General features: G+C 46.1%; 62 protein-coding genes (1 of these 62 running past the window's edge). 15 read left to right on the plus strand and 47 right to left on the minus strand.

Annotated features, from left to right (window positions below; translation table 11 throughout):
* Window positions 1-146: 146 nt before the first annotated feature.
* From K6Y21_RS08210 to K6Y21_RS08245, 8 genes are all read left to right on the plus strand, one after another.
* Window positions 147-326 carry a hypothetical protein gene (locus tag K6Y21_RS08210; protein ID WP_233071359.1) on the plus strand — a complete coding sequence of 60 codons (180 nt, stop codon included), beginning with the start codon at window positions 147-149 and terminating at the stop codon, window positions 324-326.
* Between the two features lie 48 nt (window positions 327-374).
* Window positions 375-785, plus strand: coding sequence for a DUF6896 domain-containing protein (locus K6Y21_RS08215; protein ID WP_233071360.1), 411 nt, complete (start codon window positions 375-377; stop codon window positions 783-785).
* An 82-nt stretch (window positions 786-867) separates the two neighbouring features.
* A complete protein-coding gene (locus K6Y21_RS08220) occupies window positions 868-1320 on the plus strand; it encodes a DUF6998 domain-containing protein (RefSeq protein ID WP_233071361.1) in 453 nt (150 codons plus the stop codon).
* A 458-nt stretch (window positions 1321-1778) separates the two neighbouring features.
* A complete protein-coding gene (locus K6Y21_RS08225) occupies window positions 1779-2168 on the plus strand; it encodes a DoxX-like family protein (RefSeq protein ID WP_233071362.1) in 390 nt (129 codons plus the stop codon).
* 98 nt (window positions 2169-2266) lie between these two features.
* Entirely contained in the window at window positions 2267-2677 is a 411-nt protein-coding gene (locus K6Y21_RS08230; RefSeq protein ID WP_233071363.1) for a hypothetical protein, read from the plus strand.
* Between the two features lie 39 nt (window positions 2678-2716).
* On the plus strand, window positions 2717-3700 hold the full coding sequence (locus K6Y21_RS08235; RefSeq protein WP_233071364.1) for a formylglycine-generating enzyme family protein: 984 nt from the start codon (window positions 2717-2719) through the stop codon (window positions 3698-3700).
* Between the two features lie 183 nt (window positions 3701-3883).
* A complete protein-coding gene (locus K6Y21_RS08240) occupies window positions 3884-4282 on the plus strand; it encodes a hypothetical protein (protein ID WP_233071365.1) in 399 nt (132 codons plus the stop codon).
* A 308-nt stretch (window positions 4283-4590) separates the two neighbouring features.
* Window positions 4591-4992, plus strand: coding sequence for an immunity protein Imm33 domain-containing protein (locus K6Y21_RS08245; RefSeq protein WP_233071366.1), 402 nt, complete (start codon window positions 4591-4593; stop codon window positions 4990-4992).
* A 120-nt stretch (window positions 4993-5112) separates the two neighbouring features.
* Here the strand turns inward: K6Y21_RS08245 and tilS are convergent, their stop codons facing one another.
* The 17 genes from tilS to rpsB all read right to left on the minus strand — a co-directional run bounded on the left by tilS (window position 5113) and on the right by rpsB (window position 24345).
* Window positions 5113-6459, minus strand: coding sequence for a tRNA lysidine(34) synthetase TilS (tilS, locus tag K6Y21_RS08250; protein WP_233071367.1), 1347 nt, complete (start codon window positions 6457-6459; stop codon window positions 5113-5115).
* 13 nt (window positions 6460-6472) lie between these two features.
* Complete coding sequence (gene dnaE / locus K6Y21_RS08255; protein WP_233071368.1) at window positions 6473-9955, minus strand: DNA polymerase III subunit alpha; 3483 nt, start codon at window positions 9953-9955, stop codon at window positions 6473-6475.
* 2 nt (window positions 9956-9957) lie between these two features.
* Window positions 9958-10554, minus strand: coding sequence for a ribonuclease HII (gene rnhB / locus K6Y21_RS08260; RefSeq protein WP_233071369.1), 597 nt, complete (start codon window positions 10552-10554; stop codon window positions 9958-9960).
* Window positions 10555-10594: 40 nt separating this feature from the next.
* On the minus strand, window positions 10595-11743 hold the full coding sequence (gene lpxB, locus K6Y21_RS08265; RefSeq protein WP_233071370.1) for a lipid-A-disaccharide synthase: 1149 nt from the start codon (window positions 11741-11743) through the stop codon (window positions 10595-10597).
* Window position 11744: 1 nt separating this feature from the next.
* Window positions 11745-12524: an acyl-ACP--UDP-N-acetylglucosamine O-acyltransferase gene (lpxA, locus tag K6Y21_RS08270; RefSeq protein WP_233071371.1), complete on the minus strand. Its 780-nt coding sequence runs from the start codon at window positions 12522-12524 to the stop codon at window positions 11745-11747.
* Window positions 12525-12977 (minus strand): 3-hydroxyacyl-ACP dehydratase FabZ, encoded by a 453-nt coding sequence (fabZ, locus tag K6Y21_RS08275; RefSeq protein ID WP_233071372.1) that lies wholly within the window; start codon window positions 12975-12977, stop codon window positions 12525-12527.
* Window positions 12978-12980: 3 nt separating this feature from the next.
* The gene (gene lpxD, locus K6Y21_RS08280) at window positions 12981-14021 is read right to left on the minus strand and encodes a UDP-3-O-(3-hydroxymyristoyl)glucosamine N-acyltransferase (protein WP_233071373.1); all 1041 of its coding nucleotides are present in this window, start codon (window positions 14019-14021) and stop codon (window positions 12981-12983) included.
* A 2-nt stretch (window positions 14022-14023) separates the two neighbouring features.
* Window positions 14024-14536, minus strand: coding sequence for an OmpH family outer membrane protein (locus tag K6Y21_RS08285; RefSeq protein ID WP_233071374.1), 513 nt, complete (start codon window positions 14534-14536; stop codon window positions 14024-14026).
* Window positions 14537-14562: 26 nt separating this feature from the next.
* On the minus strand, window positions 14563-16992 hold the full coding sequence (bamA, locus tag K6Y21_RS08290) for an outer membrane protein assembly factor BamA (protein ID WP_233071375.1): 2430 nt from the start codon (window positions 16990-16992) through the stop codon (window positions 14563-14565).
* A gap of 32 nt (window positions 16993-17024) precedes the next feature.
* Complete coding sequence (gene rseP / locus K6Y21_RS08295; RefSeq protein ID WP_233071376.1) at window positions 17025-18380, minus strand: sigma E protease regulator RseP; 1356 nt, start codon at window positions 18378-18380, stop codon at window positions 17025-17027.
* Window positions 18381-18382: 2 nt separating this feature from the next.
* Window positions 18383-19573, minus strand: coding sequence for a 1-deoxy-D-xylulose-5-phosphate reductoisomerase (ispC, locus tag K6Y21_RS08300; protein ID WP_233071377.1), 1191 nt, complete (start codon window positions 19571-19573; stop codon window positions 18383-18385).
* Window positions 19574-19579: 6 nt separating this feature from the next.
* The gene (locus K6Y21_RS08305) at window positions 19580-20428 is read right to left on the minus strand and encodes a phosphatidate cytidylyltransferase (RefSeq protein ID WP_233071378.1); all 849 of its coding nucleotides are present in this window, start codon (window positions 20426-20428) and stop codon (window positions 19580-19582) included.
* A 3-nt stretch (window positions 20429-20431) separates the two neighbouring features.
* A complete protein-coding gene (uppS, locus tag K6Y21_RS08310; protein ID WP_233071554.1) occupies window positions 20432-21127 on the minus strand; it encodes a polyprenyl diphosphate synthase in 696 nt (231 codons plus the stop codon).
* 111 nt (window positions 21128-21238) lie between these two features.
* Window positions 21239-21796 (minus strand): ribosome recycling factor, encoded by a 558-nt coding sequence (frr, locus tag K6Y21_RS08315; RefSeq protein ID WP_233071379.1) that lies wholly within the window; start codon window positions 21794-21796, stop codon window positions 21239-21241.
* A gap of 48 nt (window positions 21797-21844) precedes the next feature.
* Window positions 21845-22588 carry a UMP kinase gene (gene pyrH, locus K6Y21_RS08320; RefSeq protein ID WP_233071380.1) on the minus strand — a complete coding sequence of 248 codons (744 nt, stop codon included), beginning with the start codon at window positions 22586-22588 and terminating at the stop codon, window positions 21845-21847.
* Between the two features lie 71 nt (window positions 22589-22659).
* Entirely contained in the window at window positions 22660-23508 is an 849-nt protein-coding gene (tsf, locus tag K6Y21_RS08325; protein ID WP_233071381.1) for a translation elongation factor Ts, read from the minus strand.
* Window positions 23509-23610: 102 nt separating this feature from the next.
* Window positions 23611-24345 (minus strand): 30S ribosomal protein S2, encoded by a 735-nt coding sequence (gene rpsB, locus K6Y21_RS08330; protein WP_233071382.1) that lies wholly within the window; start codon window positions 24343-24345, stop codon window positions 23611-23613.
* Window positions 24346-24633: 288 nt separating this feature from the next.
* Between rpsB and map the strand changes: the two genes are divergently transcribed.
* From map to K6Y21_RS08355, 5 genes are all read left to right on the plus strand, one after another.
* Window positions 24634-25434, plus strand: a complete 801-nt coding sequence (gene map / locus K6Y21_RS08335; protein WP_233071383.1) for a type I methionyl aminopeptidase — start codon at window positions 24634-24636, stop codon at window positions 25432-25434.
* Window positions 25435-25470: 36 nt separating this feature from the next.
* Window positions 25471-28083: a bifunctional uridylyltransferase/uridylyl-removing protein GlnD gene (gene glnD, locus K6Y21_RS08340; protein WP_233071384.1), complete on the plus strand. Its 2613-nt coding sequence runs from the start codon at window positions 25471-25473 to the stop codon at window positions 28081-28083.
* A gap of 86 nt (window positions 28084-28169) precedes the next feature.
* Entirely contained in the window at window positions 28170-28763 is a 594-nt protein-coding gene (locus K6Y21_RS08345; RefSeq protein ID WP_233071385.1) for a septation protein A, read from the plus strand.
* Window positions 28764-28765: 2 nt separating this feature from the next.
* Window positions 28766-29065, plus strand: coding sequence for a YciI family protein (locus tag K6Y21_RS08350; protein ID WP_233071386.1), 300 nt, complete (start codon window positions 28766-28768; stop codon window positions 29063-29065).
* A gap of 185 nt (window positions 29066-29250) precedes the next feature.
* A complete protein-coding gene (locus tag K6Y21_RS08355) occupies window positions 29251-29565 on the plus strand; it encodes a ComEA family DNA-binding protein (RefSeq protein WP_233071387.1) in 315 nt (104 codons plus the stop codon).
* Here K6Y21_RS08355 and K6Y21_RS08360 read toward each other — a convergent pair.
* The 11 genes from K6Y21_RS08360 to ccmA all read right to left on the minus strand — a co-directional run bounded on the left by K6Y21_RS08360 (window position 29558) and on the right by ccmA (window position 38466).
* A complete protein-coding gene (locus K6Y21_RS08360; protein WP_233071388.1) occupies window positions 29558-30613 on the minus strand; it encodes a response regulator in 1056 nt (351 codons plus the stop codon). The genes K6Y21_RS08355 and K6Y21_RS08360 overlap by 8 nt on opposite strands.
* Entirely contained in the window at window positions 30606-31361 is a 756-nt protein-coding gene (locus K6Y21_RS08365) for an MlaA family lipoprotein (RefSeq protein ID WP_233071389.1), read from the minus strand. The genes K6Y21_RS08360 and K6Y21_RS08365 overlap by 8 nt, the downstream gene beginning before the upstream one ends.
* Window positions 31362-31420: 59 nt before the next feature.
* Window positions 31421-32653, minus strand: coding sequence for a c-type cytochrome biogenesis protein CcmI (ccmI, locus tag K6Y21_RS08370; RefSeq protein ID WP_233071390.1), 1233 nt, complete (start codon window positions 32651-32653; stop codon window positions 31421-31423).
* Window positions 32653-33111 (minus strand): cytochrome c-type biogenesis protein, encoded by a 459-nt coding sequence (locus K6Y21_RS08375; protein WP_233071391.1) that lies wholly within the window; start codon window positions 33109-33111, stop codon window positions 32653-32655. The genes ccmI and K6Y21_RS08375 overlap by 1 nt, the downstream gene beginning before the upstream one ends.
* Window positions 33112-33648, minus strand: a complete 537-nt coding sequence (locus K6Y21_RS08380; RefSeq protein ID WP_233071392.1) for a DsbE family thiol:disulfide interchange protein — start codon at window positions 33646-33648, stop codon at window positions 33112-33114.
* Window positions 33632-35593: a heme lyase CcmF/NrfE family subunit gene (locus tag K6Y21_RS08385; RefSeq protein WP_233071393.1), complete on the minus strand. Its 1962-nt coding sequence runs from the start codon at window positions 35591-35593 to the stop codon at window positions 33632-33634. Before K6Y21_RS08385 ends, K6Y21_RS08380 begins: the two co-directional genes overlap by 17 nt.
* Complete coding sequence (gene ccmE / locus K6Y21_RS08390) at window positions 35590-36084, minus strand: cytochrome c maturation protein CcmE (protein ID WP_233071394.1); 495 nt, start codon at window positions 36082-36084, stop codon at window positions 35590-35592. Before ccmE ends, K6Y21_RS08385 begins: the two co-directional genes overlap by 4 nt.
* The gene (gene ccmD, locus K6Y21_RS08395; protein WP_233071395.1) at window positions 36081-36287 is read right to left on the minus strand and encodes a heme exporter protein CcmD; all 207 of its coding nucleotides are present in this window, start codon (window positions 36285-36287) and stop codon (window positions 36081-36083) included. The genes ccmE and ccmD overlap by 4 nt, the downstream gene beginning before the upstream one ends.
* On the minus strand, window positions 36287-37027 hold the full coding sequence (locus tag K6Y21_RS08400; RefSeq protein WP_233071396.1) for a heme ABC transporter permease: 741 nt from the start codon (window positions 37025-37027) through the stop codon (window positions 36287-36289). The genes ccmD and K6Y21_RS08400 overlap by 1 nt, the downstream gene beginning before the upstream one ends.
* Before the next feature lie 123 nt (window positions 37028-37150).
* Window positions 37151-37819, minus strand: coding sequence for a heme exporter protein CcmB (ccmB, locus tag K6Y21_RS08405; RefSeq protein ID WP_233071397.1), 669 nt, complete (start codon window positions 37817-37819; stop codon window positions 37151-37153).
* A complete protein-coding gene (ccmA, locus tag K6Y21_RS08410; RefSeq protein ID WP_233071398.1) occupies window positions 37816-38466 on the minus strand; it encodes a cytochrome c biogenesis heme-transporting ATPase CcmA in 651 nt (216 codons plus the stop codon). The genes ccmB and ccmA overlap by 4 nt, the downstream gene beginning before the upstream one ends.
* A gap of 117 nt (window positions 38467-38583) precedes the next feature.
* On the opposite strand from ccmA, the gene K6Y21_RS08415 reads away from it, so the two are divergent.
* On the plus strand, window positions 38584-39387 hold the full coding sequence (locus tag K6Y21_RS08415; protein ID WP_233071399.1) for a hypothetical protein: 804 nt from the start codon (window positions 38584-38586) through the stop codon (window positions 39385-39387).
* Window positions 39388-39417: 30 nt separating this feature from the next.
* A complete protein-coding gene (locus K6Y21_RS08420; RefSeq protein WP_233071400.1) occupies window positions 39418-39711 on the plus strand; it encodes an EscU/YscU/HrcU family type III secretion system export apparatus switch protein in 294 nt (97 codons plus the stop codon).
* A gap of 32 nt (window positions 39712-39743) precedes the next feature.
* Here K6Y21_RS08420 and K6Y21_RS08425 read toward each other — a convergent pair whose 3' ends face one another.
* The 19 genes from K6Y21_RS08425 to fliO form a co-directional block, all read right to left on the minus strand.
* A complete protein-coding gene (locus K6Y21_RS08425; protein ID WP_233071401.1) occupies window positions 39744-40151 on the minus strand; it encodes a DUF2802 domain-containing protein in 408 nt (135 codons plus the stop codon).
* A 3-nt stretch (window positions 40152-40154) separates the two neighbouring features.
* A complete protein-coding gene (locus tag K6Y21_RS08430; RefSeq protein ID WP_233071402.1) occupies window positions 40155-40643 on the minus strand; it encodes a chemotaxis protein CheW in 489 nt (162 codons plus the stop codon).
* 112 nt (window positions 40644-40755) lie between these two features.
* A complete protein-coding gene (locus tag K6Y21_RS08435) occupies window positions 40756-41712 on the minus strand; it encodes a chemotaxis protein CheW (RefSeq protein ID WP_233071403.1) in 957 nt (318 codons plus the stop codon).
* 92 nt (window positions 41713-41804) lie between these two features.
* Complete coding sequence (locus tag K6Y21_RS08440) at window positions 41805-42590, minus strand: ParA family protein (RefSeq protein WP_233071404.1); 786 nt, start codon at window positions 42588-42590, stop codon at window positions 41805-41807.
* 4 nt (window positions 42591-42594) lie between these two features.
* On the minus strand, window positions 42595-43557 hold the full coding sequence (locus K6Y21_RS08445; RefSeq protein WP_233071405.1) for a flagellar motor protein MotB: 963 nt from the start codon (window positions 43555-43557) through the stop codon (window positions 42595-42597).
* A gap of 2 nt (window positions 43558-43559) precedes the next feature.
* Window positions 43560-44312, minus strand: coding sequence for a flagellar motor protein (locus K6Y21_RS08450; protein ID WP_233071406.1), 753 nt, complete (start codon window positions 44310-44312; stop codon window positions 43560-43562).
* The gene (locus K6Y21_RS08455; RefSeq protein ID WP_233071407.1) at window positions 44312-45460 is read right to left on the minus strand and encodes a protein-glutamate methylesterase/protein-glutamine glutaminase; all 1149 of its coding nucleotides are present in this window, start codon (window positions 45458-45460) and stop codon (window positions 44312-44314) included. Before K6Y21_RS08455 ends, K6Y21_RS08450 begins: the two co-directional genes overlap by 1 nt.
* 22 nt (window positions 45461-45482) lie before the next feature.
* Window positions 45483-47609 (minus strand): chemotaxis protein CheA, encoded by a 2127-nt coding sequence (locus K6Y21_RS08460; RefSeq protein WP_233071408.1) that lies wholly within the window; start codon window positions 47607-47609, stop codon window positions 45483-45485.
* 9 nt (window positions 47610-47618) lie between these two features.
* Window positions 47619-48371 carry a protein phosphatase CheZ gene (locus K6Y21_RS08465; protein ID WP_233071409.1) on the minus strand — a complete coding sequence of 251 codons (753 nt, stop codon included), beginning with the start codon at window positions 48369-48371 and terminating at the stop codon, window positions 47619-47621.
* 12 nt (window positions 48372-48383) lie between these two features.
* On the minus strand, window positions 48384-48767 hold the full coding sequence (cheY, locus tag K6Y21_RS08470; protein ID WP_233071410.1) for a chemotaxis response regulator CheY: 384 nt from the start codon (window positions 48765-48767) through the stop codon (window positions 48384-48386).
* 104 nt (window positions 48768-48871) lie between these two features.
* A complete protein-coding gene (locus tag K6Y21_RS08475) occupies window positions 48872-49588 on the minus strand; it encodes an RNA polymerase sigma factor FliA (RefSeq protein WP_233071411.1) in 717 nt (238 codons plus the stop codon).
* On the minus strand, window positions 49581-50453 hold the full coding sequence (locus tag K6Y21_RS08480; RefSeq protein ID WP_432757987.1) for a MinD/ParA family ATP-binding protein: 873 nt from the start codon (window positions 50451-50453) through the stop codon (window positions 49581-49583). The genes K6Y21_RS08475 and K6Y21_RS08480 overlap by 8 nt, the downstream gene beginning before the upstream one ends.
* Window positions 50454-50457: 4 nt before the next feature.
* Complete coding sequence (gene flhF / locus K6Y21_RS08485) at window positions 50458-51861, minus strand: flagellar biosynthesis GTPase FlhF (RefSeq protein WP_233071412.1); 1404 nt, start codon at window positions 51859-51861, stop codon at window positions 50458-50460.
* An 18-nt stretch (window positions 51862-51879) separates the two neighbouring features.
* On the minus strand, window positions 51880-53982 hold the full coding sequence (flhA, locus tag K6Y21_RS08490; protein WP_233071413.1) for a flagellar biosynthesis protein FlhA: 2103 nt from the start codon (window positions 53980-53982) through the stop codon (window positions 51880-51882).
* 455 nt (window positions 53983-54437) lie between these two features.
* Window positions 54438-55568, minus strand: a complete 1131-nt coding sequence (gene flhB, locus K6Y21_RS08495; RefSeq protein WP_233071414.1) for a flagellar biosynthesis protein FlhB — start codon at window positions 55566-55568, stop codon at window positions 54438-54440.
* Window positions 55569-55859: 291 nt separating this feature from the next.
* Window positions 55860-56645 (minus strand): flagellar biosynthetic protein FliR, encoded by a 786-nt coding sequence (fliR, locus tag K6Y21_RS08505; protein WP_233071415.1) that lies wholly within the window; start codon window positions 56643-56645, stop codon window positions 55860-55862.
* Window positions 56645-56914, minus strand: coding sequence for a flagellar biosynthesis protein FliQ (gene fliQ / locus K6Y21_RS08510; protein WP_233071416.1), 270 nt, complete (start codon window positions 56912-56914; stop codon window positions 56645-56647). Before fliQ ends, fliR begins: the two co-directional genes overlap by 1 nt.
* Window positions 56915-56932: 18 nt before the next feature.
* Window positions 56933-57640 carry a flagellar type III secretion system pore protein FliP gene (fliP, locus tag K6Y21_RS08515; RefSeq protein WP_432757988.1) on the minus strand — a complete coding sequence of 236 codons (708 nt, stop codon included), beginning with the start codon at window positions 57638-57640 and terminating at the stop codon, window positions 56933-56935.
* A gap of 25 nt (window positions 57641-57665) precedes the next feature.
* Window positions 57666-57671, minus strand: the 3' portion of a protein-coding gene (gene fliO / locus K6Y21_RS08520; protein ID WP_233071417.1) for a flagellar biosynthetic protein FliO. The gene runs 402 nt beyond the window's last position; only the last 6 of its 408 coding nucleotides appear in the window; its start codon lies off the right edge, out of view; the stop codon is at window positions 57666-57668.

Below are 57671 nucleotides of genomic sequence, written 5' to 3' on the forward strand. Positions count from 1 at the left end.
CTGAAAATACAGTTAGTTCAATTTAATATATGATTTTCTAGGAAAAGGAAAAATAAGCTCATAAAACGCCCATAGTGCATAAATTATCAGCAATTAGACCTTACTAATAATGTTAGATCTCGCCCTGTCGCAAGGGGCCAGCATTTATGGCAATTAAGACTTGGGCAATCAACTCAGATCAATCTGCAGATATGCTTAAAGTAATTGGCAGGCAAATTGGTTTTGAAGCTAACGGAAAAATTGAAGTCTATAAAACAGAACCAGAGGAACCACCAAAAGAAAATCCTTTTGGTTATGGTATAAACTTTACGCCGTATGATGAGTAGTCAAAGAAACCTAACAAGTGCATCTTGCAAGGACTTGGGTAAATCTGAATGAACCAGAATCTAAGTAAAATAATTAGTGATTTTCAAGGTAAAGTTAAAATAGCTAATGAGCTATTGAAAACCCACTTGAATACAGATGAACCTCATAACTGGGGGCCTCCAATTAAGCAAGTCGGTATGTTGGATGGTAAGTTAAAATACTTTTTTCATGGAATAGGGTGCGCTGTAAATATCACTGAAACTGAAGTTGTCGACTTCGACTACGGTTCGAATGGTAGAATCGATGGGTTCGATTATTGGAGGTTATGGTCATTTGTTGATGATCGAAAAAACACTTACCCATCAATAACTTCTGAAGATATAAAAAGATGGTTGGCAGAAGCGTTAGAAGCTGGGGAAATAGAAAGGCCAGCTACAGAGAAAGATGGAAGCTTATTTTATTTCAGTACAAACACATAATTGATAGCGAAAGATATTTTGTGGAGATTCGCTAGAATTGGGCGTTATGCGGCAATAGAAAAATTATGTTCGGAAGTAATAGATGAGTAGTGTAAAGCAAATCCCTGAGAAAATTCGGAAGTTGTACGAAATAGTAAATGAGCTGGAGGCAATGTTCCCTGGTCGTCATTTCACACCTGATGGTCATTTAGTTGGAAGCATAGGCGAGGTGTTAGCTGAGTATCATTATGGATTAGAGTTATTTCCTGCATCTGTTGAAACACATGACGGCAAAAGCCCTTGTGGTAAATTAGTACAAGTAAAAGCAACTCAAAGTAAATTAATTGGATTACGTTCGGAGCCTGAGCACCTGCTAGTCTTAAAAATTTTACCATCTGGTTCAAGTGAAACAATTTACAATGGTCCGGGCAAACTCGCTTGGGACAATGCGGGTAAAATGCAGAAAAATGGGCAGAGATCTTTGTCTGTGAGTAAGATGCAAAAGTTAATGCTGGAAATTGGGACACAAAATCGACTTCCAGTAATTGTCGCATAACAAGGCGTTAAGCGTATGAGTGAACATCACATTTTACCGTTAGAATTAGTCGTACTCACTTCCGTCTGGTATTTGCCGCCATTAGTACTCGCGTCACTTGGCCAGATATACGTGCTTCGTCATGCCGGTGTATGGATCAGCTCTCGCTCTTCTTGTATTTTGGCTGTTTTAATAACGTATGGTTTATCACCAGTCATAGGTTACCTTGTATTACCCTTACCTATTCCAAGGTGGCTAGGTGCAAGTGATAATATGCTATTTCTACCAATGGCATTCATTATCGTTGCTCTGGTGGCATTAATAACTACTTATGGCGCCGTAACATATGCGCGTAAAATCGCTTAACAAGTGCAAGTACAGGAGCGCTTTAAGCTGTCTTTGTTTTTGCGAAGGGGCTGCAAAAACGCAGCCATCTAAAATCGTTCTGTATCGCAGGCGTAATACGTCTAGGAGAATATGTGACTGCAGTTCAAATCGCTAGATTCATAATTACCTTTGCGTGGTTATATCATGGTCTAGCTCCAAAGCTAATACAGATAGCACCGCTTGAACAATTGATGTCAGGAAGTATCGGTTTTGGAAATGAGCTAACTTACACATTTATTAAAATGGCGGGAATTTCAGAGGTTATTTGGGGAGTAATATTTTTCTTTTTTTACAAAGTTAGAGTTGTATTACTATTAAATATTATTGCTTTGGTTGGCTTGCTTTTAGCGGTTGCAGCGTTGCAACCTCAACTATTAATCGAGGCGTTCAACCCTGTAACAACAAATATTCCGCTGATAGCTTTTACGGTCATTATTCTGTCTAGTAACAGTAATAGTGAGCAACCTATAACTAAGCCTTAAAGTCGGATTCGTAACAGTTGGCTCGGTTCCGCTTCGCTACACATTTTAGCCAACAATTACTCATCGCTTAAGGCGGCGTAAGATTCACAGGGTGTAAAATGAAACGACTAGCATGCCCAGCCTGCGGTAGTAACGACATAGCAACCTTTCTTTACGGTATGCCAATGTATACTCCAGAGCTAGATAGAGAATTGGAGCAAGGTACTGTGATTCTTGGTGGGTGTGAAATAACCCCTGATAACCCTCGGTGGTGCTGTAATTCTTGCAACCATCTATGGGGGGAGACCCTTTTTTCGTTAAGCCTTAAAGAAGCTGAGAAAAAAGAGCGTGAGAAAATGAAGGCGGCAGAAGAAAGAGGGGTATTAGAAGTCGCTACCAACTCGAATAACAATGTCGTTACCTGCCCAGTGTGCGAAACCAAGTTTAAGTATACTTCTAAACGTTCTTTTAAAAGCGGCAGACACATAACTTGCAAAACACGGCTGAAGATTGTTAAACGTGATGAGTAAATCTAGCAATCCTAGGTCGCAACGCCAACAAGGTGAATAATGGAATTTATCTATCAACAAAACAATAAAATGGTACTTGAAGCGGCTGGTAGAGATGCAGCCAATACCGGCAGTGCCCAGTCTTTATCCATTGCAGAGGCCAAACAGTGCAATCAACTTGTATCTGAGGTCTTGAACAACCCAAGTGACTGCCAAGCGCTCATAGACCAACAACCTTTTAAATTACGACTTTGCATTTTAAATCAGCTTGCCATTTTACTTGATCCTAGGATAGATCCCCTAAAGCCCAAGATGGCGAGGATACAAGCTGGAGACTATCAATTAGGCTTAGACCTGAATGATTTAGACACAGAAATGCAAGAAATGGAGAAAATTGGTATTGGCAAATCATGGATAGAAAAAGAAACGCCAAGATTTAGTTGTAAACTGTCAGCATTCGCCATTGGTCAGTATCTAGTGACCAATATTGAATATCTTCACTTCATTAATGACAACCCAGATGCAGAGATCCCCTCGAGTTGGCAAAATGGTAGCTTTCCACAATCGCGAAGCAACCACCCTGTTTATAGCATTAGTAAATCGACAGCTAACCAATATTGTGACTGGTTGAGTCAAAAGACAGGACGTAGATTTAGTTTGCCAAGTGAAGTCCAATGGGAAGTCGCTACAGGCAATGAGCAGTACCAGCAATTTATCTGGGGTGATAAATTTAATAAAGAGTTTTGTAACTCATTGGAATTAGGGCTAATAACCACTACCCCCGTGGGTTGCTTTAAAGAGTCTAGATCTTGTTATGGCGTCTATGACCTAGCAGGTAATGTCGAAGAGTGGACCAGCTCTTTATATGAACCTTATCCCGGTGGTGTGTTTATCGAAGATGGTTTTAGCCAAGCTGATCCAAAACACCCTATCACTAGAGGTGGAGGCTTCAATGGTCACTTCGATTTAACCCGTTGTACCCGAAGGCATTCTCTAGGCCCAATTACCCCATTAGGCTTTCGACTATGTGAATCATTTGATTAAGGGTAATTCTTTTGAAAATCAATGATTTGTGCCTTACAGCGTAAAATAAAATGAATATTTTAATGAGTGTTTACGCTTTAACTTGGCTATATGTCTGAGCATAAATTGCTTTTTGACATTTGCCTTAGCCGTGGTTCGATGGCTTATTAATAACGTTGGCTTAAACAATGTTAGGAGTCTTATATGAGTTGGACCGTAGTTAAAGAACAGAAAAGATCTTTTGCTGATGAATCATATTTTCTCAAGGCCGTTTGTAGTTGCGCTCAAGGTGAGCTGGTATTAAAAATTGGCTGGGCACAAATTATGTATGCTTTGACGGTGGAGCTTATCCCTTTAAAAGGCGATACCGAATTGGTATACGGCAGTATGATATTTTCTGAAGATCGAGTTGAAATCTATGGTCACAAGCTAATGAGAATTACCACAGAATCGACTCTTTCAAAACTAAGAAGAATCGATAGTATGCAAAAAGATGGAGTTATGAATTACTACCTTGGTGAACTGCATGGTGTTTCGTTTAAATCTGATTTACCAAGTAAACCAATGCCTAACAATCACAGGGGACTAATAAATTTACGATGAACCCTGTGAAAGAAACTAAAGAATGTAGTGAGTGCGGCAGCTTGTATTTTTCAAGTTCATCGCAGATGTCACATATGTGCCCTGAATGCTCGCATCACTTATACGGCTATGAGAATTGCCAACATGAATTCAGCAGCAGCCATTGCATAAAGTGTGGATGGGATGGCTCAGTATCGCCATATATAAAATCCCTAAAAAAGCTGCCCCATTAACAACAAGATTCAACACACTGAAAAATCGGTGAATTCAGGACCGATTAAACGAAAAATCAAAGTCTACACAATGCGTTTTTCGCAGTGAGAGATAGGGTGTCAAAAGTAGTACTAAAGGGGTTCATCGTCATGCCTAAAGAGGATCTTCCAGCAGTAAAAAAAGAACTGACCAATCAAAAGGAAATCTGTCGCAAATTTAACGCCGAGTTTGCGCCTTGCAGTGAAACCGATAAGCTTGGTCTTGCTGTGGAGACCTTAGGTCAATTGCCAATCAATGGCTTGCGTCTTGTAGCCGAAAACGGCACCTCTGGCTGGTATATCTGGTGCGGTGAAACAATGGGTCAAGAAGCTGATTTTTTCAAGCCACTGCATGTAAGCCATATAAACAAATACTTACCTGAAATTGAGCCATATTTAGCATTGCCTACGGGCTACCGATTCTTAGTGGCTGATGATTATGAGGATGTGTGGTATGACGCCTTGCTCACTAAGGATTGATAACCGCATGGCTCAATAAGATTTCAGCGCGCTATTTCGCGGAATAAATTCCGCTCCCACAGTGGGAAATCTAACTGTGTAGCTTGATAGGCAAACAGGCTGCTAGTTGCGGGAATATCATCATTCAACAGGTAATTTCCAAATAAGGCTAAGCCCAGCTTCATCCGCTTGGGCTAGCCAAGGCTGACAGATAAACAATTCACCTACTGCTATCACCTCCTCGCCAGCAAAGATGATGGGTATTTGAGCGCGAAGCCAAGGTGGCACTTGGTATTCTTGTAGCAGCTTTTTATAACTGCGTGAACCATTGCGACCTGCCGGGGTGAGCTTATGGCTGCCTGCCAGTTGATATCGCACAGTTAATGGGGCTTGAGGGAGTTTAATCCGCTCGCCTTGAACACTTGGTTGCAGCTTGAGCTGCTGTCCGCAAGGGAGTGAGTTTAACTGCACCGCTTCAAGGGGCACAATTAAGTGCGCAGGCACACTGCTTTCGGGCTTAACCAAGTATAACTGCCCTAAATATCGGCGCACTTGATAGCCCTTAAAGGCTAACATGGGCTGTGCATCTTCACGCGCTAGGGCGATGTTGTCCCAGATTTCTTTGAGGCGCACTTCAGACGGTAATGAATAGCCATGTGTGTCGATCCATTGGCGCAAAATGGCTTGCCGGCGCAAGGGATCAAGCTGCGTTAGTGGCTCGATTTGCAATGCGCCCTGCGGGCTTTGAAATCGCGCTAGTTCGTCTTGTAATAGCTGAGTGAGCAAGGTTTGCTGCTCGGCGCAAAGCCGTGCGCTGCGACCGATGGCCGTGAGTACGCCGGGCCAGCGTTCGGTGAGTTTAGGGATGATCTCAGCGCGGATAAAGTTGCGATCAAATTGGGTGTTTTGATTGCTTTCATCTTCGACCCACTGCCAGCCTTGCGCCTTGGCTAACTGCGCTAATTCTGCTCGGCTGATTTCAAGAAGCGGCCTAAGCTGGCTGCCGTTGGCAAAGGGTTTGATAAGTGGCATAGCGCTTAAACCCTTTACCCCACTGCCCCGCTTCGCCGCTAGGATAAAACTTTCCACCTGATCGTTTTGATGCTGCGCGGTAAGCAGCTGACCGCTAGCAGGTAAATGTTTGCTAAAGGCTTGATAGCGGGCATCACGCGCCAGTGCTTCGATGCTTTCACCTTGCATATCACCCAAATTAACCCGCTCGGCCATAAAGGGCACATTCAGACTAAGACAAAGCTTCTGACAAAAATCGAGCCACACATCGGCGTTGGCACTTAAGCCATGATGCACATACAAGGCGGTGAGCTCAAACGGCACATGTTTTTTCAGCTCAACTAACAAATGTAGCAAGGCGACTGAGTCTAAGCCGCCACTTAAGCCTATTAGACGCTGCGCGCTGGGGTGCGCCCTGCAGTGCTTAGCTAAGGCTTGATAAGCGCGATGCGCAGTGATTGCCCCTGTACACACCATTAATAAAACACCATTAATGAAACACCAATTTGGTTTGATTAGGCCCTAAAAGTAAGTCTAATTGATCCATTAATTCATCGGCCGGGGTAACACGCCACTGAGTACCTAGTGTTAAATCAGCCGTGGCGGTTGCCCCTTCATAGCTGATGGTAATAGGACAAATGCCGCCACTAAAGGGCGCGAGCGTATCGGTGAATTTCGGGAAAAAGTCTTTGTCCATTTGCGATTGTTTAAGCTGCAAGTGCAAACCTTTGGCGTGTTTTTCCCGGGCTTGGGAAAGATCCAACACTTCGCGAGCGGTGAGTTTTAACCCGCCCGAGAAATCGTCGTGACTGACTTGGCCACTGACCACTAAGATCTTATCTTTTTGAATCAGTGATTCATATTGATCGAAGGCATCGGAAAACAACATCACCTCAAGGCGCGCGCTTTTATCATCTAGGGTTAATAGGCCCATTTTTTTGCCGCGTTTGGTCATCATCACCCGCGTCGCGATCACTAAACCGGCCGCCGAGGTGTTTTTATGGCGATCGGTCGGCACCATGTCTTTTAGGCGTCCCGAGGTATAATTACGCAGCTCACCTAAGTACTGGTTAATAGGATGTCCGGTAAGGTATAAACCTAAGGTTTCTTTTTCCCCTTCCAGCCACACTTTATCGGGCCATAGCGGGACATTGGCAAAGGCGTGTTGGACGTCGGCTTCCTCGGTGGTTAACACGCCAAATAAATCGCTTTGGCCATGGGCTTCTGCGGCGGCATGTTGCGCAGCCGCTTGCATGGCATCGGGCAAGGTGGCCATTAATGCGGCGCGATGGGGTCCGAGTTTATCCATGGCACCCGACATAATGAGTTTTTCAAGTACGCGGCGATTCACTTTTTTCAGATCAACACGCGCACAAAAATCAAATAGGTCTTTAAACGCCCCACCCGCATCACGGGCGGCAATAATGGCTTCAATCGGGCCTTCACCAACCCCTTTTACCGCGCCAATACCGTAAACAATAGAGCCATCGTCGGCCACGTTAAACTTGTATAAACCTGTGTTCACATCCGGCGGTGATAAAGGCAAGCCCATGCGCTCACACTCATCAACCAGCGTCACTATCTTGTCGGTGTTATCCATATCGGCCGACATGACCGCGGCCATAAAATACGCCGGATAATGGGTTTTCATCCATAGGGTTTGATAGGACACCAAGGCGTAAGCGGCTGAGTGGGATTTGTTAAAACCGTAACCGGCGAATTTCTCTACCAAGTCAAAGATCTTCATGGCCAGTTCGCCATCAACGCCGTTTTTCACCGCGCCCGCTTCAAAGCCGGCGCGCTGCTTGGCCATTTCTTCGGGTTTTTTCTTACCCATAGCACGACGTAACATATCCGCGCCGCCTAGGGTGTAACCCGCGAGCACCTGCGCGATTTGCATTACCTGCTCTTGGTACAAGATGATGCCGTAGGTCGGCTCAAGAATGGGCTGTAACGAGTCGTGTTGCCAGGTCGCGTCAGGGTATGAGATTTCCTCACGGCCATGCTTACGCTCGATAAAGTTATCTACCATGCCCGATTGCAGCGGCCCAGGTCGAAATAGCGCCACCAGAGCGATCATGTCTTCAAAACAGTCGGGCTGTAGACGCTTGATCAAGTCTTTCATACCGCGGGATTCCAGCTGGAACACCGCCGTGGTTTCAGAGTTTTGCAGGGTGCGAAAACACGCTGGACAGTCGACAGGGATCCGCGCGATATCAATCGGCGCTTCACCGCGTTTGGCTTTATGGGCATTGGCCATGTCCAGCGCCCACTGCACGATAGTTAGGGTTCTAAGACCTAAGAAGTCAAACTTAACTAAGCCAGCATATTCGACGTCGTTTTTATCAAACTGGGTAACCGGGAACTTACCTTCCGAGTCACAATAAAGGGGCGCAAAATCCGTAATAGTGGTGGGGGAAATCACCACGCCCCCCGCGTGTTTACCGGCGTTTCGGGTACAACCTTCAAGAATGCGACACATGTCGATCAGATCGCGCACTTCCTCGTCGCCATCGTAGGCTTCTTGAAGTTTTGGCTCTGCGTCAAAGGCTTTGGCCAAAGTCATACCCGGATCGGGCGGCACGAGTTTTGAAATCCGGTCAACAAAACCATAGGGATGGCCTAATACCCGCCCCACGTCACGAATAACCGCCTTGGCCGCCATGGTACCAAAGGTGATGATTTGCGATACCGCATCACGCCCGTATAGCTCGGCTACGTGATCGATGACCTCATCACGTCGGTCCATACAAAAGTCGATATCAAAGTCGGGCATGGATACCCGCTCTGGGTTCAAAAAGCGCTCGAACAGTAAGTCAAATTCAAGGGGATCAAGGTCGGTAATTTTTTGTGCATAGGCCACTAACGAGCCTGCACCCGAGCCCCGCCCCGGCCCTACGGGAATATTGTTATCCTTACTCCACTGGATAAACTCCATTACGATCAAGAAGTAGCCGGGGAATCCCATTTGGTTGATTACGTCTAGCTCGATTTGCAGACGCTCGTCATAAGGTTTGCGCTTTTCGGCAAAGTCAGGACTGTTTTTATCAAATAAGAAGTCTAAGCGCTCTTCTAGGCCTTCCCACGACACCTTACAAAAGTATTCTTCTATCGGCATACCGCCAGTGGGGAAATCGGGCAAGAAATATTCCCCTAAGCGCACGGTGACGTTACAGCGTTTAGCGATTTCCACCGAGTTTTGCAGCGCCTCAGGAATATCGGCAAACAGCTCACACATTTGCTCTTCGGTTTTAAGGTATTGCTCTGGGCTGTAAAGACGTGGCCGGTTTTTGTCCATCAGGGTGTAGCCATCGTGAATAGCCACCCTAATTTCATGGGCGTCGAATTTATCTTTATCTAAAATAACCACTTCATTGGTGGCCACCACGGGCAAGTCTTGTTGCTGCGCGAGCTCCACCGCCATGTGCAGGTAAGCTTCTTCATCGGGTCGCTCGGTGCGCAGTAATTCTAAAAAGTAACGATCAGGAAAATGGGTTTGATAAAACTCGACGCAGCGCTGGGTTAAGTCTTTATTGCCTTTGAGTAAAACCTTGCCCACATCGCCCATGCGGCCACCTGAGAGTAAGATCACCCCTTCACTGTGCTCTACCAGCCAAGATTTATCAATTATTGGCCGCCCTTGCACATGGCCGCGCAAGTAAGCTTTTGAAATCAACAGGGTAACGTTTTTGTAGCCTTGATTATTCATGGCTAACGCGGTTAAGCGGAACTGCTCGTCGCCTAGCTCGTCACTTTGTACCCAAAAGTCCGCCCCAATAATCGGCTTGATGCCAGCGTCATGGGCCGCGCCATAAAATTTAACCAAGCCGCACAAGTTGGTTTGATCGGTAATGGCGATGGCGGGCATTTGGTATTCTTGGGCGCGACCAACGATGGGCTTGATCTTGGCAAGGCCATCAACCATAGAGAAATCACTGTGTACCCGCAGGTGGACAAATTTTGGATCGGCCATGACTAGTCTTGCTGCTCCATGATTTTTTGTACTGGTTTAAATGATTTACGGTGATACGGCGTGATGCCGTGCTGCTCCAGTGCCGCAAAGTGTGCCTTGGTTGGATAACCTTTATGGTGGGCAAAGCCAAATTCTGGGTAGCGCTGATCCAGCTCGGCCATCTCTTGATCTCGAGTCACCTTGGCAATGATGGAAGCCGCGCTGATCTCGGCCACGCGTGCATCGCCTTTCACTACCGCTTCACACGGCATGGTCAGCTTTGGGCAACGATTACCATCAATGAAGACATATTCTGGCGTGATCTTTAAGCCCTCGACGGCGCGCTGCATCGCCAGCATGGTGGCGTGAAGTATGTTAATTTCATCAATTTCGGCTGGGCTGGCACGACCAATAGACACGGCCAAGGCTTTTTGCTGAATTTCGTCAAACAGCGCGAGGCGTTTTTTTTCCGAAAGCTTCTTTGAATCGGCAAGGCCTTGGATGGGATTGTTGGGATCTAAGATCACAGCAGCGGTGACCACGTCGCCAACCAAAGGGCCGCGACCGACTTCATCAACGCCTGCTACTAATGCATTTTCAGGATAAACAACTGGATCCATCTTACTTCCCTCACCATAGATTTAGGCAAGGGATTATACGCTAATTCGCCTTGTCCGCTAAGACTTGGATCACCGCCTCTGCCGCTTTTTCGTCGGCATTACAGCGGATCATTTGGTGCAGCTCGGTGAAGCGGTTAATAAGTGCGCTGTTATCTTGGCCTATTAATTTATCAAGCTCAGTAACAATATTGTCTACCGTGCAATCGTATTGCAGCAACTCTCTCACCAGTGGGCCATCGTGAAGTAAATTAGGTAACGAGGCGTATTTGCTTTTCACTAGGGCCTTAGCAATACGATATGTCAGCCAATTAACCCGATAAGCCACCACCATAGGGCACTTAGCCAACATGGCTTCTAGCGCTGCTGTTCCTGATGCTAACAACACATAATCGGCCGCTTGTAATACCTTACTCGCTTGGCCATCAACTATCGCTATGGCTAAATCAGGCGCGATTTGTTGTTTGATTTGCTCAAATTGCGCGCGGCGTTTGGCGTTCACCATGGGCACAACCAACTGCAAGTCTGGGTATTTTGCTTTGAGCTGCTGAGCCGCTTGTAAGAAATAAGGCGTTAACAGCTCAATTTCAGCGTGGCGACTGCCGGGCAACAAGGCCAGTGTCGGCGCATTTAAATCTAAGCCTAGCTCGGTTCGGTTGGCTTCACGCTCAGGCACTAGGGGTAAACGCTCGGCCAAGGTATGGCCAACAAATTCACAAGGGACATTGAATTTGTCGTAAAAGGCTTTTTCGAAAGGTAAAAATGCCAATACTAAATTGGTCGCCTTGGCGATTTTGTGAATACGCCATTGCTTCCACGCCCACACCGAAGGACTGACGTAATGAATGGTTTTAATACCGCTTTGCTTGAGTTTAAGCTCGACGGTGAGGTTAAAATCCGGTGCATCGACGCCAATAAAGATATCGGGTGGATTGGCAAGGAAATGCTCGGTGATGGCTTTGCGCACGTGCAAAATGCGTTTGAGTTTGCCCAAGACTTCAACAAACCCCATCACGGAAAGCTCTTCCATATTAAACAAAGCGTTACAGCCCTGCTCTATCATTTCAGGTCCGGCGATGCCTTCAACAATTAAATCGGGGTGGCGTTGACGTAGGGATTTGATTAAACCGGCAGCTAAAATATCGCCGGAAACTTCCCCGGCGATGATACCTATCCGTAGTGGACGACTCATGTTAACGAACGATGCCGCGCGTGTTGACGCTGATAAAGTCCAACATGGGTTTGATTTCAGGTGATTCTTTCACCATGTCTTCTAGCAGTACCTTGGCTTCTTCTAAGGTATTGCCATTACGACATAGGACCTTAAAGGCGCGCTTTATCGCCATGATTTGGCTGCTGGTAAAGCCGCGACGTTTCAAACCCACCGAGTTGATACCATGAGCTTCGGCATAATTGCCGCTTGCCATAAAGTAAGGCGGTACGTCTTTGTTAACCGCAGAGCAACCACCGATCATGGCGTGATCGCCAATTTTACTAAACTGGTGGATAGCCGACATGCCGCCAAAGATAACGTTATTGCCAAGCTCAACATGACCCGCAAGAGTGGCGTTGTTAGCAAGGATACAATAGTTGCCTATGATGCAGTCATGAGCGACATGGGCATTAACCATAAACAAACAGTTGTTACCAATTTTGGTTAGGCTGTTATCTTGGGTAGTACCACGGTGAATGGTGCAACTTTCACGGAAGGTGTTGTTGTCACCTATTTCAAGGTAAGTCTCTTCGCCAGCATATTTTAGATCTTGGCAATCTTCACCTATGCTGCCAAATTGGAAGAACTTGTTGTTCTTACCAATTTTGGTATGACCCTTGATAACCACATGGGGTCCAACCCAAGTGCCTTCACCTATCTCAACATGGGCGCCTATGATGGAATAAGGTCCAATTTCAACACCAGCGGCTAAGACTGCGCTCTCATCAACGATCGCGGTTGGGTGAATGTTTGCTGTCATTTAGATTTCTCGTCTCGCGCACATGATATCGGCGCTACATACTACTTCACCATCAACCTTGGCTACGCAGCTGAATTTACCCATACCTCGACGTTCCTTGAGGTAATCAACGAAAAGCTCTAACTGATCGCCCGGCACAACTGGCTTGCGAAAACGCGCATTATCAATTGAAGCTAAGAAATACAATTCGTTGTCTTGCGGCTTACCATGAGTCGCGAACGCAAGAATACCGGTGGCTTGTGCCATGGCTTCTAAAATCATCACGCCAGGGAAAACCGGTGTATCTGGAAAGTGGCCGGTAAATTGTGGCTCGTTAAACGACACATTTTTAATGGCGTGTAAGGTTTCACCCTTTTTGTAATCCAAAACGCGATCAACCAATAGAAATGGATATCTGTGGGGTAGAAAATCCATGATTTCTTTAATTTGCAGTTGGTTTAATTCGTTACTCAAAAGTTATTCCTTAGCATCGCTTGCCAGAGCAGCAAGCTGTTTTTCTAATTGATTTATACGTTTATGCATATCGTCGATACGCATGGTTCGAGCAGCGGTTTTACGCCATTCTTTATTGGTTTGAAGTGGAATGCCAGATGAATAAACGCCAGGTTTATCAATTGGTCGCATGACCATCCCCATACCCGTGATAATCACATTATCACAAATTTCCATATGGCCGTTGACCACGGCGGCGCCGCCGACCATACAGTTTTTACCGATTTTAAGGCTACCAGCAAAGGTTGCCGCCCCCGCGATGGCGGTGTTTTCACCAATCTCACAGTTATGGGCAATTTGACAGAGGTTATCTATCACCACACCATCATCTATACGCGTGTCTTCAAGGGCCCCACGGTCGATACACGTATTGGCGCCTATTCGGACATTGTTGCCAATCACAACCGAGCCTAACTGAGGGATCTCGACCCACTTGCCTTGATCTGGTGCGTTACCAAAACCGTCTGAGCCAATCACAGCGCCACTTTGGATCACTGCGTTATCGCCAATTTCAACTCGGTGATAAATAGAGACATTAGCCCAGATACGGCCATGAAAACCAATCTTAGCGTCTTTACCAATAAACACACCGGCACCGATGGCGGTGTTATCACCGATTTCTACACCCGCTTCAATAACAGCGTTAGCTCCGACGGTGACACCTTTACCCAGTTTAGCAGAGCTGTCTATGACCGCACTGGCGGCGATACCCTCCGATGGTGACGGCGTGGTATCGAGTGCTTGTGCGGCTAAAGCAAATCCCAAATAAGGATTTGCCATGACTAATGCATTACCTTGATAATGCGGCAAAGCTTGCTCAGGCAAGATAACTGCCCCTGCTTGACACCGCATTAGCTGATCGGCCAATTTAGGATTTGAGAAAAAAGCCACATCCGTTGGCCCTGCACTGGTAAGAGACGCCACACCCTGGATCACAAAATCTGCATCACCGTGATATGTTGCGCCAATGCTTTGTGCAAGTTCAGCAAGGGTTATCTGCACCATCTTTATTTCTTACCGATTTCAGCGATAACTTTATCAGAGATATCAAGTGAAGGCTCAACAAACACAGTTGTTTCACCGTTAAGAACGATGTCATAACCTTCACGTTTCGCTACGGCATCAATCGCTTTCATCACTTTTTCACGGATCTTGTTTTGTTCTTCAGCTTGACGACGACGGTTGTCTTCTTCGAATGCTTTGACCTTCAATTGGTAATCAGCACCTAAGCTGTCTAATTCACGCTCTAGTTTAGTGCGATCACCTTCTTTCATCAGTTCAGCATCACGTTTGTACTTCTCACGCTTACTTTTAATCTTTCCTTCAAGGGCTTTTAGCTCATTAATACGCGGTTGAAATTCTTTCTTAAGCTGATTAACAACCTGATCTTTTTGTGGCAGCTGTTGAAAGATCTCAGCAGGAAAGACCACAACGATCTTATCATTTGCCATGGCTGCGCTAGAAAACGTACCCGCGATCAAGGCTAAACTTAGTCCAGCAGCTTTAAGTAACTGTTTCAATGGATGACTCCTTTGCAAAATAATAATTAAAACGTTTGGCCAATATTGAACGAGAAAAATTCCGTTCTATCGCCATCATATTCTTTGAGAGGTTGTGCCAACGTAAATACAAGTGGTCCCATGGGCGATAGCCATTGTATCTGCATACCTGCTGATACGCGCACTCGGCCCGGTTTAGAATAATCGTCAATGTAACTACAGTTTTTAATACAGTTGTCTAAATTAGCCCAATTGGTATTAAATTCGGTGTCCCATGACTCACCGGCATCAATAAAGAAACTGGTGCGGATTTGTCTTGCATACCCTTCATCAATAAACGGGGTTGGGACAATCAGCTCTGTACTTAGGGTATACATGGCGTTACCACCCACGGAATCATCCGTGGCGACCACGCTACTATTACCGTTATCATTTGCCAAGTACAGCGCTTTTGGACCTATGGTATTACTTCTAAACCCGCGAACGCTTGAAAAGCCGCCAGCATAAAAGTTTTCAAAAAATGGCAGAATTTGGTCGTTGCCATCGATTTTGCCATAACCGTTACCATAACCCAACCGGCCACGCGTAAGGAAAGTCCAATCCCCAGTGTCGCTGATGCGATTATAGTTACGGATCTCATAGCTTACTTTAAAATACTGTAAATCTGAGCTTGGTACTGTCACTTTGCCGGAAAGAGATTGGTATGAGCCTGATGTGGCAAACTGACCTCTGTCAAGGGTGTTACGGGTCCAGCTGGCGGTGAAATCTAAGGTATCAAATGACACCGAGCCATCGTCTTCAAGCTCACTCTTGTAGATTTCCCAAAATTGTTGCACCTGAGCATAGGCTTTAAGCTGCGAAATCTTATTACGCTCAAGCCCCATGCCAAAACTCAATCGGTTGTATTCGTCAACTGGGAAGCCCAGATTACCCCTGATGCCATAAGTGGTATTGTTGTAGTCAACAATGTTCGCTTCACCCGCTTCAAAGTCGGAATAGAAAATACGGCCACCGGCACTCACGCCATCTCGCGTGAAATAAGGGTTAGTGTAATCGAGGTCGACGTTTTTCGAATAGTCGTTAAGGGATGCGTTAATCCCAACTTTGTTACCTGAACCCAAGAAGTTATTTTGCTGCACACCTGCCGATAAGCTCAAACCTGATTCGGTACCAAAACCGATACCCGCATTAATGGAGCCTGCGGCTTGTTCTTTTACGTTAACTTCAACATCCACCAAATCGTCACGGCCTGGCACCCGCGTGGTATTGATGTCAACGGTTTCAAAAAAGCCGAGACGGTTCAAACGTGAACGTGATAGCTCAACATTTTCACTGGATAGCCAAGTGCCTTCCATTTGGCGCATTTCACGACGCAGCACCACGTCTTTAGTTTCTTGGTTACCGCTAATATTGATTCGGCGAACATAAATACGTTGCCCAGGATCAATCGAGATGGTTAACGAGACCGTTTTATCGTCGTCGTTCACCTCTGGGTAGGTGGTCACTTTAGGATATGCATAACCGTGACGCCCCAAAAACTTGCTAATGATCTCTTCTGTATTGGTAACATCTGCACCCGAGTAGGTTTCACCGGACTTAAGCACCACCAGCTGGTTAATTTGTTCTTCTTTGCCTAACAAATTACCTGTGATGGCCACGTCTTTAAGGGTGTATTTCTCTCCCTCATTTAAGTTTACAGTGATGTAAATGCCTTTTCTGTCAGGAGTCATCGACACTTGCGTTTCGTTCATGTTGACACGAATGTAACCTCTGTCGAGGTAATAGCTGCGCAAGGTTTCAAGATCGCCTGCCAACTTTTGCTTTTGGTACTTTTGATCAGCGAGGAAATTCCACCAAGGTGCGCTATCGGTCAGTTCAAGCTGCTTAAGTAAGTCTTGTTCGTCAAAAACCGTGTTACCCACTATGTTAATTTGTTGAATTTGTGCACTGCGGCCCTCAACAAAGTTGAACTTTAAATCCACGCGGTTACGCGGCAATGGCGTGGCAATGGCGGTCACTTTAGCGCCGTACTTACCTACGCTGTGGTAAAAATCTTCAAGGCTTTTTTCTATATTGGACAGAGAAGTGCGATCAAGAGCATCACCCACACGCACACCTGATGATTTTAAGGTTTCTCTTAATTCTTCTTCCTTGATGGTTTTGTTGCCCGACAGCTCAATATTACTGATGGTCGGACGCTCTAGCACCTTGATAATAAGCTGGCCATTGTCACGATAGACTTGAACATCTTCAAAGTTACCTGACTTATAAAGAGACTTAACCGCTTGAGAAAGGGTAAAAGCATCTACCTCATCACCCACTCGGATAGGTAAATTCAATAACGCTGCACCTAAGGTGACACGCTGCAATCCTTCTACCTGAATATCTTCAACGGTAAATGAATCTGCAAACACCGAATGGGAAAATAAGCATGCCCCCATGATCAAACTGGGAGTAAATAATCTGCGTTTAGCCATTTTGTTATTATTTTTCCTTTATGCCCTATAACCTATAACAGGTTGAAGTCGTTGAGCAGCGCGACGCTCATTAAGAGTAAAATAAAAGCGCCACCGATTCTAAAACCAATTTCTTGGATCCGCTCAGGAACGGGCTTACCACTGATAAGCTCTATACAGTAATAAAGCAAGTGGCCGCCATCAAGTACTGGGAGCGGAAATAAGTTGATTAAACCCAAATTAACACTGATAAGTGCGACAAATCCCAAAAAATACACTAAACCATAGCTGGCACTTGCCCCTGCACCTTTAGCAATAGAAACCGGGCCGCTGAGATTATTGATTGAAATCGTCCCTGTGATCAACTTACCTAAGGTGTCAAATGTCAGTTTAGTGAGTCCCCAGGTTTTCTCGATTCCTTTACCCAAAGCCGCCAATGGTCCGTATTGTGTGGTGACAATATAAGACTCTGGGTAACTATCCACTACGGGTGAGACACCAATATGGCCAATAAGTTGCCCATTATTATCTTCCCTTGAACCTGGCACCAGTTCAACGTCAATGAGCGAGCCTTGACGCTCGATGGTGACGGACAATGCCATTTCAGGATGCGCGCGAATAATGTCGACCCATTGTTGCCAATCGGCTAGCGGCTGCCCGTTTGCCGCAACAAAAATATCCCCCTGCTGTAACTGTGCTCGCTGCGCCGCCGAGTCTGGGGTAATTTGTGCAATCTCTAAATGTACTTTCGGGCGATAAGGTTTAAAGCCAAAGCTCTCAATGGGCGAGATTTGTTTAGGATCGAATTGCCAATCCGTCAAATCAATATCTGCCTTTTTGACTCGGCTACTGGAAGGGTCAATATAGGATAGCGTCAGTTGATCTTCACCTATGTAGCCGGCCAAGGCGAGATTGACTTCTTGCCAGTCTGGCGTTTTGGTGTCACCAATGGCGATCACTTCAAAGGGCGTTTCTATTTGTGCTTGAGCAATAGGAGAATTATCCGCGACCTCTGGCACCATAGGCTTGACCGAGGTCGTCCCCAGTATGAAAACCAACCAAAATGCCGCGATAGCCAGCAGGAAATTGGCCGCAGGGCCCGCCGCCACAATGGCAATGCGTTTCCAAACGGATTGATAATTAAACGCCAAATGTTGTTGCTCAGTGGGCACATCTTCAATGCGACTGTCGAGCATTTTGACATACCCACCTAACGGGATGGCCGCCAGTGTGTATTCCGTCTCGTCTTTAGCCCTGAAGGTATAAATGGAAGGACCAAAACCGACCGAAAAACGCAGCACTTTAACACCACAACGTCTTGCTACCCAAAAATGGCCAAACTCATGGATGGTGACCAGAATACCTAAGGCAACGATGAAAGCGGCGGTATTCCAGAAAAAATCTGCCATAACTATCTCTCTAGTTGCTTGATGGTCGACGATGCTAGTCGTCTAGCTTGTTGATCGACCGACATAATATCATCGATTGTTGGTGCGGTAGAAGTGGCCAATTGATCCAGTGTTTGTGCCACCACATTGGCTATTTGATCAAAGCGTATCTGCTGCTTGAGAAACGCATCCACCGCAATTTCATTGGCTGCGTTGAGTGTTGTTGTCGCAGCTTGTCCAGTATAACAAGCGTCAATGGCTAGTTTCAGGCAAGGGTAACGCTCAAAATCCGGGGCGGCAAACGTCAGCTGCGCTATCTTACTGAAGTCCAAAGCTTCAACGCCACTGTCGATACGCTCAGGGTATTGCATCACATGAGCAATCGGTGTGCGCATATCGGGCATGCCCATCTGCGCTAACACCGAGCCGTCGATGTATTGCACCATAGAGTGGATCACCGATTGTGGGTGAATTAACACCTGAATATCCGATTTCTCGGTGTTAAATAGGCGCTTAGCTTCAATGTACTCTAACCCCTTGTTCATCATGGTGGCTGAATCGACAGAAATTTTAGGCCCCATTGACCAGTTAGGGTGTGCGATGGCTTGAGCGGGAGTGATCGCGCTGAACTCAGCTAAAGGTTTCGTCAGGAAAGGACCACCTGAGCCGGTTAGAATCAGCTGGGAAATGCCATTTGCTTTAAGATCACAATAACCAATCGTTTGCTGACATTGCGGCGGTAAACATTGAAATATGGCATTATGCTCACTATCAACCGGCAAAACTTGCGCACCGCTACGCTCGGCGGCTTGCATAAATAACGCGCCCGACATCACTAAGGCTTCTTTATTGGCGAGAAATACCTGCTTACCCGCATCCACTGCCGCTAATGTTGGCGCTAAACCAGCCGCCCCGACAATCGCCGCCATCACGGCATCCACCTCAACACCGGCGAGACAAGCGAGAAATTCAGCTTCATCGCTTAACACTTGCGTCGGCTGTTCTTCCAAACAAGCGCGCAACGTTCGATTGGCTTTGGGACATGACATAAAGGCATATGGCACTTGATATTGTTGGCACAACGCCACCATCGCATCCACATTGCGCCAAGCACTTAATAAAGTCAGCGCCATGGTGTCACGGTTTTGTTCATACACAGACAAGGTACTACTGCCGATAGAGCCCGTCGCCCCGAGAATAGCTAACTTTTTCATGACAAATTACAACCAAGCAACATAACAAAGGGTGAAAACAGGCAACGCCGCGGTAAGGCTATCGATGCGATCAAGTACCCCACCGTGACCCGGTAACAATCGGCCGCTGTCCTTGATGCCCGCTTGACGTTTAAACATGCTTTCACTCAAATCGCCTAGACTCGATGCAAGGCTGGTTAATATCGCCGCCACAACAAACCAAACTTGTTTATCGGGTGAAATACCAAATGTGAATACCGCAATCAGGGCAATGACCATGGTAGTGACCAAACCGCCAATAAACCCTTCGATGGTTTTGCCTGGACTGACTTTGGGCGCCAGTTTGTGACGACCAAGGGCTTTGCCCGAGAAATAAGCGCCGGTATCCGCGCCCCACACCAGCAGCATCACGAATAACACCCACCAAGCCCCTTCTGTGGGATCATGGTGAAAGTTAACGCCACGCAACGTTACCAAAGCCCAAAAGAAGGGCATCAGTGTTAACAAGCCAAAGATAGCCTTAAGCCAAGGTTGCTGACGCCAGAGGCGTGCACTTTTGGGATACCCTAACACTAACATCAAACACGCTACCCACCATACACCTGCCGCAGTGAGAATGCCCAGCACGTAAGCATTTAGCTCACCAAGCCAGAGCCCATCAATTGGGATCAGGATCAAGGATGCTCCCAGTACCAAACCAAAAGGGTACAAAATGTAAGCACGTTTATCCTTGGCAACTAAACTGCCCCACTCACGAGAAGCTAACAAATAGATTGCGGCAACGAGTAATGAAAAGAGTTTGAGTGGGAGTAAAAATATCGCGGCGATGGCCAGCGGAGCCAACACGCCGGCAGTAATAATTCGTTGTTTTAACAAAAGTTACCCTTGTTTTGCTTGCACTTGAGCACTGGTGTGGCCAAAGCGTCGTTCCCTATTACCGAAACTCGCCAATGCCTTGGCAAAGCTCGCTTCGTCAAAATCAGGCCAAAGTGTATCAGTAAAATACAACTCTGCATATGCCAGTTGCCATAGCAGAAAGTTACTGATCCTTTGCTCACCACCCGTGCGTATCATTAAATCAACATCAGATAATGGCAAATCCTTCAATTGCTTATCTAGGTTTTGTTCATTGATGTCCGCAACAGTAAGCGTACCTTGCTGGACTTGCTGGCAAAGTTGCTGCGCCGCATGGGCAATTTGCCATCGACCGCCATAGTTAGCCGCAATATTGAGCACAAGACCGGTATTATCTTTAGTCAGTAGCTCAGCTTGGTGTATTTTTTCTTGTAGGCGCGCGGAAAATGCGGATAAGTCGCCGATAATGCGTAAACAAATATTATTTTTGTGAAGTTTTTTAACCTCACGACTAAGTACAGTGAAAAACAGCTCCATCAATGTACTGACTTCACTTTGCGGTCGCTTCCAGTTTTCACTGCTAAAAGCAAATAATGTCAATGCTTTAATGCCATTTTGGCTGGCATAAGAAACACACCGACGAACAGATTTGACCCCAGCTTGGTGGCCAAAGACGCGAATTTTGCCTTTCTTTTCTGCCCAACGGCCATTGCCATCCATGATAATAGCAACATGCTGGGGAACAAGGTTAGTCTCAGGCACTGATTACCTCTCGTAATACAAAAAAACGCCGTGTGACTACACGGCGTTTAACTCTTTAATCCGGAGGGATTAGATTTCCATTAGTTCTTTTTCTTTTTGCGCTAAAATCGCATCCGCTTCTTTAATCGCAGCATCCGTTAGCTTTTGTACGTCATCTTCTGCTTTACGCTGCTCGTCTTCGCTAATTTCTTTTTCTTTTTCTAGCGCTTTCAGATCACTGTTAGCATCACGACGAATATTACGGATAGCGACACGGCCTGCTTCCACTTCGGCACGTACCACTTTGATCAGATCTTTACGACGCTCTTCGGTCAATGCAGGCAATGGAATGCGAATAACCGCACCAGCAGAGTTCGGGTTTAGACCTAAATCAGACGACATAATGGCCTTCTCAACAGCTTGGATCATGGCACGGTCAAACACCGTTACCGTCAAAGTGCGAGAATCTTCAGTGCTGATGTTACCCACTTGATTAAGTGGTGTATCTACACCGTAGTAAGAAACGGTAATGTTACTTAACAGGCTAGGGTGTGCACGGCCTGTTCTGATTTTTGATAGTTGAGATTTTAACGCCTCAATACTTTTACCCATGCGGGTTTGAGCATCATCTTTAATTTCGTTAATCACTGTATATTCCTTATAAAAATAGACTTGGCCAACTGACAGCCTAAATACTTATTCTTGTTCGGTACGAGGAGCTTGAATCACGGTGCCCTCTGTCTCACCCATCACAACACGGCGCAGGGCACCCGGTTTATTCATATTGAAAACACGAATAGGCAGGCCATGATCACGTGCTAGGGTAAAGGCGGCGAGGTCCATTACTTTTAGCTCTTTTTCTAATACAGTACCATAGTCAAGCTCATCATATAAAACGGCATCTGGGTTTTTAACCGGATCTGCGTCATAAACTCCATCAACTTTCGTTGCTTTCAATACGGCATCCGCTTCGATTTCAATGCCACGTAAACAAGCCGCTGAATCGGTTGTAAAAAACGGGTTACCTGTACCTGCTGAAAAAATCACCACTCGGCCCGACTTTAGTAAACTGATGGCTTCAGCCCAGTTGTAATCGTCACATACACCTTTTAATGGGATGGCTGACATTAAGCGCGCATTAACATAAGCACGGTGCAGTGCGTCACGCATGGCTAAGCCATTCATCACGGTTGCTAACATGCCCATGTGGTCGCCCACTACTCGGTTCATTCCGGCTTTAGCTAACCCTTCGCCACGGAATAAGTTACCACCACCGATCACCAACCCAACTTGCACGCCAAGCTCAATCAATTCTTTGATCTCATGTGCCATGCGCTCTAATACCTTGGCATCAATGCCAAAGCCTTCTTCACCCATTAGGGCTTCACCACTTAGTTTTAATAGAATTCGTCGATAGCTTGGTTTTGGATTGGTACTCATTTTCTGCGATTCCTAGTTGCAAAACAGCCGCAGCAAGGCTGCGGCTAATACTTATGATAAAAAAGTAGCGCTTACTTTTTAGAAGCGGCGATTTGCGCTTCTACTTCAGCAGCAAAGTTTTCTTCTTTCTTCTCGATACCTTCACCAACTTCTAGACGAACGAAGCCAGTTACAGTGATGCCTTTCTCTTTAAGAATTGCGCCAACTGTTTTCTTAGGTTCCATGATGAATGGCTGGCCAGTTAGTGCTACTTCGCCAGTGAATTTCTTCATGCGGCCTGCAACCATTTTCTCAGCGATTTCTTGAGGCTTACCTTCGTTCATCGCGATGTCGATTTGGATTGCGCGCTCTTTCTCTACCACTTCAGCTGGAACATCTTCAGGGTTGATGAACTCAGGCTTACTTGCAGCAACGTGCATAGCAATGTGCTTAAGTGAGTCAGCGTCACCGCTACCTGCAACAACAACACCAATGTTAGCACCGTGGCTGTAAGACGCTAATGCTTCGCCTTCTAGGTATGAAACGCGACGGATGTTGATGTTTTCACCAATTTTGGTTACTAGCGCAATACGCTTTTCTTCGAATTGTGCTTGTAGCTCTTCGATAGCAACTTGAGCAGCAGCAGCGGCATCAGCCACTTCATTAGCAAACTCTAGGAAGTTTTTATCTTTAGCAACGAAGTCCGTTTGACAGTTAATTTCAACAAGCGCAGCAACGTTACCAGCAGTCTTGATTAGGATAGCACCTTCAGCTGCGATGTTACCGGCTTTCTTAGCCGCTTTCGCTTGGCCGTTTTTACGCATAAATTCGATAGCGCCTTCCATGTCACCATTGGTTTCTTGAAGCGCTTTTTTACAATCCATCATACCGGCGCCAGTACGGTCGCGCAGTTCTTTTACTAGGGCAGCAGTAATTGCCATTTTGAGTTTCCTCAATTTTTAAAATAAGAATGAAAAACAGGGGCCGTTGGGCCCCTGTTAACCAAAAAATCTGGTTTGGTTAATAAGGGCGATGAGCCGTTATTACTCAGCAGCTTCTTCTACAAAGCCGTCTTCTTCAGCCTGTACAACGATATCTTGTTGACGACCTGCTTTTACTGCGTCTGCAGCAGAAGTTAGGTATAACTGTACCGCACGGATAGCATCATCGTTACCAGGAACAATGTAGTCTACGCCGTCTGGGTTAGAGTTAGTATCAACGATAGAAATCACAGGAATGCCTAGGTTGTTCGCTTCTTTGATAGCGATGTGCTCGTGGTCAGCATCGATGATGAATAGCGCGTCTGGTAGACCGCCCATCTCTTTGATACCGCCTAAGCTTTTCTCTAGCTTCTCAAGTTCGCGAGAACGCATCAGCGCTTCTTTCTTGGTTAGCTTGTCAAACGTACCGTCTTCAGTCTGAGTTTCAAGGTCTTTAAGACGCTTGATAGACTGGCGTACTGTTTTCCAGTTAGTCAGCATACCACCTAACCAACGGTGGTTTACGTAGAACTGGTCACAGCTTACTGCAGCTTCTTTAACTGCAACGCTTGCCGCGCGCTTAGTACCAACAAAAAGGATTTTACCTTTTTTCGCAGAAACGCCTGAAATGAAATCCAGTGCTTCGTTGAACATAGGTACAGTTTGCTCAAGGTTGATGATGTGTACTTTGTTACGTGCGCCGAAGATGAAAGGCTTCATCTTTGGGTTCCAGTAACGAGTTTGGTGACCGAAGTGCACACCAGCCTTCAGCATTTCGCGCATTGATACATTAGCCATGTTAAATTCCTCTTGGGGTTAGGCCTCCACACATCCCATAATTTCGACCCTAAACAGGCACCCCGAAACATGTGTCGATGTGTGTGTGTTGTTTAAATTAAGTTTGTCGGGATGATCGGAAGACGTTGGCATCAATTAGCCAAACTCTGTTTCAATGCAAATTCGTAATTTGACATTGCCAATTCCCGGCGCGCTTTATACCATACCTAGGACATAACCACAATCTGAGATGCATATTTGAGGGTAAAAACATCCTCCACGCCGATCTCCCAAATTTAAGAGAAAATCATGAGTGTAGTAATAAAAACAGCGGAACAAATTGAAAAGATGCGCGTTGCCGGTAGATTAGCAGCCGATGTTTTGAAAATGATAGAACCCTTTGTCGTTAAAGGTGTAAGCACCGAAGAGTTAAATCAAAAATGCCATGATTATATCGTTAACGAGCAACAAGCTATCCCTGCCCCTCTTAACTATCACGGTTTTCCAAAATCCATTTGCACCTCGGTCAATGAGGTCGTGTGCCACGGTATCCCAAACCATAAAAAGCTGCGCAATGGCGACATTATCAATATCGATATTACGGTGATCAAAGATGGCTATCATGGCGATACGTCGAAAATGTTTGTGGTGGGTGACACGAATCCCCTCTCAAAGAAACTGATCAAGGTCACTCAAGAATGTCTTTACAAGGGCATCGAATTAGTTAAACCGGGTATCAAACTGGGTGAAGTGGGCACGATTATCCAAGATCACGCCGAAAAGAATGGCTTTTCTGTGGTGCGGGAATATTGCGGTCATGGTATTGGTGAGACCTTTCATGAAGAGCCACAAGTATTACACTACAAGAGCAAATCTGATCCTAATGCGATGTTGGTATTAGAGCCTGGTATGATTTTCACCATTGAGCCAATGATCAATTTAGGCAAACGTCACACTAAGTTGGACAAAAAAGACGGTTGGACCGTCACCACTAAAGATGGCTCGCGCTCAGCGCAATGGGAGCATACGCTTTTGGTGACAGAAACAGGTTGTGAAATATTAACTTGGCGTGATGACGAGACCATTGCACAGGTTATTTCACATAACTAATTTGTTTTTTCACACGACATTAGGAGCAGTTGATTAATGCAGGCCACCGCCCCCCATACTTTTGACAGTTTAGCGCTAAAAGATATTAAAGCCTCCATGGCCAATTTTAATGCCCATCAGGCAGCGCGCTTTAGCCAAATGGATGACATTAGCGAGCTGGTCACCCAACGCTCCGATTACGTGGATCAGTTACTTTGCCAACTTTGGCAACACTACCTAACGGACGAAGCAGACTGTTTCAGCTTGGTCGCCGTGGGAGGCTATGGTCGCGGCGAACTTCACCCGAGATCAGACATTGATTTGTTGATCCTAAGTGCCGACGAATTAAGCCTCGAAACAGAACAAAAGATCAGTGCTTTCATTACTTTTTTATGGGATCTCAAGCTCGAGATTGGCCACAGTGTCCGCACGATTTCTGACTGTATTCAACTGGGGCTTGATGATATCACCATCGCGACTAACCTGATTGAAAGTCGTTTAATTAGTGGCCATCAGGAAACATTTACTGAGTTAAAGCGCCAATTACACCTACCCAATTTTTGGCCGTCAAAGTCATTTTTCAGTGCTAAGCGCGAAGAGCAGCGTAAGCGTCACCTCAACTACCGTGATAATGGCTACAGTTTAGAGCCTGATATCAAAAGTAACCCAGGTGGTTTGCGGGATCTACACACATTGTACTGGGTGGCTCGTCGTCATTTTGGCGCCGAAAACTTGCTTGAGATGACCATAGACAATTACCTCACCCAAGCGGAATATCGTGAGTTGCTGGAGTGTCAGAACTTCTTGTGGAAAATTCGCTTCGCACTGCACTTAGTGACTAAACGCAGCGACAATCGCTTGCTGTTTGATTATCAAACCGATGTCGCACAAAAACTGGGTTACATTGAGCAAGGGAACGGCGGCATTGAAACCATGATGAAGCAGTTCTATCGCACCATCCGGCGCGTTGCTGAACTCAATGAAATGTTACTGCAGCACTTTGATGAAGATATTTTGGGCAATGCAGACCACAACCCTATTGCCATCGATGAGCATTTTCAGCTTAAGGGGAATCGCATTGTGCTGATCACCCCGGGCGAGTTTTTCTACCGGCCCGAAAGCATTTTGCAGCTATTTTTACACATCGCCGACAACCCAGATATCAAAGGGATATACTCCACCACGTTACGCGAGATCCGTGAGAGTCGCCGTCGCCTAACCTATTGGTTACAAGATATTCCTGCTTGTAGGGAAAAGTTTCTCGCTTTATTAAAGCACCCCAGAGGCATGGGCTTACCACTGACCTTGATGCACAAATACGGCGTATTGGCGGCCTACATACCACAGTGGAATAAGATTTTAGGACAAATGCAATTTGACCTGTTTCATGCCTACACAGTCGATGAACACACCCATAGATTAATCAAGTATATTTACCATTACCCTACCGCTGAGTCTAAAGTCGACCACCCAATTTGCGGCGATTTGTTTCCCACCATCAAAAAGCCTGAGTTATTGTTTTTGGCAGCCATTTTTCACGACATTGCCAAAGGGCGAAAAGGAGACCACTCCGAATTAGGTGCTGTCGATGCATTGGCTTTTTGTGAATTACATGGATTAAGCGCCCATGATGCCCGATTAGTGGCGTGGCTGGTTAAACATCATTTGGTCATGTCGGTTACGGCGCAGCGCCGAGATATCCAAGATCCCGACGTGATCACTGAGTTTGCCCGCGTGGTACAAGATGAAAAGTATTTAAACTACCTATTGCTGCTCACGGTGGCGGATATCTGTGCGACGAATGATGACGTATGGAACAGTTGGAAGGGTGCCCTGCTCAAAGAGCTCTATTACCAAACCCAAAAAGCCCTGCGTCGCGGATTGGAAAAGCCCATCGACGTACGTAGCCGCATTCGTGATCACAAACAACAAGCCTTGAATAAACTATTGGCTCGCGCCTTCAATAGCCAGCAAGTTGAAACCTTATGGAAACGCTTTAAAGCCGACTATTTCTTACGCCATACACCATCACAAATCGCCTGGCACAGTGAATACATCTTGCAGCATCATGATCCAGATAAGCCCTTAGTATTAGTCAGTAAGCGCGCTTCTCGTGGTGGTAATGAAATATTTATATATTGCAAAGACACCTTAGATTTATTTGCTACCGTGGCAACGGAGTTATCCAATAAAAACCTCAATATTCACGATGCTACCATCATGAACAGTCGCGACGGATTTACCTTGGATACCTTTGTTGTACTTGAACCGGATGGTGAGCCTTTAGCGCTGGACCGCACCCTAGCAATCAAGCCCGCTTTAGAACAAGCCCTCAGTTATCCCGATAAAGTAGTGCCTCGTTGCCATCGCCTCTCGCGACAGAAAAAACAGTTTACGGTTAAAACACAAGTTAACTTTCTCCCCAACAAAAACCATCGAACCATGATGGAGCTCATCGCCTACGACACACCGGGTTTATTAGCATCCATAGGTGATGTGTTCCAGCAATTAGATGTTATGTTACACACCGCCAAGATCACGACCATAGGTGAGCAAGTCGAAGACTTTTTCATCATTACAACCGAAGAAGGTAAAGCACTTAGCGAAGCGCAACAAACGCAGCTAAAACAGACCCTCATCAGTGCCCTGGCAAGTAATGCTCATTCTTGACAATGTCTTAGACTGACTCCTAAACGTGATCATAAACCGAATTTGGCCACCTCAACGGTGGCCAAAATAACACTGAGCCTTAATTTTTGAGGATAAACCTCGTACACTATGAACTGTTTTATCACTTATATACCTTTGCCATGAACCCTGTGTCCGAGCTTGTCCCTCTCGCCATCTTTTTTTTAACGTATCAGTTTTATGATATCTACGTTGCAACGGGATCATTAATGGCAGCCAGCACCCTAATGATCATCAGTCAATTATTGAAATTTGGCCGTGTTGATAAAGTCAAGCTCATGACCTTTGCTATGATCATTGTTTTTGGCTCACTGACCTTGTTGTTCGAAGAGGACGCCTTTATTAAATGGAAGGTAACTATCATCTATGGTTTATTTGCCGCTGCTCTTTGGGTGGCACTTGTTGGATTTGATCATTGTCTAATCAAACACCTATTAGGTCGCGAGCTGAAGCTGTCCAATGCAGTTTGGTATCAGTTAACCCATGCTTGGGCCGTATTTTTTTTATTTTGTGCCTTACTGAACCTCTATATAGCTTTCTATTTACCCTTATCTATCTGGGTGAATTTTAAGGTATTTGGCTTACTCTCGCTCATGCTGGTATTTATTGCCGTCACGGGCTTATACGTTTACAAAAGCTTACCAACCGATAAAAAGGAATAAACATGTGGTACTCCATTTACGCAACCGACGTGGCTGATAGTTTACCCCTTCGTAAACAAGCTCGACCTGCGCACTTAGCACGCCTAGAGCAACTCAATGAAGCAGGCCGATTACTTGTTGCAGGCCCCTCTCCTGCCATAGACAGTGAAGATCCCGCTGAAGCCGGATTTACCGGCTCCGTCGTCATTGCCAAATTTGACAGTTTAGCAGCAGCCAAAGCATGGGCAGACGCGGATCCTTACGTCGAGGCAGGCGTTTACGCTCAAGTTGAAGTTAAACCGTTTAAGCTTGTCTTACCCTAAGCTTAGCCTTGCCCTCGTTAAGGGAGCCTAATTAGGCTTCCTTATCCTGCTTTTCGGTATAATCTCCTTGGTCCTCCCTTGCCTCTATTGATATAACTCACAATAACAAACATTAAAGACACATTTTCACAACGCCTGACTACGCTTAAGACTCAATTGACAAAAAAGTAAATAAGGTGACAACTATGAAGATTAAAACGCTACTTGCCGCATCTCTGTTCTCGTTATCAGCCATGACACATATGGTAGCCGCTGCCGAACAAGACCAAAATCAAAACCAAGTTGAGCAAGTAGAAACTCAACAAGCCGTGATCAATATCAATAGTGCAAACGAAGAAGAGCTAACCAAAATAAAAGGCGTTGGCGCTAAGAAGTCTAAAGACATCATTGCCTATCGTGAAAAAATTGGTCAATTCGAAACGGTTGAGCAATTAATGGAAGTAGAAGGCATTGGTCAAGGGATCTTAGACAATAATAAAGGGTTGCTGGCAGTTAAATAATGATGGCTTCACTGTCACTGATGGTCAATGTGATGCCGTCAGTGGCGCGGTTAGCTGCAGCAGTTTGAAAAGCGAGGGTAAGGGGTAATGTCATGGTGAGTTCATGCTGCTCATAGGGATAATCAGGTAATAACCCTAAGCTCAGATCACAATGGAGATCCCCTTCTGTCAGGTTTGACGCCCTCGCTTTTATCCCTGCATTGCTGTAAATGATACGTCTCGTTGCCGTGTTTAGCTGCATCTGCATCAAGCTTAAGGGGTATTTTAGCGTCATTGCTTGATACTGACGATTCAAATAGCTCAGCATTTGGCTCGGTGATGTTAAACGATACTGCTGATGTTTATGATAGTGGCGGTAGTTGTCGTTAAGAAGGCTTTTTAAGATAGCGAGGCTCACCGCGGCATCCGGCTCGAGGGGATCCACGCCAGCAACAAATAAACTGAGTTCGTGTTCTGATAGTTCAAAGTAAACCAACATCATACAGACGCTTTCACCCGTCACCACAAACTGCAAATAATCATGGATAAACCGACTGTTGCAGTTTAACTCCTTAATTAATAGGGTTGCGGCTTGATCATCACGACGAAAATAGGCCATGTGAGAAGTTAACTCTTGCTCTACCCCTAAGGCATAGCTGTGTTGCTCAAACACGGTTTTTCGTGGCTTTAACTCAAGCAGTATGGTTTGCTCTAGTGAAACCCAATGTTGTAACGGCTTAATAAAATAATCACTGGCGCCATTTTCGAGTGCTTCTGTGATGGCCTCCATGTTAGCAGCGGCAGAAATGACAATAATGGGTACTTGCTGTTGTAAACCTAAGATGGCCTTGATCACTTGCTGACCATCCATGACGGGCATACCTAGATCACATAGCACAAGGTCGGGCAGCACATCATTAATCAGCTTCAGGCCATCAGCGCCATTATCCGCTTGAGCGACAATCGCGCCTCTTTGCTGCAAAAACTGAACTAACTGATGGCGAAACACGGCATCGTCTTCAATGACAACGAAGGTAAACGCGGCAAAGCACGGCTCGCACTTACTCATTCATAAACTCTTCTAGTTCTTCGTCAGATAAGGCGGGCCCAATGGGATCAACATAAGCCTCACCATGAACCCGAAAGTTTACATTTTGAATATAGGCATCACGCACAAAGATATATGGATCCAGTGCTTGCTCGATCAAGGGATCACTGTCGAGGAGCTGCGCGCGTTTGTAAATGGAATCTGCGCCCCACCGTAGCAAAATTTCAAAATAACTCAGCTCGGTATAGGGAAAATAGAGCTTATCAACGATGTCGCCCACTAATTCACGTGTTGTCGTTGGGCCATAAAATGGCACCATCAAATATGCGCCATGGCCGATTCCCACTTGGCTCATGACGGCCTGAAATTCAGCTCGATCACGCTCTAATCCGCCGTAACTTGCCACATCAAACAGCCCTGCTAAACCAAATGTTGAATTTACGGCAAAACGCACCACACTGGCTAAGGAGGCCTCCACGTCTAACATCAGTAGGTGGTTAACGGCGCTGGAAGGCTCGTCAAAATTCAGCACAAAATTATTCACAGCCTCACGGCCGCCATTAGGAATATAGTTAACGTAAGCTTTAGTCACAGGTAAGTACAGGCTCTGGTCGACACGGTAATTGAAGTCCCAAAACGAGCGGTTTAGGCCTTCAAAGGGGTCGCTTACAGACCCATCAGAAGTGGTTTTTGAGGCATGAGTGAAACTGGCAAAACACATTAATGCCAACCCAATAAACATCCAAAACCATACGCGTTGGACTTTCATTTTCATGCCTCAGCAATCAATTGATTTCTATTTGTAAATGTAGCAAAACCAATTAAGAATTACATCTTAGTATCAACGACGATTGTAATAACGCTGCTTTCTCCAGCGGCCACAACCTGACTTTGCCCTTCCCATTCACCGCTAGCTGCCGACACATTTTCATCCATCGAGACCCGCGCTTTAACAATGAAAGCACTTTGCTGGCTTAACTTAAGCTCAGGCACCATGGCATCAGCGTCCGATAAGGTGATTGTGACGGGAAAGCGGCCCAATGGAATTTTCTTTGCCGCTAGGGGCATCTTAGGCCCATCTACCATTTGCGCAAACACAAATAAATAGCCTTTCTCTGGTAAGCTGACTTGCTCGTCTAATGTCACGGCGACTTGATAACTCACCCCTTGGCTGGCATCGGAGGTCACTTCATCTTGTGCTGCCAACTGCTCCTTAGCATAGGCGATACTACTTTGGACCATGTTGTAACGCTCACTATTTGGCTCAAGGAAAGCAAGCATGGTTTGCCAACGGCTGATCGCGGTCGCAAAGTCATTTTGCTGCAGGGCCATAAAAGCATAAACCGATAGGGCTTGTAAGTTGTTTGGCTCCAATCCTACCGTGGCTACAATTAAGTTTTCGGCTTGTTTCACTTTGAGGGGATCTTCGGTTTGTAACAAGGCTTGAGCAAAAGCCACTCGCACAGCGCTGTCAGTTGGCGAGAGTCGATAAGCTTGACGCAACGCATCTTCCGCCATTTGGCCATCACGCAAAGCAAAGGCTAATCGACCTAGCATCAACCAGCCTTGACTATCAGAGGGTTGATTGGCGAGGTGGGTGCGTAGTGCTAAGATAAAGTCATCCACTTCTTGCTTAGAGGGCGGTTGGCCATTGGCCATGGTCATTTTTTGCTGCAACGTCTCATAATTAGCCATCACCGATTGCCAGTGAGTCACTTGTTGGCTTGAGCCGTATTGCCAATATAAACCAATACATAAGGCAAAAAACAAGACGATCCCGGGCGCAATTAATGCAACCAAATTCACTTTTTTGACTTGTTGTTCTGCCTCTACCACATCTTCGAGCAAGTTCTTTTGTAGCTCGGTTAACACTTCATCTTGTTGCTTGATTAAGCCTTGGTCTACGTCTTGCTCAATCTCTTTTACACGACCTTGATACAAGGTTTTATTTAAGCTATCTCGATCTTCTTGTTGTACCTGGCGGTTCTTTAAAGCAGGTATGACTAAAGACAAGCTAGCAATGGCTAACAACAATATACACAACAGCCAGAATAGCAGCATTAGTCTTTATCTCCGTTTAAAATACGCGCTAGCTTCGCCTGTTCAGCCGTATCCATCTCTGGGGCTGAATCCACTTTTTTAACCACTCGGGTCTTGTGCCATAACACCACTAAGCCGCCAAAGACAAAAAACAAAGGCCCGAGCCAAAGGAAAATAGTGGCCGGTGTCATTGGCGGATCATAGGTAACAAAGTTGCCAAATCGGGCGGCCATGTAATCGACCACTTGATCTCGGTCTTTTCCTTGTTTGACCAATTCGTAGGCTTTTTGGCGTAAATCTTGTGCTAAAGGCGCGTTAGAATCAGCAATGTTTTGGTTTTGACATTTAGGACAACGTAACTCTTTCGTTAGCTGTTGAAATAGCACCTCTTGTTCTTTGCTATCAAATTCATAAACCTGAATGGCTGCTTGGCTAGCAAAACAGAGCAATGAGGTAATGATTAACATGACGATACGCATCTATTTCAGCTCCTTAAACATAGGCAATAAGGTTTGCTGCCAAACTTGATCATTCACATCGCCCACGTGGCGATACTGGATCACCCCTTGGCTATCAATCAGGTAGGTTTCCGGCGCACCATACACGCCCAAATCGAGGCCCAACATGCCGTCTTTATCATATAGGCTCACCTGATACGGGTCGCCAAGCTGCGTTAACCAGCCGATGGCTTTTTCTCGATCATCTTTGTAATTAAGGCCAACAATATAAATGCCTTCGGCCGCTAACTTATTGAGGTAAGTATGCTCGGCGTAGCAAGTTGGACACCACGTTGCCCACACATTGAGCAACATTGGCTTGCCTTTAAAAATCGAAGCATCATGTTGTATATCTTGCTGATAAAGATCTTGCAAAGTAAAGGTCGGCACCGGCTGACCGATCAAGGCCGACTCTAACTTGGAAGGATCAGAGTACAGCCCTTTAAATAAAAACACGACCGCAACCAAAAACACCATTAAGGGTAACAGTAATACCCACAATTTAGATTTTTGCTGCATGTTGGGCTCCTTTTGATGCAAACCGATAGCGCTTATCCAACATCATTAACACACCGCCAAATGACATGATCAATGCGCCAAACCAAATCCAACGAATAAAGGGTTTGTAGTAAATGCGCAATGCCCATGCTCCATTGTCTAACTGCTCACCTAAAGCGGCATAGAGGTCACGGGTAAAACCCGCATCGATGGCAGCTTCCGTCATCACATTACGCTGAACACGATAAAAGCGTTTTTCGGCGCGCATCGTGGTGACATAACGTTCGTCTTTTTCAACCTTCAAAACCCCTGTGTGGCCGTCGAAGTTAGGCCCATTTAGTGCTTCAACACCTTCAAAGGTAAATCGATAATGCTCAAATTCGACTTGATCGCCTGGCACCATGCGTACATCGCGTTCAATACTGAAGTTTTGCGTCATGGTGATGCCGATGACCATCACAGCAAAGCCAATATGCCCCAATATCATGGCCCAATGGCTAATACTAAGCTTAAGTAAGCCACTCACAAAGGCGTGGCGATGTGTCGCTCGTAACCAGGTTTCTTGTAACGAGGTGACTATCACCCAAGCGCCAAGAAAACACCCCAGCATAGCTAGCCAAGTCAACTCAGGCGCAAAGGCATATAAAAATAACGCCGTGATGCCAATTGAAACCAGTAAGCTTAACAATAAAGGCTGTAAAAGCTCTGCCCCTTGCTGCTTCTTCCAGCGCACCAGAGGGCCGATGCCAAGTAGCACCATAAAGGGCACAATCAGCACCGTAAAAATACGGTTAAAGAAGGGCTCACCAATCGAAATACTGCCCAAGCCAATTTCTTTGTGCACCAGAGGCAATAAGGTGCCCAGTAACACCACGATCAAAGCGGCCACCAATAATATATTGTTACTGAGTAAGAATGACTCACGCGACAATAAGGTATAAGTGCCACGACTTTTCACCGCATTGGCTTTAATGGCATAGAGTAACAAGGACCCACCTATCACCATGATCAAAAAGCCGAGAATAAATAATCCTCGCTCAGGATCACTGGCAAAGGCGTGAACCGAAACCAACACCCCTGAGCGCACCAAAAAGGTACCGAGCAAGCTCAGTGAAAAAGCAGAGATAGCCAGTAACACGGTCCAAGCCTTAAACACACCGCGCTTTTCAGACACCGCTAAAGAGTGAATTAATGCGGTTCCCACCAGCCAAGGCATAAAAGAAGCGTTTTCAACCGGATCCCAAAACCACCAGCCACCCCAGCCGAGCTCGTAATATGCCCACCAGCTTCCTAATGCGATCCCTGCAGTGAGAAACACCCAGGCAGCCATGGTCCAAGGTCTTGACCAACGAGCCCATGCCGAGTCCAAACGCCCCTGCATTAACGAGGCGATCGCAAACGCAAAAGCAACCGAAAAGCCAACATACCCCATATACAGCATAGGGGGATGTAAGATTAAGCCAATGTCTTGTAGCAATGGGTTTAAGTCACGACCATCAACGGGAAAGTAAGGTAAGGTTCGCTCAAACGGATTGGACGTGATGATCACGAACAAATAGAAGCCCACCCCCAACATCCCCATCACAGCAAGCACACGTGCAACCGACTCCAATGGCAAGTTTTTACTTAATAGCGCCACTGCTGCGGTCCAGCCGGCTAGGATCAACATCCACAACAGCAGTGAGCCTTCGTGAGAGCCCCACACGGCGGATATTCGGTAATATAAAGGCAGCTCTGAGTTTGAATGGGAGGCGACATAAGCCACCGAGAAGTCATTAACGATGAACGCATAGGTTAAACAAGCATATGACAAAGCCACAAATAAGAACTGGCAAACGGCAAGGGTTCGAGCGCTGTTCATCAGCCCCGCATGGCCCGTATGGGCGCCCCAAAGAGGATAAAAACTGAGCAGCACCGATAATCCGCAAGCGATGATTAAGGTAAATTGGCCTAATTCAGGGATCATTGATTACCGCCTTGCAACTGCGCTTCGGTGTACTCAGGTTTAAAGTGCTGGATGCCCTTCAACGACTCCGCAATTTCGGGCGGCATGTACTCTTCATCATGTTTAGCTAATACCTCAGACGCAGTGACAGTGTGAGAGTCCTTTAGTACTCCCATTGCCACGATACCCTGCCCTTCTCGGAATAAATCCGGCAAGATACCGTCAAACTCAACGGTGACAAAATCTCCGCCCGCGTCATAAAGTTGAAAGCTGACTTTCAAACTATTCTGATCTCGTTCTACCGAGCCGGGTAACACCATGCCGCCGATACGTAATCGTTGTCCTACCTCTGGTTTAACTAAATCTTTGCCTTTACCTTGAACTAATTCCGAAGGGGTGTAAAAAAGGTCGATGTTTTGCGACAAGGCATAAAGTACCAATCCTACCGCGCTGCCTAAGCCTAAAACGATGGCTAAGATAGCGCCAAGGCGTTTCTTGCGTCTTGGGTTCATAACGTGTTCTCCATACTACGGGCCGCCTTAATACGTTTATTACGCTCGATATTGCTGCGCACTTGTTGCAGGATCCGGCGGCGAGTTAGGCGCGTATCGACAATAATCCAAACCAAGCTAGTTAAGCTGACACCAAATGCAAGCCACACATAAAAGCCATATCCACCCATGGCTAAAAAATCACTCAGGCTAGTAAATTCCATTATTTCTCCTGCATTACTAGTGCTTTAACCCAAGGACGGTGGCACTCTCTTTGTAAGATTTCATTACGAAAGCGCATTAACATCAAGGCGCCAAAAAAAGCCTTAAATGCCAATAGCATGATCAACAAGGGCCACAACATCGATGAATCAATCGAGGGTTTTGCAAACTTGGTGATAGTGGCGCCCTGATGCAGCGTGTTCCACCATTCCACCGAATAATGAATAATCGGGATGTTCACCACCCCGACCAAGGTTAATATGCCCGCTGCGCGTCCCGCCAATACCTTATCGGAAAAGGCGTTATATAATGCGATCACGCCCAGGTATAAGAACAACAAAATCAACTCAGATGTTAATCTTGCATCCCACACCCACCAAGCGCCCCACATGGGCTTTCCCCACGCAGCACCGGTGAACAGAGCAATAAAGGTAAACACCGCCCCCACCGGCGCCATGGCTGCCACAGCCATATCCGCAAGGCGAATTTGCCATACCAAACCGATAAAAGCCGCAATGGCCATGCTGGTGTAGGCACCCATCGACATAATGGCTGATGGCACATGAATATAAATAATGCGAAAGCTGTCGCCCTGTTGATAATCCGCTGGCGCAAACGCGAGCCCCCATACCAAACCAACAACAAATGAAATTGAACAAACCGCGACAAACCAAGGAACGAGCTTTCCTGCGAGTTCATAGCTTGTTTGAGCTTTTGCATAAGGGTGTAACCACTTCCACATATTCAATAATCTCTTTTTTTATTATTGGGCCAACCTTGCCCATTTCTTATTAAAAACAACATACCCAGTTAGTAATATCTGCTCTGTCACTTTTCATGCTTATGACGTATGTCAATCATGGCGTTAACTGACGCTCACCCTTAAGGCTGCGGCCACAGCAAACGGCGCTAGCGTGATGGAGGCAATAGACATCGCCCCCAAGATAGCTAACGGACCAACAAAAGATTGATTAAAACTCGCCGCATCTATTGCCATGGTTGAAAAAATCAAAACAGGAATACACAAGGGCAGCATAATTAAGCTTAAAATAATGCCGCCTTTACGTAAGCCTACCGTGAGCGCCACACCAATGGCACCAATAAAACTCAGCACAGGTGTGCCTATTAACAAAGTCAGCAACACTGCCCAATAGGTGGTTAAATCCAGTGATAACAAAACAGCAATTAAGGGAGAAATCAAAATTATCGGTAATCCCGTTAATAGCCAATGGGCGATCATTTTTGCCGTGACCAATAAAGGTAATGGATACGGGCTTAACATCAATTGCTCTAGCCCTCCGTCACTAAAGTCATCCTTAAACAATCGCTCTAAAGACAACAAGGACGACAACAGCGCGGCTACCCAGATAATCCCCGGTGCAATACGCATTAATAATTGGGGCTCCGGCCCAACCCCTAACGGAAATAAGGTGATCACTATGATAAAAAACCAAAGCGGGTTAAACACATCAGCAATACGACGAAAAGCCGTTAACAGTTCACGACGTAGTACCTGATAGAATGCATTACTCATAACCCATCTCCTGAGTACATTCTGTCTAATTCTGGTTTGACCATAGTAAGCTTAGAAAAAGCATCAGAGGGCAGAGCTAAATCTTGGTGTGTGGTTAACAAAATCATACCACCGCGCTTTGCATGCTCTACAAATAACTGCTCCAACACCTTCACACCATTTTTATCAATAGCAGTGAACGGCTCATCCAAGATCCATAATGTCGCTGTTGAGATCCATAACCTAGCCAAAGCAACTCGACGTTGTTGCCCAGCCGACAATTGTGCTGCGGGTATATCTTCTAGGCCAACGAGGCCAACTTGGGCGAGAATGGCGTATAAATCACCTTGAAAGTCTGGCTCGAACATTTGCTGGTAAAAATACACATTTTCTAGTGCGCTTAATTCTGGTTTTACACCACTGTGATGCCCTAAATAAAGCAATGCCCGTTGGAAGCGTTCACGATCATCCAAGATAGCTTGACCCTGCCAAAAAACCTGACCATGATAAGGGGACATAAGACCAACTAACAGCCTGAATAAACTGGTTTTACCTACTCCGTTAGGGCCTTCAACTTGAATGATTTGGCCTGGCGCTACGGTTAGGTTTAGGTCTTCAAATAATAACCTGTCTTCTCTCACGCAACTGAGGGACTTTGCTTCCAGCATGGGTTACGCACTATGATGATAATTGGATGCGGATAATAGCATACAAAATGCAACGGATTAACCTGTGTTGGCGCTGTTTTCCTCTGGTTTTACCGAGATTTCATTTCAGGATTGATGATGGTTCATAAAATTAACCACAGTACTAATACGGTTAAATCAGGGCTTACGCCGTCAAATAAGCCCGCTCAAATAGCCAAAGACGCATTAACCCCCACCCCATCGAATCATGGCCATAACGGGGCTAACGTTAACTTAGGGCAAGCTGGCATTGCCCCCACTCTCGCGGCCCAAGTAGCCAATTTAATGCAAATAATCATTACATTAGACCCAGCAGCGTCAACCAAAATACACTCATTATTAGGCCAATTACTGCCGTCATCCCCGCAGCAAGTGTTAATACTGCTTAGCCACTTACTCAGCCACCCTAAACACAAGTTCCAAGGCATGTTGTTACTGTGGCTCAATCTAAAAAAACAATCGGCATTACCATCAAACATAACGACAGAGCTGAGCCAGCTGATTGAAAAGATGCAGTTAAAACACCTTGATAATGCCAATCAACAGATCTGGCTATTACAGTTACCATGGTGGCTTGATCACCAATTAAAGCCATTACAACTTAAGCTGGTAAAACCTAAATCCAAACAAACTAAACGAAAGTGGCAATTGAAACTCAAGTTACCCACTCAAAAAAGTGAGATGTTAGCTGATTGCTGGCTCGATGAAAGTGACATCGACATTAAGATTTACTGCGATAATCAGACCGACCTTGAACAAGTATGCCAGCATGCTCCATTACTGATTAACCAGCTTAATCAGGCTGGCTTGAGCGCCCATTGCCAACATTTTATGGGACAAGTACCCAGTGACTTAGTCGCTGAATTTGATGACAACCGATCGGGTTTCGACATATTAGTGTGAAAAGCACACAGATTAGGGAGGCTTTAGTCAGTGAAAAAGTCCATTTCCATTAGCTACAATTCAAGCCAAGGTGCACCTACCATAGAGCAAAAAGTGTCAGGTGCGGCAGCAGAGCAACTCAATCAAGCCGCCCAAGAAGCGGGGATTCTATTACATCAAGATGAGCATTTAATGAGTTTGCTAGAAAGCTTGGAGCAAGGTGAAGAAATACCTGAATCACTTTACGTGCTGATGGCCGAATTAATCAGCTTTTCCTATTTACTGCAGGGGAAATTTCCTGAGCATTGGCATAAAGATGGCAACCCCATCGAACTTGAAATTTAATAGCCCCATGGTAATGAGGCTAACCATTAAGATTAAGACTTGCCATGCAGGCGAATTAAGAGCTCTGCTTCCGCTTTAGGCAGCTCACATTCGTTCATTAACTCGTCAAGACCTGCACCTAGGGCGACCATCTTAACGGCTCGGCTATAGAGTTTGTTCTCTGGCGCCAGGTCCACTATTTCTTGCTGCTTTTCAATGGAGTCTTTTAATTCTCGCTGCAGGCCTTGAAAACGTTTTCCTAAGCCAACCGAGCCGGTATGAAGCTCAACAATTTGCTTATTTAAACTCTCTTTGGACTTATCGAGATCTTTGACCACCTTCTGCAAGGCCAATATCTTCCTCGCCTGTTTCTTGGTGGTCAGCACAGTCAAAATGAGGGCGATTAAGGAAACCAATAAGGCAAGCCCGCTTAGGCTTGCCAATACAATAGGATCTAGCATGTCTTACAGCGCACTCATTTCATCCCATTCTTCATCACTTAAGAGCTTATTCAGATCAACAAGAATTAGCAGCTGGCCATCGCGATTGCTGACGCCTTGAATAAATTTGGCACTTTCTTCTGTTCCGACATTCGGTGCAGTATCGATTTCCGATGCTCTTAAATACACCACTTCGGCAACGCTATCGACCATAATCCCAATCACTTGTTTCTCAGCTTCAATGATCACAATACGAGAGTTATCACTGACTTCAGAAGGACATAAACCAAAACGCGAGCGAGTGTCTATTACCGTTACCACATTACCGCGCAGGTTAATGATCCCGAGTACATAATCGGGAGCACCAGGAACCGGGGCTATCTCGGTGTAGCGTAAAACCTCTTGTACCTGCATAACATTGATGCCGTAGGTTTCATTTTCAAGCTGAAAGGTTACCCATTGCAAAACTTCGTCTTCAGACACATTCTCAGCCACATTTCGTTGTTCACTCATCCGCTTTCCCTCTAACCTAGAATATCGTTACCTAACATAAAATTAGCACGACACTGATAATAATGATGTAAAAACTGTTCTGTTATACAAAATATTTGATAAAAGACCTTTTTTATACGCCTTCTATGTTTACCCCGCGTGATAATAGTTTCACGAGTTCACTGACATGCAGTAAAGCACACATCTTCTTCTTGACCATCCCCGCCAGCCAAGGACGTTTGCCTTCTTGATTGCGCCACTTGACTTGGTCTTTAGTTAATTTTTCAGTACCAATTAAACTACAGCAACTTAATCCCCATTGGGTATCGCCGAGCAATATGAGGTATTTATATTCCACCTCTTGCGGTGCACTCTCTGTCATCACCCATTTGGCAGTATCGACGACATTGAGTTTCTTATCTCGTTGAGTCATGATGCCCGAGAACCAAGGCGGTTTGCCAAAAAGGCTCGTCACACCATCAATTTTGTGGATCCCGCCTAGCTCCGTCAACATCACCGCAAAAGATATGCCTGCAACTTCAAAAAATAGCGCCTGAAATTCCTCTTCTGGCTCGATATTTTTCCAACCAGACGACATATTGGGCGGGGCAGAAGCGACGTCGACATCAGTCTGCTCAGTTAATTGCACCTCTTGGGTAGCGAGCACTTCGGGTTCAGGTTCAGGTTCAGGTTCAGGTTCAGGTTCAGGTTCAGGTTCAGCAAAAACCAGTTCATCAGGCAATACCGCGCCCATTGATACTAAGCTACCCAGTTGATCGTCTACTTCCTCTAAGAGTGAATCAACCGACAATGTAGGCTCAGCTTGTTTCTCAGGTAAGGGTTGCAGCGCCGGTTGCTCGGGTTGCGCCACGTTGTCCAATAAACGTTGAATGTTACCCTCTTGATGCGAAACCGGACTGACATTCACTGGGACATGAACTGGTTTAGGCGTCGCAGGATGGAGCTCACTGGCTTGCGCCTGTGACAACGTCTGTTGCGGATCCTGGCGCTCAGTAGGCTCCATTTTAGGCTCATCCAGTAGCGCAGAAAAATAACGCTCCATTGCATCTTCATTGGGCAAACGACTCATTTTTTTAGCCTAATTCCTTTCATCCATATCGCATCATCTCAGTGTTGGTCGTGATACACCCGCGAGGGGCCACACGTGCAGCCTGTGTTAAACTATTTTGCTTGCTCTTTGTTCTCTAATTGCTGCAAATGGTTAAGTAAGGTTTCATAAGCAAACACGCCGCGACAATTACGTGAATAAGCCGACGGGGGAATATGCTTTAAACTGGCGTCTCGGAACTTAGTATCTATCGGGATCACCGAATTCCAAGCATCCTTAGGGTATTTATCTTTTATGGCTTGCAACGTGCTCAGTGAGGCCTTGGTTCGCTTATCAAACATGGTAGGAATCACACAATACTTAAATGGCGTTGGCCTTGAACGCTGCATGATATTGAAAGTACGGATCATTCGCTCAAGCCCTTTCAAGGCAAGAAACTCTGTTTGTACGGGTACTAATATTCGGTTACACGCCGCAAGCGCATTCACCATCATCACACCCAATACCGGCGGACAATCGATTAACACATAATCATAATCGTTACTGACTTGGTCAAGCGCCCGTCTTAGAAACAGCCCCATGCCCTCTCGATTACCCAGAACCCGATCAAGGGTGGCTAGCGCCATGTTGGCAGGAATGATGTCTAAGCCTTCGAACGGCGTTTTCAAGGTATAGCGTAATACCGCCTCCCTAGTGGGTGAAGGCGTTTGGAATAATTCATACAAGGTGCCATCAATTAAGTCGGAGTCATAACCGAGGTAACTGGTCAAGGATGCATGGGGGTCGGTATCGATCAGCAATACCCTGTGTCCTCGCTCAGCCAATAAGCCAGCCAGTGAGATCACCGTTGTAGTTTTGCCTACACCACCCTTTTGATTTGCCACGGTCCAAACGATCAAAGTGCTATTCCTGTCTTGTGGTAATTCGTAAGCCACCGTTAGGCAGCTCAACCTCAATTATTTTACTCTCTTCATTGTTATCGGCACCCTCCCTAGAAAGTATAGGTTCAGTCGTCGCTTCTGGGGGAGTTTCAATACTCGCTTCTACGTCTATCAGGTCATCCTGCGCCTTTGCCTCGTAAGCATATTTCGATAACGCAATCACCACTCGGCGATTTTTTCTTCGCCCCTCATCGGTGGTATTGCTCGCAATAGGATAATACTCACCATAACCCTCAACCGCCAACCTTGCTGGGTTAACACCGTCGGCTTCAAGTAAACGTAAAATACTTGTGGCGCGTGCCACTGACAGCTCCCAATTTGAAGTAAAAACCTCGGTATTGATACCCTGATCGTCGGTATAGCCTCTGACCCGTAAAAAATTACTGACCGGCGTTAATATGGCTGCGATACGACTAATCAACTCTTTGGAGGCCAATGATGCTTGGGCACTGCCACTTGGAAAAATCAAGCCACTGCTGATATCTATGGTTAGCCAATCGCCATCTAAGGTCACACTGGCTTGACCATTTTCAAGCTCCTTTAATAGGCTTTCATTCAATTCAGTTTCAAGGGAAGTTAAAGGCGCACCTAGTTTATTGCGGTCTAAATTAGATAAATCCTGCCCGCCATCAACCACAGAGCCTGCATCTTCCATCAAACCCGCGCCTTGCTCTTGAATTATTTCGTCTGCTTCATTATCCAAGATACCTTCTGTATCGGATACTTCAACGTGCTTAGAAAACTCTTTGGTCGCGGTGTAAAAATTCTCAATCACCACCTTATACTTATCTTCATTCACCGAGGCGGCGGCATATAACACAACAAATAGCGCAAACATTAACGTCATGTAGTCAGCATAAGACACCAACCAACGTTCAGTATGGTTATGCTCTGGAACGTGCTTTTTTCTTGAGCGCCGCGCCATGCTCAATGCCTCTCAGTGGCAAACGACTCTAAACGCCGCTCTATCACTAGCGCATTCTCACCATTGACAATGGCCACTAAGCCCTCGATGGTCATTTCATGATAAAGGGTTTGTTTATAGTTCAGCGCGCGTAATTTATGGCAAATCGGTAAAAAGACAAAGTTAGCAAATCCGACACCATAAATGGTTGCCACAAAGGCAGCGGCGATACCTCGTCCTAACACACTAGGATCATCGATATTGGACATGGCTTGGATAAGCCCTAATACCGCGCCTATTATCCCAACCGTTGGGCTGTAGCCCCCCATGGCCTCATAGACCTTAGCGCTGCGCTCGTAATACTCTTGTTTAAGATCAACGTCTTGTTCTAAAACGCTGCGTAGGGTTATCGCATCAACACCGTCAACAATCATAGACAAGCCTTTGCTGGTAAAGCTGTCCAATTTCGTGTTGTCGATATCCGCCTCCAACGCTAAAAAGCCTTGGGTTCTTGCCGTGCTTGCCCACTGCTTTAACTTTGCCGTTTGCCGTTTAACGGGTAAGACATCTGGCGTAATAAGCTGAGGAAGCAAGCGAATGGCATGACCAAATTGATCCGCAGTGGATTGAAATAATACTGCGCCTATGGTGCCGCCAAACACAATCACAAAAGCGGCAAGATTTAACAGAAAAGACAGCGACCCACCCGTGATCGACTCTGCGATGATAAGTGAGGCGAATGCCAAAAATAGACCAAACAACCCCAAAATATCCATTAGGTAAATTCCGTCATGATCCTAGCGGCCACACGATCGAGGGGTAACGACTCAGATGCGATTCCCTCCTTTGCGACCGCTTGCGGCATACCGTAAACCACACAAGATTTTTCATCCTGAGCCCAAATCGTGGCCCCCATGTTTTTCAACATACGTCCACCATCGCGGCCATCGGCTCCCATGCCGGTTAACACAATAGCCAGTACTTTACTCTGGTAAAGCTTTGCCAGCGAAGCAAACGTAATATCAACACAAGGCTTGTAATTGACTTTATCATTGCCTTCTACAATACGAATGCGGGCACTCGCTCCCCTGCCTTCAACGAGCATTTGTTTGCCGCCAGGGGCCAGATAAGCCTGCCCTTTGACAATGGGATCACCATCTTGTGCTTCTTTCACCTTAATTTTACAAAGGGAGTTTAAGCGCGCGGCAAATGCTGCGGTAAAGGTCGCAGGCATATGCTGGATCAGCAGGATCGGCAGCGGAAAGTTAGCAGGTAATGCCGTCAACACCGTTTGCAAAGCCACTGGCCCGCCGGTAGAGGTACCTATCGTGACAATATCGTAACTTTTACCACTGCGCTTGAAATGAGGAGCAGCAGTAGGCGCTGGCTTGGCTGGCGAAGCAGGCGTTGTAGAAGCGCGAGCCGGGGCTGGTCGCGTTGACGCGCGCTCTAACGCAGGCCTAGCTGGTGTCGTGGGTGTCTGGGCAGAAGGAGATTTAGCGATCGATGTTCTCGGGCTAAACACGCGTCGGCGAGCAATCGCTTTAACACGTTGCTGTAGTGTCTTTGTTGCTTCGTCTTTATCGCGAGCAATATCTTCAAATTTCTTGGGTAAAAAATCTAATGCGCCAGCCTCTAGGGCTTCTAATGTTGCCGTGGCCCCCTGATGAGTGAGGGATGAGAACATTAAAATCGGCGTAGGTGTGGCGGCCATGATCTCACGCACAGCAGAAATACCGTCTAATACGGGCATTTCAATATCCATGGTAATCACGTCCGGTCGAAGCCGTTGAGTCATTTCGACGGCTTCTTTGCCATTTTTGGCGGTATCGATTACCTCAAGTAATGGATCTTGGTTAATGATTTCACTTACTCGTCTTCGAAAGAAGCTCGAATCGTCTACTACTAATACCTTTATTGACATCTACCTTCTCAACTTCGAAGTGTTATGCATAATGCTTTAATAAGCTTGGAATATCTAAGATCAACGCGATGCCACCATCACTGGTGATCGTCGCACCCGCCATACCGGGTGTGCCTTGCAGCAAATCATCAAGGGCTTTGATCACGACTTCTTCTTGGCCAATCAGGCTATCGACCACAAAACCGACTTGCTTCATGCCCAGTTGCACGATAACAACATGGCCCAAACCATCACGTTTTTGCTTAGCAGGCGCGCCGTTGCGGATTAACCAATCCTGTAAATAGAACAGTGGAATTGCCTTTTCTCTGACAATCACGGTTAGTTGGCCATCGACCACATTGGTCTTTCTAAGGTCAAGATGGAATATTTCGTTAACATTGGTCAACGGCAAGGCAAAGGTTTGTTTGCCGACTAACACCATTAGGGTCGGTAAAATAGCCAGAGTTAAAGGTACTTTGATTTCTAACCGAGTGCCTGTACCTAGATTAGAGTCGATATGAATCGCGCCGTTTAACTGAGTGATACTGGTTTTCACCACATCCATGCCAACGCCACGACCGGATATATCAGAAATTTCGACTTTAGTTGAGAAGCCTGGAGCAAAGATAAGGCTGTAAGCTTCGGTGTTGGACATTCTCGCTGCCGTATCCGGATCAAGAATACCTTTGCTGATGGCGATATTCTTGAGCTTCTCAGCATCCATACCGGCACCGTCATCTTCAATAACGAGCAAGATATGGTCACCCTCTTGAGAAGCCGACAGTTTTATTTGTCCAAGTCGGGGTTTACCATTTTGTTCACGCACATCTGGCATTTCAATACCATGGTCAACGGCATTACGCACTAAGTGGACCAAGGGATCAGCTAGGGCTTCGACCAAGTTTTTATCTAAATCTGTGTCTTCACCCTCTAGCGTGAGGTTAATTTCTTTTTTCAAGGTACGCGCTAAATCGCGGACCACCCGAGGAAATCGGCCAAAAACTTTCTTAATTGGCTGCATCCGGGTTTTCATCACCCCACCTTGCAGGTCGGCTGTCACAACATCAAGATTGGCTACCGCTTTCGCCATGGCTTCATCGGTACTGTTTATGCCCAAGCTCACCAATCTGTTTCGTACTAATACCAACTCACCGACCATATTCATGATCTCGTCTAAGGTGCGCGTGTCTACACGAACCGTTGACTCAGCTGGAGCTGGCGCAGGGGCTCGATTGGCAGCCGGTTTTTCTGCTGGGGCTTTTGCTGGCGCAGCAGTTGCAGCGGGTGCAGCCGGACTTGATGGCTTGGGTGCTTGCGCGGGAGTCGAAGCTGAGGGAGCTTGGGCTTTGGGCGCAGCGGCTTGTGCAGAGGGAGCGGGGCTCGCTGCAGGTTTGGTTTCGTTAGTTGGGCTTTTACCGCTGCCGTGAAGTTCATCTAGCAAGCGTTCAAACTCATCGTCATCAATCAAGCCATCATCAGCAGCCGGTGCAGGCGTGACCGATTTGTGTTGCCCTTTGCCGTGAAGTTCATCAAGTAAGGATTCAAACTCATCGTCTGTGATATCACCAGAAGCAACCTCTGACTCTGCTGGCGCGGTCGCAGTAGGCCCTTTCGTGCCATGCAGCTCGTCAAGTAATCGCTCAAATTCATCTTCTGTGATTTCATCAATACCGGCTTCTGCCGAGCTTTCTTCATTGGATGCAGCCGGTTCCACCAAGGGCTCAGGCTCTGGGATGGGCTCAGGCTCAACAACGGGCTCTGGTGCAGCAGGCTCAGCGCCAGCTGGTAAACTTAGTTTATGCAACGCATCAATGATTTCAGGTGGAGCAGGCGTTAGAGGTTCACGGGCTTGAACTTGAGAAAACATTTCGTTGATGCTGTCCAAGGCTTGCAAAATAACATCCATTAATTCCGCATCAACGGCACGGCCGCCGTTTCGCAATGTATCAAAGACGTTTTCCGCACCATGACAACAATCAACTAATTCGGTCAGGGAGAGAAAACCGGCTCCCCCCTTCACGGTATGGAATCCCCGAAAGATTGCATTTAACAGGTTGGAATCATCTGGCTGCTTTTCCAGATCAACCAGTTGTTCTGAAAGTAGCTCCAGTATTTCCGCTGCTTCTACTAAAAAGTCCTGTAAAATGTCTTCATCGACGTCAAAGCCCATGCGCTACTCCTAGAATCCTAAACTCGACAACAAGTCGTCTACGTCATCTTGACCAGAAACCACATCATCCCTTGCTTCTGCATTCATAATTGGGCCTTCGGCCTCTATTCCTGATGAACTGGGGACACTGGCTTGCTCTTGTTTTGGTTTGCGTTCAATTTCACCAAACATCGTTAGCATTTCAACTAACTTGACTTCCACTTCTTGTACTAGGGATATCACCCGCCGAATCATTTGACCCGTCAAGTCTTGGAAGTCTTGGGCCATGAGAATTTCGGTCAACAGTTGCCTCAACTTATCGGCATCTTGTTCCGAATCCTTAAGGATCTTGTCAAGTTTGTGACATAGCTCCTTAAACTCAACCAACTCTAATTCACGGTTCATTAAGCAATTCCAACCGGGCAGAACTTGTTGAATATTCTCATTTAATCGGTCAGCAAGGGGTAAACTCTCATCGACGGCATCCATGGTACGGTTTGCCGCCTTGTCGGTCATTTCGATGACATAACTGAGCCTGTCTTTTGCATCAGGAATTTCACTGTTAGCTAACTCTGACAATCGATTGTCATTTTGAAACTCAACTAACGAGTTATGTAACTGACGAGTCAATAGGCCCACTTGTTCAAATAAATCATTTTTGGCGGGATCAGACAACGCACCAGATATCAAAGAGTTCGCTTGCTCAACCTCGCCAAGCTCAAGTAGTTCAACTAAGTGCCGTGCTTGCTCAAGCGAAAGCAAGGCTTCGTTGGTGTCTGTCATCACGACGCCTCCTTATTGAAGCCGTTCGAAAATTTTATCGAGCTTCTCTTTCAAGGTTGCAGCAGTGAAAGGTTTAACAATGTAACCATTCACACCTGCTTGAGCTGCCTCAATGATTTGTTCACGTTTGGCTTCTGCCGTTACCATGAGTACGGGTAAATGGCGTAGGTTTTCGTCTTTGCGAACCTCTTTTAACAAGTCAATGCCCTGCATGCCAGGCATGTTCCAGTCTGTGACTAGGAATTCAAAATCGCCATTTTTCAGCATCGGCAATGCTGTACTACCATCATCCGCTTCATGGGTATTGTTGAAGCCAAGATCGCGCAATAGGTTTTTGATTATTCTTCGCATTGTTGAGAAATCATCAACAATTAGAATTTTCATATTTTTATCCAACTTAATCTCCTTAAATGGCAGTTGGTTTGAACTCAACTCTTTGTGCTGAAATGTTATTTAGGCAACTAGAATCAGTATAGTTACATTTATGCCACAGCGACATGCTATCTTTGCCAATCAGTCATTCTCCCCTTTAAACGGTGGATGGCTTGACTGTGTATTTGGCTGACGCGAGACTCACTGACATCTAACACTTCACCAATTTCGCGTAAATTTAGCTCTTCATCATAATATAAAGATAATACAAGGGCTTCGCGTTCGGGTAAGGATTTTATACAAGTTGCGAGGTGATGCTGAAATTTTTCTTCAAAAACACCATCAAGTGGTGAATTATCGAGCATTTCATCGCTTCCCACACTTTCTTGTCCTGCCCCTAAATCTTCTATCCCGATTAACTTTCCACTATTCACTTCGCGCAGCATCGTGTGGTATTCGTCTAAAGAAACACCTAATTTGGCTGCAATATCGGCATCTTTCGCATCGACACCGAGTTCTTTTTCAACTTGATCTATCGCCTGGGCAATCATGCGGCTATTTTTGTGCACACTGCGTGGTACCCAGTCACCACGGCGCATTTCGTCTAACATCGCACCGCGAATACGGATCCCTGCAAAGGTTTCAAAACTGGCCCCTTTACTGGCATCAAAATTTTTACTGGCCTCTAACAACCCAATCAAACCTGCTTGAGTTAAGTCTTCAACTAACACGCTAGCAGGCAAACGGGCCAATAGATGATGTGCTATCCGTTGCACTAAAGGTCCATAGCGTTCAACCAGTTCATTCGGCTGAACTTGACTGGTATAGGCGTGGACTTTATTCACTGACCTTCTCTCTATTTTCGGCGCTACTGTCTAACAGCTTTTCGATGAAAAACTCAAGGTGGCCACCCGGTTGATTCGGAATAGGCCAGGTCACCGCTTTACTTGATAGCGCTCTAAATGCTAATGATGAGGGTGATTTCGGAAACGCTTCTACAACCAGCTTTTGTTTTCTAACGGATTGACGGACATTGTTGTCAAAGGGAATACAAGAGACTAATTCCAAGGCCGTGTCTAAGAAGCGGTCGGTAACGCGTGTTAATTTTGAAAATAATTCCTGCCCTTCACGCAAACTGCGCACCATGTTAGCCACAATTTTAAAATGAAACACACCATATTGCGTACTAAGGAGCTTGATCAAGGCATAGGCATCCGTTATCGAGGTTGGCTCATCGCACACCACGACAACAATGTCTTGGGCGGCACGAGCAAAGCTAAGAACCATATCAGAGATGCCCGCAGCGGTATCCACCAATAACACATCAATGGGGGTTTGTAATTCGCTAAACGCACGAATCAAACCGGCATGTTCAGCAGGAGTCAGCTCCACCATCGACTTGGTGCCAGAGGTTGCCGGAATAATTTTCATGCCTTGCGGCGCATCAATAATGACTTCGTCTAAGGTGCATTCTCCCGATAACACATGGGATAGGTTTTTGGTCACACGTAAACCCAATAACACATCGACATTGGCAAGACCTAAGTCGGCGTCAAGCACCAATACCCGCTTACCTTGGGCGGCCAAGGAGGCGGCCAAATTAAGGGTGACGTTGGTTTTACCCACCCCGCCTTTACCACCGGTGACAGTGATCACCTTTACTTTATTGTTTTTCATCATTCGCAGCCCACTTGCCTGATCAGTTAACATCGTTTTATTCATAATACTCCGAGGTGTGGCAGTCATCTGCTTCGCTATACCATTGATGTTGATCTTTTGCCATTTCTTGTTCCATTAAACGCAAGGCACTCGATACCATGTATTTTGCATTTGCAATTTTTATGTCTTCGGGCACACGTTGCCCATCTGTAATATAAGAGATAGGTAAAGCATGTTTAATTGTAACACTTAGTATTTCGCCCAGACTCAAACTTTCATCTAGTTTCGTGAGAATACAACCAGATAAGGGAATTTTTCTGAAGTGTTCGATGGCTTCTTGTACAACTCGGCGCTGACTTGTCGCTGGGATCACTAAAAAGCTGCGAATTTTCACCCTTGAGTTTTTCATCAAGGTTTCAAGTTGTTCCGAGAGCCTGACATCACGTTGTCCCATGCCTGCGGTATCAATCAGCACCAAACGTTTAGTGCGCATTTGATACAAAATCTCTGATAATTCGTCCGCATCTTTTGCCACTCGCACAGCACAGCCCAAAATCTTACCGTAGGTGGCAAGTTGCTCATGGGCGCCAATGCGGTAGGTGTCTGTGGTGATCATTCCGACCTGATCTGCACCATGCTCCATGGCAAAGCGCGCAGCTAATTTCGCAATCGTGGTGGTTTTACCTACCCCAGTAGGCCCAAGTAACGCCACAGCACCACCTAGTTTAAGAATTTCGTTTTCGCCGATGGCGACTTGATCTTCTAACAGTTGTGATAAGTACTGCTGGGCTTCATAAGGGGTGCAGCTTTCCGGTATGCAACTGGCGAGCTGGTCGGAAATATCATCTGAGAAGCCAGATTTATTGAGCCACTTAATCAACATGGCGCGCACAGGCTCTTTACGTTCGAGCTCTTGCCACATTAAGCCCGACACTTGATGTTCAAGTAATTTACGCAGCGAAGCCATTTCCTCACGCATGGCTTCGAGTACCTTATCATCCTTACTGGCACTGGTCGCTGGTGCAGGCCTTGGTCGAGAAGGAGCAGGCTTAGGTTTCGGACTTTGCCAATTTTCTTGTTCCATCAATGTCGCTGGCTGGTTGGCTTTTCGCACGGGCGTCGGTTTGCCTTGTTTTGCCAATAAAGCCGACAAAGAGTCCGCTAGGTGTTGTCCAGACTTAGCATTGATGGTTTTTGCTTGTTGTTGTGCAGCTTGGGATGTCGAAGAATGTCCTGCGCGAGCTCGGTTTGACAGCACCACGCTGTCTTCTTTTAAATTGCCCTGAGGTTTCGCTGCAGGCTTTGCTTCAGATGCGGCTTGGTAATCAACCGCTGCGACAATTTCAATGCCACCGGTCACTTTTTTATTTGACATGATAACCGCATCTGGCCCTAAGATCTCTTTAACCTCAGCCAGTGCAGCACGCATATCTTTTGCAAAAAAACGTTTAATTTTCATACTGCTGTCTCCTGTCGGTTATTGTCCGACAGAGTTAACGATTCTAATTTGCTTGTCTTCGGGCACTTCTTGATAACTGAGTACCTGCAAGCTAGGAATAGTGTTCTTAACAAACTTAGCCAAGGTTGTTCGTAATACCCCCGACGTTAGCAAAACAGCGGGTTGGCCCGCAAGCTCTTGCTGTTGTGAGGCTTCAAATAATGCGCTCTGGATCCGCTCTGCTAGTCCCGGCTCGATACCAGCCCCTTCACTTCCCCCTGCTTGGATCGAGTTATGCAAAATTTGCTCCAACTCCGGAGACAGTGTAATAACGGGTATTTCTGATTCCGCTCCGACAATATTTTGACTGATCATGCGTTTTAATGCGATACGACACGCCGCCGTTAATACTTCTGCATCTTGGCTCTTCACACCATAATCAGACAAGGTTTGCACTATCGTGCGTATATCTCTGATCGGCACCCCTTCGTTTAATAGGCTTTGTAATACCTTAACCACCACCCCGAGAGGTAAAATGTCCGGCACCAACCCTTCTACTAGTTTAGGATGACTTTTCGCTAATAAGTCGAGAAGATTTTGAACTTCTTCATGTCCGAGCAACTGAGCGGCATGATTAGTCAGTAATTGACTAAGGTGGGTCGCCACCACCGTCGCCGCATCAACCACGGTATATCCCATGGCTTGGGCGTGTTCACGTTGACTGGGTGAAATCCACAAGGCGTCTAATTGGAAAGCAGGCTCTATGGTGGGGATCCCTTCTACCGTACCAAACACTTGACCTGGGTTAATGGCCATCTCTTTATCATGGAACACTTCAGCTTGACCACTGGTCACCCCCATCAAAGAAATACTGTAATAACTCGGCGGTAAGTCCAAGTTATCACGAATATGAACCGGCGGAACCAGAAAGCCTAATTCTTGCGATAGCTTTTTACGAACCCCTTTGATCCGCTCTAGTAGTTCACCACCTTGGCTTTTATCAACCAGAGGGATCAGTCGGTATCCCACTTCTAACCCTATGGTGTCAACGGGTTGAACATCGTCCCAACCCAGCTCTTTGGTTTGTGCTGCCGGATTACTATTCGCCACATTTTTTTCAGATTCGACTAACGCCGAGGCCGCCGCCGCTTTTTGCTTTTTCATTAGCCAGTAAGTGCCACCCGCTGCGGCTAAACCTAAAGATAAAAATGCAAAGTGTGGCATACCCGGTACCAGCCCCATCACAATGAGTATGCCCGAGGTGATCATTAAGGCTTTCGGGTTACTGAACATTTGTCCCATCACCTGCTCACCCATGTCTTCTGAGCGGTTTTCTCGAGTCACGGTGATCGCCGCAGCAATTGATAATAACAGTGAAGGAATTTGCGCGACCAAGCCATCGCCAATGGTTAACAAGGTATAAATTTCAGCGGCTTGACCAAAACTCAAACCATGTTGCGCCATGCCAATAATAAAACCGCCGATGATATTGATAAATAAGATCAATATGCCAGCGATGGCATCACCTTTAACGAATTTGCTGGCACCGTCCATCGAGCCATAGAAATCGGCTTCGCGGGTCACCTCTTCGCGCCTTATTCTCGCCTGCTCTTGATCTATCATGCCCGCGTTTAAGTCGGCATCAATGGCCATTTGCTTACCCGGCATCGCATCAAGGGTAAAGCGGGCGCTCACTTCAGAAATACGCCCCGCGCCCTTGGTCACCACCACAAAGTTAATGATCATTAAAATCAAAAACACGATGAGACCAACCGCATAGTTGCCACCAATGACCACCGAGCCAAAAGCTGCAATCACGTTACCCGCGGCATCCCCACCTTGATGGCCCTCAAGTAACACGACTCGCGTTGACGCCACATTCAGGGCCAAACGCAGTAAAGTCGCAATCAATAACACAGCAGGAAAAGCCGCGAAATCGAGGGGACGTTTAGTGTAAATAGCCACCAACAACACGATCAATGCCAAAGCAATATTGAATGAAAACAAAATATCGAGAAGGAAAGCGGGCATGGGTAAGACAACCATGCCAAGGGTCGCCAGTACCATGACTGGCGCGCCCACCCCTTTAATCAGTTTATCGCGCTGTTGCCAGAAACCGGCTAAATTTGACTTTAAATTCATTCACATAGTTCGACAAAAAAATGACGTTTTAACCCTATGCAATAACCGAGCCTAATGCAACATGCCACGGGTTAAAGTTTCCCGAGTAATACTGAAACTTAGTTAACGGTCAAATAAATCAACCACAGTCTCCTCACTCAAGGATAAGACTAGGGCCTGTTGACCTTTCGTGGTTAATTTTTGTTCGAGAGGGAGACACCCTGTCTAAAAGCGTTTTGAGCAAGGCGAGCAGTGTGTAGCTTAGCATTCTAAGTAAATACTGCTCAACGACGCGTAGAATGCTTACGCCCGAAGGGCTTTAGCCGAATCCAAAGGACAGCGTTTGTTGGTCATTTCTACTACGTTAGCGCCTTTTCGCGTAGTTCACTATGCCACAAAGATGCTGCCCACAACGATTGTTTTGTATAAATACCCAACAAATCGCTGCAAAAACAAGCTCCAAAGATCAACAGGCCCTAATATTTAAAGCCCTCTGGCATATCAAATTCTTTAGGCAGTGCGGTTGGGCGTTTTCCACGGCCTTTACGGTATTGCTCTAATTGAAAAAGGTAGGCAAGAATTTGCGCTACCGCGACAAAAAGCTCATGAGGAATTTCTTGTTCGAGTTCAGTTGTATGATAGATGGCGCGGCAAAGCTGCGGTGAGCTCATCACTGGCACTTCATATTCACGTGCTATTTCACGAATTTTCAAGGCGATTTGATCAACGCCTTTCGCCACCACTCGAGGGGCACCGCCGCTGGCCGCATCGTATTTTAATGCCACCGAAAAATGCGTCGGGTTAGTGACGACCACGTCTGCCGTTGGCACCTCACCCATCATTCGGCGTTGTGCGGCTTCCATCTGTAAGCGGCGGATCCGCCCTTTGACTTCTGGCTTACCTTCTTGATCCTTATGCTCGTCTTTCACTTCCTGCTTGGTCATTTTCAGTTGTTCTTTGTGATGCCATAACTGATAGGGCACATCCACCACCACGATCACCAAAAGCGACAAGCATAAAATTAAAAACATCCAAAGCAGCATATCCAATGCCGCTTCAACACTTGAGCCTAATGGCGTTGAGCTCAACACCAAGATATCGGCAAAGCTCACATGCAAGATCCCCCACACGCCAAAGCCTATCACCGTCACTTTAAGGATCGATTTGAGTAATTCAATCCAACCTTGACTACCAAACATCCGCTTGAACCCAGCAAGTGGGCTCATTTTGCTCAACTTGGGCAACATCACTTCGGTACTAAAGTTCATACCGCCGATCATGATGGCCCCAGCAACACCGGCAATGAACAAAGCGACTAAAATAGCCAGTGTCGGCAAAATCATTTCACCAATGCCATTGGCAAACACCACTTTCATCTGACTGGGATCAAACACCACATCACGCTCAAACGTGAAGGCTTTTTTCATCATGGTCACAAAAGCATGACCGAGATAATCGCCTAACATCATCAAGGCAAACGCCGCCATGATCAAGATAGCAGCCGTGCCCAACTCCTTAGAGCGGACCACTTGCCCTTTATTTCGGGCATCACTGAGTTTTTTCCCCGTGGGGTCTTCGGTTTTTTCTTGACCGTCAGCTTCTGCCATCTTAATTCTCCTGGCTGCTGTAAGTGATTAGGGCCTGTTGACCTTTCGTGGTTAATTTTTGTTCGAGATAAAAGCGTTTTGGGCAAGGCGAGCGGTGTGTAGCTTAGCATTCTAAGTAAATACCGCTCAACGACGCGCAAAACGCTTTTAGCCGAATCCAAAGGACAGCGTTTGTTGGTCCTTTCTACTGCGTTAGCGCCTTTTCGCATAGGTAGCTATGCCACAAAGTCGCTGCCTTGTATAAATATCCAACAAATCGCTGCAAAAACAATCTCCAAAGGTCAACAGGCCCTAGGGTCGGCAAGCCCCATTGAGTAGATCACACATCAATGCCGACCCGCGTTGCCAGTGGCCATCAAAATGTAATACAACATTGCCTATGGTCAGCCACAAAATAAACAGGCCAAACAACATACTAATTGAAAAGCCTAAGGTAAAAATATTCAATTGCGGCGCGGCCCTGGTCATGATACCGAAAGAGAAATTCACCAATAACATGGCCACAATGGAGGCCATGGACATGGCTAACGCTGCGGTGAACATCACCCCTAGCCACCCCGCTAGCTTTTCATATTGTAATGGGGCTAACCCATTCATTGAGATAGGTAACGTGGTAAAGCTTTCAACTATCATATAGATCATCACTAAATGGCCATCCACAGCAAAAAACAGCAAGGTAACCAACATAAGATAAAACTGACCAACGACAGGTGAAGATTGCCCATTGAGGGGATCCGCCATGGATGCAAAGCCTAAACTTGTTTGCATTGCAATAATCTGGCCAGCAATCACAAAGGTCTGCATCACAAACACAGAAACGGTCCCCACCGCTGTGCCTATGAGAATTTGTTGCAGCGCAACCAAAAAGCTTTGTCCAGAGAATAATGGGATCGGCGGCGGCTCAGGTAGTACAGGCACCACCATAAAAGTAAGGGCTAAGGACAGCAACAAACGGATACGCTTTGGCGTCGTTTTCGCACCAATGCCCGTCATCACCATCAACATGGCCGAGATCCGACATAAAGCCCAGATATAGCTCGAGAGCCAAGAGATAACGATATCAGCAGGAAAGCTCATTAGCCAACGACGCTTGGGATCTGTTCAATCATGGTATAGAAAAACTCCATTAACATTCTAAACCCCCAGTGAGCACCAAACATCAATGCCAAAATGGTAATAATTAAACGCGGTAAAAAGCTTAAGGTTTGCTCGTTAATCGAGGTCGCCGCTTGAAACACCGCCACCACTAAGCCAATGATTAAGCTAGGGATGATACACGCAGAAACGAGGATCAGTACCAGCCACAATGCATGTTTGAAAATATCAACAAAGACTTCGGGTGACATATTGGCTCCTTAGTCTGATCACAAACCAAAACTGGCGGCCAAGCTGCCGATGATTAAGTTCCAACCATCAACTAATACAAATAGCATGAGTTTAAAAGGCAAAGATACAATCATCGGTGACAGCATCATCATACCCATGGCCATCAGGATACTGGCTACCACAAGGTCAATAATCAAAAACGGAATAAAAATCATAAACCCAATTTGGAAAGCGGTTTTAAGCTCACTGGTCACAAACGCTGGGATCAAAACATGAATCGGGACTTCTTCAGGAGAAGACACTTGTATGTCCGCCATTTCAACAAAGGTCTGCAAATCGGTCACACGGGTTTGGGCTAACATGAAATCTTTCAGCGGCCCTTGGCCCCTATCAATGGCTTCGGTGATGGAAATCTGCTCTGCTAAATAGGGCTGTAAGGCTTGATCATTCACCCGCTCAAACACGGGCGCCATGATAAAAAAGGTCATGAATAAGGTGATACCGATAATGACTTGATTTGACGGCGTTTGTTGTAAGCCCAAGGCTTGACGTAAAATACTCATGACCACCACGATCCGAGTAAAAGACGTCATCATGATCACCATGGCAGGCAAAAAGCTCAGCGCCGTCATCAAGCCCAGCACTTGTAGCGTTAAGCTGTACTCTTGCGCCCCATCAGGGCCTGTTGTCACCGTAATGGCAGGCAATGCACCTGTTTGCGCCGCCACAGGATGGGCAAACAACATCATTAACAGCCAAGCAAAAATCCAGTTATTG

The organism is Motilimonas eburnea, assembly GCF_021295345.1.
In the GTDB taxonomy this organism is placed as follows: domain Bacteria; phylum Pseudomonadota; class Gammaproteobacteria; order Enterobacterales; family CBDFNC01; genus Motilimonas; species Motilimonas eburnea.

Bases quoted from the DNA above. Each gene is read 5' to 3' on its own strand.
- K6Y21_RS08210 (WP_233071359.1), top strand. From the start codon at position 147: ATGGCAATTAAGACTTGGGCAATCAACTCAGATCAATCTGCAGATATG.
- K6Y21_RS08215 (WP_233071360.1), top strand. From the start codon at position 375: ATGAACCAGAATCTAAGTAAAATAATTAGTGATTTTCAAGGTAAAGTT.
- K6Y21_RS08220 (WP_233071361.1), top strand. From the start codon at position 868: ATGAGTAGTGTAAAGCAAATCCCTGAGAAAATTCGGAAGTTGTACGAA.
- K6Y21_RS08230 (WP_233071363.1), top strand. From the start codon at position 2,267: ATGAAACGACTAGCATGCCCAGCCTGCGGTAGTAACGACATAGCAACC.
- K6Y21_RS08235 (WP_233071364.1), top strand. From the start codon at position 2,717: ATGGAATTTATCTATCAACAAAACAATAAAATGGTACTTGAAGCGGCT.
- K6Y21_RS08240 (WP_233071365.1), top strand. From the start codon at position 3,884: ATGAGTTGGACCGTAGTTAAAGAACAGAAAAGATCTTTTGCTGATGAA.
- tilS (WP_233071367.1), bottom strand. From the start codon at position 6,459: ATGGTGTGTACAGGGGCAATCACTGCGCATCGCGCTTATCAAGCCTTA.
- dnaE (WP_233071368.1), bottom strand. From the start codon at position 9,955: ATGGCCGATCCAAAATTTGTCCACCTGCGGGTACACAGTGATTTCTCT.
- rnhB (WP_233071369.1), bottom strand. From the start codon at position 10,554: ATGGATCCAGTTGTTTATCCTGAAAATGCATTAGTAGCAGGCGTTGAT.
- lpxB (WP_233071370.1), bottom strand. From the start codon at position 11,743: ATGAGTCGTCCACTACGGATAGGTATCATCGCCGGGGAAGTTTCCGGC.
- lpxA (WP_233071371.1), bottom strand. From the start codon at position 12,524: ATGACAGCAAACATTCACCCAACCGCGATCGTTGATGAGAGCGCAGTC.
- lpxD (WP_233071373.1), bottom strand. From the start codon at position 14,021: ATGGTGCAGATAACCCTTGCTGAACTTGCACAAAGCATTGGCGCAACA.
- bamA (WP_233071375.1), bottom strand. From the start codon at position 16,992: ATGGCTAAACGCAGATTATTTACTCCCAGTTTGATCATGGGGGCATGC.
- rseP (WP_233071376.1), bottom strand. From the start codon at position 18,380: ATGGCAGATTTTTTCTGGAATACCGCCGCTTTCATCGTTGCCTTAGGT.
- ispC (WP_233071377.1), bottom strand. From the start codon at position 19,573: ATGAAAAAGTTAGCTATTCTCGGGGCGACGGGCTCTATCGGCAGTAGT.
- uppS (WP_233071554.1), bottom strand. From the start codon at position 21,127: ATGGATGGCAATGGCCGTTGGGCAGAAAAGAAAGGCAAAATTCGCGTC.
- pyrH (WP_233071380.1), bottom strand. From the start codon at position 22,588: ATGAGTACCAATCCAAAACCAAGCTATCGACGAATTCTATTAAAACTA.
- tsf (WP_233071381.1), bottom strand. From the start codon at position 23,508: ATGGCAATTACTGCTGCCCTAGTAAAAGAACTGCGCGACCGTACTGGC.
- rpsB (WP_233071382.1), bottom strand. From the start codon at position 24,345: ATGGCTAATGTATCAATGCGCGAAATGCTGAAGGCTGGTGTGCACTTC.
- map (WP_233071383.1), top strand. From the start codon at position 24,634: ATGAGTGTAGTAATAAAAACAGCGGAACAAATTGAAAAGATGCGCGTT.
- glnD (WP_233071384.1), top strand. From the start codon at position 25,471: ATGCAGGCCACCGCCCCCCATACTTTTGACAGTTTAGCGCTAAAAGAT.
- K6Y21_RS08350 (WP_233071386.1), top strand. From the start codon at position 28,766: ATGTGGTACTCCATTTACGCAACCGACGTGGCTGATAGTTTACCCCTT.
- K6Y21_RS08355 (WP_233071387.1), top strand. From the start codon at position 29,251: ATGAAGATTAAAACGCTACTTGCCGCATCTCTGTTCTCGTTATCAGCC.
- K6Y21_RS08360 (WP_233071388.1), bottom strand. From the start codon at position 30,613: ATGAGTAAGTGCGAGCCGTGCTTTGCCGCGTTTACCTTCGTTGTCATT.
- K6Y21_RS08365 (WP_233071389.1), bottom strand. From the start codon at position 31,361: ATGAAAGTCCAACGCGTATGGTTTTGGATGTTTATTGGGTTGGCATTA.
- ccmI (WP_233071390.1), bottom strand. From the start codon at position 32,653: ATGCTGCTATTCTGGCTGTTGTGTATATTGTTGTTAGCCATTGCTAGC.
- K6Y21_RS08375 (WP_233071391.1), bottom strand. From the start codon at position 33,111: ATGCGTATCGTCATGTTAATCATTACCTCATTGCTCTGTTTTGCTAGC.
- K6Y21_RS08380 (WP_233071392.1), bottom strand. From the start codon at position 33,648: ATGCAGCAAAAATCTAAATTGTGGGTATTACTGTTACCCTTAATGGTG.
- K6Y21_RS08385 (WP_233071393.1), bottom strand. From the start codon at position 35,593: ATGATCCCTGAATTAGGCCAATTTACCTTAATCATCGCTTGCGGATTA.
- ccmE (WP_233071394.1), bottom strand. From the start codon at position 36,084: ATGAACCCAAGACGCAAGAAACGCCTTGGCGCTATCTTAGCCATCGTT.
- ccmD (WP_233071395.1), bottom strand. From the start codon at position 36,287: ATGGAATTTACTAGCCTGAGTGATTTTTTAGCCATGGGTGGATATGGC.
- K6Y21_RS08400 (WP_233071396.1), bottom strand. From the start codon at position 37,027: ATGTGGAAGTGGTTACACCCTTATGCAAAAGCTCAAACAAGCTATGAA.
- ccmB (WP_233071397.1), bottom strand. From the start codon at position 37,819: ATGAGTAATGCATTCTATCAGGTACTACGTCGTGAACTGTTAACGGCT.
- ccmA (WP_233071398.1), bottom strand. From the start codon at position 38,466: ATGCTGGAAGCAAAGTCCCTCAGTTGCGTGAGAGAAGACAGGTTATTA.
- K6Y21_RS08415 (WP_233071399.1), top strand. From the start codon at position 38,584: ATGGTTCATAAAATTAACCACAGTACTAATACGGTTAAATCAGGGCTT.
- K6Y21_RS08425 (WP_233071401.1), bottom strand. From the start codon at position 40,151: ATGCTAGATCCTATTGTATTGGCAAGCCTAAGCGGGCTTGCCTTATTG.
- K6Y21_RS08430 (WP_233071402.1), bottom strand. From the start codon at position 40,643: ATGAGTGAACAACGAAATGTGGCTGAGAATGTGTCTGAAGACGAAGTT.
- K6Y21_RS08435 (WP_233071403.1), bottom strand. From the start codon at position 41,712: ATGAGTCGTTTGCCCAATGAAGATGCAATGGAGCGTTATTTTTCTGCG.
- K6Y21_RS08445 (WP_233071405.1), bottom strand. From the start codon at position 43,557: ATGGCGCGGCGCTCAAGAAAAAAGCACGTTCCAGAGCATAACCATACT.
- K6Y21_RS08450 (WP_233071406.1), bottom strand. From the start codon at position 44,312: ATGGATATTTTGGGGTTGTTTGGTCTATTTTTGGCATTCGCCTCACTT.
- K6Y21_RS08455 (WP_233071407.1), bottom strand. From the start codon at position 45,460: ATGTCAATAAAGGTATTAGTAGTAGACGATTCGAGCTTCTTTCGAAGA.
- K6Y21_RS08460 (WP_233071408.1), bottom strand. From the start codon at position 47,609: ATGGGCTTTGACGTCGATGAAGACATTTTACAGGACTTTTTAGTAGAA.
- K6Y21_RS08465 (WP_233071409.1), bottom strand. From the start codon at position 48,371: ATGACAGACACCAACGAAGCCTTGCTTTCGCTTGAGCAAGCACGGCAC.
- K6Y21_RS08480 (WP_432757987.1), bottom strand. From the start codon at position 50,453: ATGTTAACTGATCAGGCAAGTGGGCTGCGAATGATGAAAAACAATAAA.
- flhF (WP_233071412.1), bottom strand. From the start codon at position 51,861: ATGAAAATTAAACGTTTTTTTGCAAAAGATATGCGTGCTGCACTGGCT.
- flhA (WP_233071413.1), bottom strand. From the start codon at position 53,982: ATGAATTTAAAGTCAAATTTAGCCGGTTTCTGGCAACAGCGCGATAAA.
- flhB (WP_233071414.1), bottom strand. From the start codon at position 55,568: ATGGCAGAAGCTGACGGTCAAGAAAAAACCGAAGACCCCACGGGGAAA.
- fliR (WP_233071415.1), bottom strand. From the start codon at position 56,645: ATGAGCTTTCCTGCTGATATCGTTATCTCTTGGCTCTCGAGCTATATC.
- fliQ (WP_233071416.1), bottom strand. From the start codon at position 56,914: ATGTCACCCGAAGTCTTTGTTGATATTTTCAAACATGCATTGTGGCTG.
- fliP (WP_432757988.1), bottom strand. From the start codon at position 57,640: ATGTTGTTTGCCCATCCTGTGGCGGCGCAAACAGGTGCATTGCCTGCC.